Here is a 55,822-nt window from a genome sequence, read left to right on the forward strand (position 1 = left end):
AGGGGCGGCGACCCAGAGGTTTGACCGATGCGTTTTGCCCACTTCTTCGTCGATCGGCCGATCTTCGCGTCGGTCACGTCGATCATCTTCCTGCTCCTCGGCTTCGTCGCCTACGAGAGCTTGCCGGTCTCGCAATATCCCGAGATCGTGCCGCCGACGGTGACCGTGCGCGCGAGCTTCCCCGGCGCCAACGCCGAGACGGTGGCCGCGACGATCGCGACGCCGATCGAGCAGGAGGTGAACGGCGTCGACAACATGCTCTACATGACGTCGTTGTCCACCAACGACGGCAACATGCTGCTGACCGTCACCTTCAAGGTCGGCACCAACCTCGATATCGCCAACGTGCTGGTGCAGAACCGGCTCTCGGTGGCCCAGCCGCGCCTGCCGCCTGACGTGCGCAACCTCGGCGTCACCGTGCGTAAAGCATCGCCCGACCTGATGCTGGTCGTGCACTTGCTGTCGCCGAACAAGACCTATGACCAGAACTATCTGGCCAACTATATCTACCTGAACATCCGCGATGAGATGCTTCGCCTCGACGGCGTCGGCGACATCACCATCTTCGGCGGCAACGAGTACGCCGAGCGCATCTGGCTCGACCCGAACAAGCTCGCCGCCTACGGCCTCTCCACCACCGACGTGACCGCGGCGCTGCAGGAGCAGAACGTGCAGGTCGCCGCCGGCGCCCTCAACGCGCCGCCGGCCAAGACCGGCGAGGCGTTCCAGCTCGTGGTGCAGTCGCAAGGCCGCTTCCAGACGCCGGAGGAGTTCGCCGACGTCATCGTGAAGGCCACCAACGGCCGCCTCGTGCGGGTGAAGGACGTGGCCCGCACCGAGATGGGCCAGAAGGACTACACCACGAACTCCTTCCTGAACGCCACGCCGGCGGTGGGCATCGGCGCGTTCCAGCGCCCGGGCACCAACGCGCTCGACGCTGCCGCCTCCGTCAAGAAGGTGATGGAGAACCTCAAGAAGAACTTCCCGCCCGACGTCGAGTACCGCATCGCCTACAACCCGACCGAGTTCATCGAGGAGTCGATCCAGGAGGTCTACAAGACCCTGTTCGAGGCGGTCGGCCTCGTGGTGATCGTGATCCTGGTGTTCCTCCAGAGCTGGCGCACGGCGCTGATCCCGGTGATCGCGATTCCCGTTTCGCTCGTCGGCACCTTCGCGGCGATGTCGGCCTTCGGCTTCTCGCTGAACAACCTCACCCTGTTCGGGCTGGTGCTCGCCATCGGCATCGTCGTCGACGACGCGATCGTCGTGGTCGAGAACGTCGAGCGCAACATGGAGGAGGGGCTCTCGCCGGGCGAGGCCGCGCACAAGACCATGGACGAGGTCGGCTCGGCCGTCGTCGCCATCGCGCTGGTGCTGGCCGCGGTGTTCATCCCGACGGCGTTCATCCCCGGCATCTCGGGCCAGTTCTACAAGCAGTTCGCGCTGACGATCGCCGCCTCGACGATCATCTCGGCCTTCAACTCGCTGACCCTGTCGCCGGCGCTCTGCAAGCTGCTGCTGGTGCCCCACCACGCCCGCAAGAAGCCGAAGTTCTTCCTGACGCGGTTCATCGCGTGGCTCGCGGACCTGTTCAACCGCGGCTTCGAGGCGCTCTCGAACGGCTACGCCCGGATCGTCGGCCTGCTCACCGGCTACACCGTCGGCATCGTCGCGGTGATGGTGTTCTACGGCTTCGTCATCTTCGGCACGATCCACCTCGTGCAGACGACGCCGACGGGCTTCATCCCCGACCAGGACCAGGGCTACCTGATCGGCGTGGTCCAGCTGCCGGCGGGCGCCTCGCTCGACCGCACCACCGCGGTGGTGAATCGGGCGGCGGCGGAGGCGCGCAAGATCGACGGCGTGACCAACACGGTCATCATCGCCGGCTTCGACGGCGCGACCTTCACCAACACCACCAACTCCGGCGTGATGTTCATCACGCTGGCCGGCGCCAAGGAGCGGGCGGTCCACGGGCGCAGCGCGGCCGTCATCACCGGCGACGTGCTGAAGGCCACCGCCAACATCCAGGAGGCGCGGGTCATCGTCATCCCGCCGCCGCCGGTCCGCGGCCTCGGCAACGGCGGCGGCTTCAAGATGCAGATCGAGAGCCGGCAATCCTCGCAGACCGGCCCGCTGCTGGCGGCCGCCGGCGAGCTGATCGGCCAGGCCAACCAGAGCAGCGACGTGCAGCGGGTGTTCACCACCTTCGGCAACGACACGCCGCAGCTCTACCTCGACATCGATCGCACGATCGCCCGGATGCTGAACGTGCCGCTGGCCAACGTCTTCGCCTCGGTCCAGGCGGATCTCGGCGGCGCCTACGTCAACGACTTCAACACGCTCGGCCGCATCTACCAGGTGCGCCTGCAATCGGACGCCGCCTACCGGACCTCGCAGCAGGACATCTCGCAGATCAAGGTCCGCTCCTCCACCGGCGCCCTGGTGCCGCTGGGGACGCTCGCCTCGCTGCGCACCGTGGCCGGCCCGCAGATCGTGCAGCGCTTCAACCTGTACTATTCGGTGCCGGTGCAGGGCGTGGCCAAGCCCGGCGTCTCGACCGGCCAGGCGCTGACCGCCATGGAGCAGATCGCGGCCAAGGCGCTGCCGGAAGGCTACGCCTACGACTGGACCGAGATCGCCTACCAGCAGAAGGCCACCGGCAACACGGCGGTCTACGTGTTCGCGCTGGGCATCCTGCTCGTGTTCCTGGTGCTCGCCGCCCAGTACGAGAGCTGGGCGCTGCCGATCTCGATCCTGATGGTGGTGCCGACGGGCGTGCTCGCTGCGCTCTTTGGCGTGCAGTTGCGGGGCCAGGACAACAACATCCTGACCCAGATCGGGTTGATCGTACTGATCGGCCTGGCCGCCAAGAACGCCATCCTGATCGTCGAGTTCGCGCACGACATCGAGGAGGCCGAGCACAAGGGCCCGGTCGCCGCCGCGATCCAGGCCTGCCGCCTGCGCCTGCGCCCGATCCTGATGACCGCCTTCGCCTTCATCCTCGGCGTGCTGCCGCTGGTGATCGCCACCGGCCCCGGCGCCGAGATGCGTCAGGCGCTCGGCACGGCGGTGTTCTTCGGGATGATCGGCGCGACCTTCTTCGGCCTGTTCCTGACGCCGGTCTTCTACGTGATGATCCGGAACATCGTGATCTGGATCGGACGGAAGCGCGGCAAGAAGGCCGACGACGGCCACGGCGGCACCCCGGCCCACGCGGCACCCGCGCACGCCTGACCGGATCACCGGCGACCTTCGGCGGCGACGGCTTGTCGCTGCGAAGACGTCGGGGGGAAGAGCGCGCATGGCACGGGTCGCAGTCGTCACGGGAGGCACCGCCGGGATCGGGCTCGCCACCGCCCACCTGTTCGCGTCCCGCGGCTGGGCGGTCGCCGTGATCGCCCGCGACGCGGGCCGCCTGCGTTCCACCGCCGCCGCCTTGGCCGCCTACGGCCGCCCGGTCCTCACCATCTCCGCCGACGTGTCGGACGCCGAGGCGGTGGATGCGGCCGCCGCCCGGATCGAGGCCGAGCTCGGGCAGATCCGCGCCTGGGTCAACAACGCGATGTCGACGGTGGTGAGCCCGGCCGACCGGATCACGCCGGCCGAGTACCGCCGCGTCACCGAGACGACCTATCTCAGCCAGGTCTACGGGACGCTGGCCGCCCTGCGTTACATGAAGCCGCGCAACCGCGGGGCGATCCTTCAGGTCTCGTCGGGCCTAGGGTTTCGCGCGGCGGCTCTGCAGGCGCCGTACTGCGCGGCCAAGTTCGCCGTCTCCGGCTTCACGGATTCGCTGCGCTGCGAGCTGATCCACGACAAGAGCGATGTCTCGCTCAGCGTGATCTACCTGCCGGCGGTGAACACGCCGCAATACAAGTGGACCCGCAACCGGACCGGCCGCGACCAGAACGCGCCGGACCCGGTCTACGATTCCCGCCTCTGCGCCGAGGCGATCGTCTTCGCCGCCGAGCATCCGCGCCGCGAGGTCTGGGTCGGCCGCAGCACGGTGATGATGGCGGCAGCGCAAGCGCTGGTCCCGGGCTTCGCCGACAAGAAGGCCGCCGAGATGTGGCCGAAGCAGATGACCGACGAGGACATGGCCGACCGGGTGGGCAACCTCGACGCCCCGGTGCCGGGCGACGTCGGAATCGACGGGCGCTTCGGCGACCGGACCAAGGCGACGCGCACCGCGTTCTGGACCAGCCGCGAGCGCGACCTGCTGATGGCGGGCTTCGCCGGAATCGCCCTGGTGGGTCTCGCGAGCGCCGCCGCGGTCGCCCGCGCCCCGCGCCGCCTGCTGCCGCGGCCCTGACGGGCTTCCGTTCGCGATTGCAACGCGATCGGGAACGGTTCTACGAAGCGCTGCGACCATCCCTGCTGCCACGAGGCGACGCGTGCCCGGATACCTGCCCTTTGCCGGCGCCCTCGATCTGCCGGCCTACGTCTGCGACAATTGCGGCTTCTGGCAGCGCCACTTCACGACGCCGCCCGCCTGCCCGATGTGCCTCGATGCCCGCCACGTGGTGCCGCAGGACGGCTGGCAGTTCTGGACCAAGGGGCAAGCCCAGGAGCGCTTCCCCTGCCATTGGCAGGAGCTCGAGCCGGGCGTCTGGCGGTTCTGGAACGAGCCGGTCTCGGGGATCGGCCCGTCGAGCTACCTGATCTGCACGGATGCCGGGAACATGGGCTTCGAGGGTTGCCCGGTGTTCAGCGAGGAGGCGCTCGACCACATCGCGAGCCTCGGGGGCATGCAGGTGCTCTCGTCCTCGCACCCGCACGCCTACGGGGCGCTGGTGCAGCTGCAGGATCGGTTCGACCCGGAGCTGTGCCTGCCGGCCGCCGACTTCACCTGGAGCGCGGCGCTGCAGGTGTCGTGGCCCTACGACGACTTCCTCGAGCCGCTGCCGGGCCTCGAGCTGCACCGCACCGCCGGCCATTTCGACGGCCACGCGGTGCTGTTCGACCGAGGCCGCAAGATCTGCTTCTGCGGCGACGCGCTGAAGTTCGAACTCGACCCCGCGGATTTCCGCCGCGCCGTGACGATCTCGGCGCACAAGGCCTTCGTGCGCGGCGTGCCCCTCACGACGAACGAGCTGCGCCACTACCGCGACGTGTTCGCCCGCCTCGACTTCACCCAGACCTGGACCCCGTTCGAGCCCGCCGCCAATTGCGGCCGGGCCGAGGTGCTCGCGCTGATCGACGGGATGCTGGCGACCCGGCCGCACGCGGCACCGGTGCCGTTGGATGGGCTGAGGCGGTAGGACGCCTCACAGGCTCAGCCGCGGATCAGGGTGGCGCGCCCAACCCGACGCGGCCCCCTCTACCCCCGGGAGAGGGGACCCGCGCTTCGATCACCACACGTCGCGCGAGGCGAACCCCTGATTGGACGACGCGGGTCCGTCGCGCCGTCAGCGCTTGGTGTTCCCGGCCGTCTGCCCGAACATCACCTTCTTGGCGTCCTCGCTCATGGTCTTGCCGTGGTCCGGGTTGACCTCCGGGGCTCGGGCGTAGGCCGCCTTCGTGCCCGGGCGCTCACTGATCGCATGGAACCAGCGCTTGAGGTTCGGGTGCTCGTCGAGGTTTTGGCCCTGCTTCTCCCACGGGACGATCCAGGGATAGGCCGCCATGTCGGCGATGCCGTAATCGCCCGCGACGTAGTCCCGGTCGGCCAGGCGCCGGTCGAGGACGCCGTAGAGCCGGTTGGTCTCGTTGACGTAGCGGTTGACCGCGTAGGGGATCTTCTCGGGGGCGTATTGCGAGAAGTGGTGGTTCTGGCCGAGCATCGGCCCGAGGCCGCCCATCTGCCAGAACAGCCATTGCAGCGCCTCCTGCCGCCCGCGCAGGTCCGTGGCGAGGAACCGGCCGGTCTTCTCGGCGAGGTAGAGCAGGATCGCGCCCGACTCGAACAGCGTGATCGGCGCACCGCCGCCGGCCGGCTCGTGGTCGACGATCGCCGGCATGCGGTTGTTCGGCGCGATCTTGAGAAAGCCGGGATCGAACTGCTCGCCCTTGCCGATGTTGACCGGCTTGATCGTATAGGGAAGCCCCGCCTCCTCGAGGAACATCGTCACCTTGTGACCGTTCGGGGTCGGCCAGTAGTAGAGATCGATCATCGAAACTTCCTCACGTGACGTGGACCGTCGCGCCCTCGATGCCGCAGGTGGGTCGGATGCGCCGCGGATCAAGCGGCGTTCGGAACCGGGCGGGTCCGAAGGTACGACCGCGCAGGTCAGGCCGGCTTGGATCACGTCGGCCATCGCCTCATCGCGAATCGTGTGCCGGGCGTTACTGCCGACTCGATCAAATGCGATCCACTCCGCGGCCGATTCCTTCACGGGCGGCATGGTTTGAGTCGCTGCATCGGGGAGGCGATCCATGATCAGCGCGACATCGATCAGCAGTGCCGGCCTCGTCGCCGCGTCGCAGAGGTTCGCGTCGAGCGCCACGCAGGTGGCCGAGATCGGGACGAGCCTGCCGAGCGCCACCCAGGTGGACCTGTCGAGCACGGCCGTCAGGATGATCGAGGACAAGGCTTCCTTCGCGGCCAACGCCGCGGTCGTGCGCGCCTCCGACGCCATGGAGCGGAAGCTCCTCGACATCCGCGTCTAGGGCCGCCGCGTCCAAGGCCACCGCGTCTTCTCCCGCGACACCGATCGAACCTTGCCGGCATCGCGCCGACCCCGTAAGACCGATGCATGTCGGGGTGTAGCGCAGTCTGGTAGCGCACCTGGTTTGGGACCAGGGGGTCGTAGGTTCGAATCCTATCGCCCCGACCATCGATTTCCGGAGCGGTGTCTGAAGGCCATGTCGAGCGCCCGCATCTTCCAGCCGTCCAAGGACGCGTCGCAGTCCGGCACCGCGCGCACCAAGGTCTGGCACCTCGAGTTCGACCAGACCGCACCGCGCGAGACCGACCCGCTGATGGGCTGGACCGGGTCGGGCGACATGCTGCAGCAGGTCCACCTGAAGTTCGAGACGCTGGAGGACGCAGTCGCCTACGCCAAGAAGGCCGGCATCGCCTACCGCGTCGAGGAGCCGAAGAAGGCGCCCCCGCGCAAGGGGCTGTCCTACTCCGACAACTTCAAGTTCAACCGCACGGCCCCCTGGACGCACTGACGGGACGCGACGCGGCGGACCCCGTCACGCTTGGTCCTTGCGCGCCTTCCAGGCCGCGTAGGGTGCCGTGGCCTCCGGTACGTCGAGGTGCTTCAGCCGCATCGGCTGCTCGTCGAGCGGGCGGCACAGCTCGGCGTAGATCTCGGCACCGAGCAGCCCGAATTTGCCGGCCGTCGCGGCGGCGTTGGCGAAGTAGCCCTCGCGTATCCCCGAGAGCCGCATCGCGGCGTGGCACATCGGGCAGGGCTGGCCGCTGGCGTACATCACGCTCCCCGACAGGTCGCGGCTGTTGAGGCGCCGGCTGGCCTCGCGCAGGGCCACCATCTCGGCGTGGCCGGTCGGGTCGTTGGTGGTGTGCACGTTGTTGGCGACTCGGGCCAGGACCTCGTCGCCGCGCACGAGCACGGCGCCGTAGGGCGTGCCCCCGTCGCAGACGTTGTCGGCGGCAAGCTGCACCGCCTCGCTCAGGTATCGTGCGTGGTCGCTCATGGTGGATCGCTCTCCCGAATGCGGACGGGAACGCGGGGCCGGCGAGAACGGTTCGATTTCGCCGTTCAGAACGCGTAGCGCACGGTGCAGTACGGCATCGTCTCGTCGAGCACCGCCTTGAAGCGGGCGAGCCAGCGGCCCTTCCATCCGGCGCGGTAGCGCACGTTGGCGCCGCCGCCCTCCGAGACCTTCGCCTCCTGGATGTCGGGCCGCCACAGCAGGTCTTCGGCGCGCGGGTGCCAGCCGAGGTTGACCGCGTGCAGGCCGGCATTGTGCGTCAGCAGGATGATCTCGCACTTGAGCTGGGCCTTGGCGGCGTCCGAGAGCGTGCCGTCGATCTCCTGGAACAGCGCCCGCCAATCCGCCTCCCAGCCCTCGTAGAGGATGACCGGCGAGAAGTTGACGTGCACCTCGTAGCCGGCGGCCACGAAGTCGTCGATCGCCGCGATCCGCTCCGCGACCGGGCTGGTGCGCACGTCGACGACCTTGGCGATCCGCGCCGGCATCAGCGAGAAGCGGATGCGGGTGCGCCCCTGCGGGTCGTAGGCGAGCAGGTCGCGGTTCACGGCCTTGGTCGCGAACGAACCCTTGGCGTTCGGGAGCGTGCGGAACAGGGCGACGAGGTCGCGGACGTTGTCGCAGATCGCGGCGTCGACCGAGAGGTCGCCGTTCTCGCCGATGTCGTAGACCCAGGCGGCCGGATCGATGGTGTCGGGCTCGGGCAGCGCCCCTTGCCGCGTGGCGTGCCGCGCGATCGCCGCGCAGGCGGCCTCGACGTTCACGAACAGCGAGATCGGGTTCGAGAAGCCCTTGCGCCGCGGCACGTAGCAATAGGCGCAGGCCATGGCGCAGCCGTTCGAGGTCGAGGGCGCGATGAAGTGGGCGCTGCGCCCGTTGGGGCGCATCGTCAGCCCCTTCTTCACGCCGAGCACCAGGGTCGAGCGCTTGATCCGGACCCAGTCCTCCACCGAGCCTTCGTTGCCGTGGAGCGCCGGGATGTTCCAGTGCGACGGCACCGCGATGCGCGTCGCGTCGGGATAGCGCGCAAGGATCTCGCGCCCGCGCGGAAACGTCTCCACCGCCGGCTCGTGGTAGATCGTGGTGACGTCGAGGAGGTCGCCGATCGTGGCCATACGCTGTCCGGCGGACCGGAACGCGGCCGCCTTCGACATATGGGGCGGGCGGGCTCGAACGACCTGTGCGGAACGCCCGAAAGCGGTGCGTTCCGCCCTGTGGCCCAACGGCGCGGCGGGGTTTTGCGGGCGACGCTAGATCCGCGAGAGCAGCTCGGCCTTCTTGTCGGCGAACTCGGCCTCGGTGAGGACGCCGCGGCCGTGAAGCTCGGCGAGCCGCTCGATCTTCGTGAACACGTCGCCGTCTGGCGCCGGCTCCGGCGCGGCCGCAGGCTGCGGTTTGGGGGCGGGGGGAGGGCAAGGTTCGGGGGTAGAGGCGGCGGCGCGTGCGGGCTCGGTCGCGTCGGGGGCGAGGCGGCGCAGGGTGTCGAGGCCGATGCTCCCCTGCGGTCCCGTGAAGCGCAGGGCGCCGTTCGACTGAGAGACGCCCGAGATCCGGTGCTCGCCGGTGTCGTAGAGCGCGACGCCGGAATCGGACTCGATCGCCAGCCGCCTTGCCTCGGGGAAGTAGGCGTAGCGCAGCCCGTCCTGGGCGCCGGCGCTCGACGGCCGGCCGAGGCCCGCCGGCCACCATTCGCCGCCGCCGCGCTCGCCTGCGTTCCATCCCTGGCCGCTCCAGCCGGCGGCGGGCAGCGCGCCGGCAAGCTCGGCGCAGAGGCCGGCGACGCGGGCCTTCAGCTCGGCGTCGAACATCCGTCCGACCATGACCATGCCGCCGGAGAACCACTGGCCCATGCCGCCGAGTTCCGGGTGGTCGAACTGCGCCATCGTGCCGTTGCCGGCCTCCAGCGCCCGCAACAGGTGGCGTACCGCGTCGAGGCCGACGCCGTGGCGGTCGGCCACGATCTGCAGCCCGGAGGCGTGATCGGGGCCTTCGTCGTTCGTTGCCTCGACGCTCATGCGGTCTGCTCCGGAAGGCGCGACGCGCTCGATTGGCGCCGCGATGGGCCGCGAATGCCGGGCCGTGCCCGGGGCGAGCCCTTACTATGGCGCGCCGCACGGGGCGGTGGAAGAACCCAGCTCGCGCAAAAATCGCAGGTGCCGGAACGGGTTCCGCCCGGATCGCGGGCTCGTGTCGCTGCGCTGCAAAAATTTCCGGCGCCCGGGAGCTTCGCCGTCGGCCGCACGTTCACAAAACGGCCCGGGGGCCCCGTCGCCGAACGTCAGGCGGCGGTCGTCGTGATGCGGCCCCGGCCGACGGAGTGAACATGGCCGACCCAATTCGAAACGTAGTCTCGACCCGCCCCGTTCGTTCGCGCATCCAGGAAGGCAAGCCCTATCCCCGCGGCGCCACCTGGGACGGCCTCGGCGTGAACTTCGCCGTCTTCTCCGCCCACGCGACCAAGGTCGAGCTCTGCCTGTTCGACGAGTCCGGCGAGAAGGAGATCGAGCGGATCGCGCTCCCTGAATACACCGACGAGGTCTGGCACGGTTACCTGCCCGACGCGCGGCCCGGCACGATCTACGGTTACCGCGTCCACGGCCCCTACGAGCCGAAGGCCGGGCACCGCTTCAACCACAACAAGCTGCTGATCGACCCCTACGCCAAGGGGCTCGTCGGCTCGATCACCTGGAACCCGGCCCTGTTCGGCTACCAGATGGAGACCGGCGACGACCTGACCTTCGACGAGCGCGACAGCGCGCCGTTCACCCGCCGCAGCCAGGTCATCGACCCGGCCTTCACCTGGGGCGCTTACCGCAAGCCGAACGTCCCGTGGGAGAAGACCATCGTCTACGAGGCCCACGTGAAGGGCCTGACCAAGAACCATCCGCGGGTGCCCGAGCGCCTGCGCGGCACCTATGCCGGCCTCGGCAACCCCGACGTGCTCGACTACATCAAGAGCCTCGGCGTGACCGCGGTGGAACTGCTGCCGGTCCACGCCTTCGTGCAGGACGACTACCTGCAGGAAAAGAACCTCGTCAATTACTGGGGCTACAACACGATCTCGTTCTTCACCCCCGCCCGTCGCTACGCGGCGGTGCCGGACTTCGCCTTCTCGGAGTTCAAGGAGATGGTCGCCCGCCTGCACGGCGCCGGCCTCGAGGTGATCCTCGACGTGGTCTACAACCACACCGCCGAGGGCAACGAGAAGGGTCCGACCCTGTCGTTCAAGGGGATCGACAACGCCTCCTACTACCGGCTGCTGCCGGGGCAGGAGCGCTACTACATCAACGACACCGGCACCGGGAACACCTTCAACCTCTCGCATCCCCGCGTGCTGCAGCTCGTCATGGACTCCCTGCGCTACTGGGCGACCGAGATGCGCGTCGACGGCTTCCGCTTCGACCTCGCCACCATCCTCGGGCGCGAGCCGCACGGCTTCGACGAGGGCGGCGGCTTCCTCGACGCCTGCCGCCAGGACCCGGTGCTGAACGACGTGAAGCTCATCGCCGAGCCGTGGGATTGCGGCCCGGGCGGCTACCAGGTCGGCGGCTTCCCGCCCGGCTGGGCCGAGTGGAACGACCGGTTCCGCGACGACGTGCGCGGCTATTGGAAGGGCGACGAGGGCCTGCTGCCGGATCTGGCCAACCGCATCACCGGCTCGGCCGACAAGTTCAACAAGCGCGGGCGTAAGCCGTGGGCCTCGGTGAACTTCCTCACCGCGCATGACGGCTTCACCCTGCACGACACCGTCGCCTACAACGACAAGCACAACGAGGCGAACGGCGAAAACAACCGTGACGGCCACTCGCACAACCTGTCGTACAATTACGGCGTCGAGGGCCCGACCGACGACCCGGCGATCCGCGCCGTGCGCCTGCGCCAGATGCGCAACATGCTCGCGACCCTGTTCCTGTCGCACGGCACGCCGATGCTGCTGGCCGGCGACGAGTTCGCGCGCACCCAGCAGGGCAACAACAACGCCTACTGCCAGGACAACGAGGTCTCGTGGATCGACTGGGGGGCGATCGGCGCCGAGGAGCGCGACCTCGCCGAGTTCACCCAGCGCCTGATCCTGCTGCGCAACGCCCTGCCGATCCTCAGCCGCGGCCGCTACCTGACCGGGCAGTACGACGAGGAGTTCGGCGTCAAGGACGTGACGTGGCTGCGCCCGGACGGGCACGAGATGGGATCTGAGAACTGGACCGACGGCGGCGCCCGCTCCCTAGCGGTGCTGCTCGACGGGCGCGCCCAGGCGTCGGGCGTGCACCGGCGCGGCGGCGATGCCACCTTGCTGATCATGTACAACGCCTACCACGACCTCGTGCAGTTCACCCTGCCCGAGTCGGTCGGCGGATCGGCCTGGACGCGCCTGCTCGACACCAACCTGCCCGACAGCCAGGAGGTCGCGAGCTTCACGTCCGGCGAGCGCTACGACGTGACCGGGCGCTCGATGCTGATGTTCGTCCTCAAGCCCGACGACACCCCCGGCGACGCGGTGACGGAGATGGAGCGCTCCTACCAGCACGTGATGCAGGCCTTCGAGCGGGCCAACATCCAAGAGGTCCATTTCCACCTCAACGACGAAGATCGCTGAACGCGGCGCCTTCCCCTCGAGCAGATGATCTGCCACGAGGGTTTGAATACAAAAAATCGGACGATCGTGGGCCGCCGCGCGTTGAAGAATCGATGCGCGGCGGCGACGCGTCGGACGGCCGTGCGTCGGGGACCCAACATCCATGCCCAAGATTCTGCTGGTCGAAGATCACGAGGAGATCTGGGATTTCCTGTCCCGCCGGCTCAAGCGTCGCGGGTACGAGGTGATCCTGGCTCATGACGGCGAGGCCGGCGTGCAGCAGGCGCGCTCGGGCCGCCCCGACGTGATCCTCCTCGACATGAACCTGCCGATCCTCGACGGCTGGTCGGCGGCCCGCGCGCTGAAGTCCGGCAGCGACACCCGCGGCATCCCGATCATCGCGCTCACCGCCCACGCCATGTCGGGCGATCGCGACAAGGCGATCCAGGCCGGCTGCGACGACTACCACCCCAAGCCCGTCGACTTCTCGAAGCTGCTCAGCCAGATCAGCGCGGCCTTGGGCGAGACCGCGACGGCGGGCTAGGGCGGTTCTCCTCCCTTCCACCTCATCCTGAGGTACCGCAGCTCAGCGGGCCTCGAAAGAGCCCTCCCGCGGTCTCGGCGGGTCCTGGAGGGCTCCTTCGCAGCCCGCTGCCGCGGGCACCTAAGGATAAGGGGCGTCGATGGGGGAACGCTCGAGCGGTCGAACACAGGCGTAACCGGAGCGTAATCCATGAGCGACGACCCCGTCACCGCGCAGCGCCTGAAGAACGGCCTGCCGGTCTTCGTCGCCCTGGCCTCGCTGCTGCTCGTCCTCGCGGTGATGGCCGCGCTGTATTTCGGACGCGACATCCTCGTGCCGGTGACGCTGGCGATCCTGCTGAGCTTCGTCCTCGTGCCGGCGGTGCGCCTGCTCGGGCACATCCGCATGCCGCGGGTGCCGGCGGTGCTGCTGGTGGTCGTCGTGGTGTTCGGAGCACTGTTCGGGATCGGCAGCCTGATCGTGCGCGAGGGCGGGCAGCTCGTCTCCGACCTGCCGCGCTACTCCCTGGTGATGCAGGACAAGATCAAGTCCCTGCGCGGCGCCACCGCCGACACCGGCACGCTGTCGCGCATCGTCGACGTGTTCCAGGACCTGAGCGCGACGCTGTCGCCGCCGCCGCCGCCGGAGCTGAAGGGCGATCCGGGCTCGACCGGGCATCCGCTCACCGTGGAGATCCGCGCGGCGCGGGCCGGCCTCGTCGAGAACCTCCAGACCTTCGCCGGGCCGATCCTGCACCCGCTGGCCACCACCGGCCTGATCCTGATCTTCACGATCTTCATCCTGCTCCAGCGCGAGGACCTGCGGAACCGGATGATCCGGCTGGCCGGCGGCTCGGGCGACCTGCGCCGCACCACCGCGGCCATCGACGACGCGGCGCGCCGCCTCAGCCGGTTCTTCCTGGCGCAGCTCGCCCTCAACGTGGCCTTCGGCGTGGTGATCGGCGTCGGGCTGTGGTGGATCGGTGTACCGAGCCCGACCCTGTTCGGCGTGCTCGCGGCGATCCTGCGCTTCGTGCCCTATATCGGCGCCGCGATCAGCGCCCTGCTGCCGCTGGTGCTGGCGGCCTCCGTCGATCCGGGCTGGAGCATGGTGATCGCCACGGCGGCGCTGTTCCTCGTGGTCGAGCCGATCGCCGGCCACGTGATCGAGCCGCTGCTCTACGGGCACTCCACCGGGCTCTCGCCGATCGCGGTCATCCTCTCGGCGACGATCTGGACGTTCCTGTGGGGGCCGATCGGCCTCGTGCTGGCCACCCCGCTCACGGTCTGCCTCGTCGTGCTCGGCCGCCACGTCGACAGGCTCTGGTATCTCGACGTGCTGCTCGGCGACCAGCCGGCCCTCGACCCGCCCGAGATCTTCTACCAGCGCATGCTTGCCAACGACCCGGCGGAGGCGATCGACCAGGGCCGGCAGTTCCTGAAGGAGCGCGCGCTCGTCACCTACTACGACGAGGTCGTTCTGGCCGGCTTGCGGCTGGCGCAGGACGACCTGTCCCGCGGCACCCTCGACCGTGCGCGCCAGGGCGAGGTCGGCGCCGCGATTCGCACCGTGGTCGCCCGCCTCGGGACGACGCCGGTGGCCCTGCGCCCGCGCAAGGGAAAGGCGCGGACTGGGAGCTCCGAAGCCGCCGCCGCCGTCGCCGCGGCGGGGCCGGACCGTAAGGTCGCCGCCGTGGTGCTCAAGCCCGCCGACCTCGCGCCGGCCTGGCGCGGCGCGGTGCCGGTGCTCTGCGTCTCCAGCCGCGGCCCCTTCGACGAGGCGGCGACGCTGATGCTGAGCCAGACCCTCGACCGCCACGGATTGCGCTCCGAAGTGATGGCCATGTCGGCGATCCGCGGCGGCGCCCGGCCGAAGGACGCGGCCAGCCTCGCGATGATCTGCTTCTCCTATCTCGAGCCGGTGAGCCTGTCGCAGATCCGCTTCACCGTCCGGCAGGCCCGCGCCGCGGTGCCGGGCGTGCGCGTCCTCGTCGGGTTCTGGGGCGAGCGCGACCCGGCCACCCTCGACCGCCTGCGCCGGGCGACCTCCGCCGACGTCCTCGTCACCACCCTGAACGACGCGATCGAGAACGCCGTCGCCGTGTCGCGTGCGCCCGGCGTCGAGCCGGCGCGGACGGCGGCGACGCCCGTTGCCACCCTGCCGCAGGCGGCGGAGTAGTCCGGGGCGGCGTCAGCCCTCCGCCGGCAGGGCGAGCTTGATCGCGATGCCGTGGGCGTCGTGCTCGAAGATGTGGGCGACGTCGTGCACCAGCCAGCGCGACGCCTCGGCGTCGAACCCGAGGATCACGCACTCGCCGACCCGCGGCACCGGCTCGCCGGGCGCGAAGACGATCGTGCGACGGGCCGACCGGAGGCCGTGACCGGCCGAAGGATCGGGCGCGATGAACACCACGTCGATGTCGGACATGGGCCCGGATAATCTCAGGTTGCAGTCGTCAAGACTGCTGCTCGCCGACGTAGGACGCACGGGGACTTCCCGATTCGGGAAGGCGCGGCGTCGAGATCAATCCCTATCCATCCCGAGGCAAGCTGAACAGTGACGGCGGCGGCCGGATCGCCGGTTCGGGCGACAATTCGCCTTCGATCGAGTTTGGACTCCCGCTAGAAAACCTGGATCGCACGGTCGCCCCTTCGCGTTGTCGCGATGACGTCGGCTCGGAGGCTGTCCGAACAGGGGCAACGCCGCCGTGTTACCCGCCCAGCCGCACCATCACGGAGTCGCGAGACCGATGCCGACGGACGAGACCGCCCCGACATGACCCAGACGCCCGAGACCCCGCCGACCGGCCGCACCACCCGCGTCGGCGCCGGGTCCGCCACCGCCATGTCCGACCCGCGCAACGAGATCTTCTTCGCGGCCGTCGAGACGACCCGCATGCCGATGACGGTCACCGATCCGCGCCAGCCCGACAACCCGATCATCTTCGCCAACAACGCCTTCCTGGCGATGTCCGGCTACGGCCAGGAGGAGATCATCGGCCGCAACTGCCGCTTCCTGCAGGGGGCGGAGACGGACCGCGAGGCGGTGGCGCAGGTCCGGGCGGCGATCGACGAGCGGCGCGAGTACAGCACCGAGATCCTGAACTACCGCAAGGACGGCTCGACCTTCTGGAACGCGCTGTTCGTCTCCCCGCTCTACGACACCAACGGCGAGCTGCTGTACTTCTTCGCCTCGCAGCTCGACGTGTCGCGCCGGCGCGACGCCGAGGAGGCTTTAGGCCAGGCGCAGAAGATGGAGGCGCTGGGCCAGCTCACCGGCGGCATCGCGCACGACTTCAACAACCTGCTCCAGGTCATCGTCGGCTACGTCGACATCCTCAGCGCCGGGTTGGAGAAGCCCGACGCCGACAAGGCCCGGCTGGGGCGCGCCGCCGACAACATCCGGCAGGCCGCGCAGCGCGCCACGACCCTGACGCAGCAGCTCCTCGCCTTCTCGCGCAAGCAGCGGCTGGAGGGCCGCGCGGTCAACCTCAACGCCCTGATCGGGGGAATGCGCGACATGGTCGCCCGCTCCGTCGGCGACGCCGTCACCGTCGCCTACGACCTGGCGCCGGACCTGTGGAACTGCCGCGTCGACCCGACCCAGGCCGAGGTCGCGCTGCTCAACGTGATGATCAACGCCCGCGACGCGATGCCGGAGGGCGGGCCGATCCGGGTCGTCACCGAGAACCTCGACGTATCCGAGCGCGAGATCACCGGGACCGGCCCCCTGCGCGCCGGGCGCTACGTCCAGGTCTCGATCACCGACGGCGGCACCGGCATGCCGCCCTCGGTGCTGACCCGCGTGATGGACCCGTTCTTCACCACCAAGGAGGAGGGCAAGGGCACCGGCCTCGGCCTCTCGATGGTCTACGGCTTCGCCAAGCAATCGGGCGGAGCCGCGAAGATCGAATCGGTTTTGGGGGAGGGCACCACCGTGCGCCTGTCCTTCCCGGTGACCGAGACCGGGGTGAAGGAGGCGCCCAAGCCGCCCGCCCGCACCACCGAGCGCCAGGGCACCGAGACCATCCTGATCGTCGACGACCGCGAGGACGTGGCCGAGCTCGCCCGCACGATCCTGCGCGACTTCGGCTACGTCACGCTGATGGCCGGGAACGGGCGCGAAGCGCTCGAGATCCTCGACGGCAACGACCGCATCGACATGATCTTCACCGACCTGATCATGCCGGGCGGCATGAACGGGGTGATGCTCGCCCGCGAGGCGCGCCGCCGGCAGCCGCGCCTCAAGGTGCTGCTCACCACCGGCTACGCCGAGGCGAGCCTGGAGCGAACCGACGTCGGGGGATCCGAGTTCGACGTGTTGAACAAGCCCTACCGCCGGACCGACCTGATCCGCCGCGTGCGCGCGGTCCTCGACGGGCCGACCGGAACCGGCTGAGGCGCCGTTCGCCGCACCGCACGAGGTTTCGCCATGCCCCAGGGTGACAAGAGCAAGTACACCGACAAGCAGGTCCGCAAGGCCGAGCACATCGCGCAATCCTATGAAAAGCGCGGCGTGCCCGAGGAGCAGGCCGAAGCTCGCGCCTGGGCGACCGTCAACAAGGACGACGGCGGCGGCAAGAAGCCCGGCGGCTCGGGCCGCGGCAAGGCCACCGACCACCCGGCCGCGCATGCGGGCGGCGAGAAGGGTGGCGAGAAAGGCGGAAAGGCCTCGGCCGCGCGCACGCCGGAGCAGCGCTCGGCCTCCGCCAAGAAGGCGGCTGCGACCCGCAAGGCGCGGAAGGCGACCTGAAGCCGCGCCGTTTCGGTCGCCATCACCCCCGGATGGGGCTACCGTGCACGCGGCGTTCGCACCCGCCTTTGGCCAAAAGTCCGGCTTGCCATCGCCGCTCGACTGTCCTTGGCTGTGGCCGGAACGCGAAAAGTCCGAAAAAGAGCCGGCACGCCATGCCGGAGCCGCACGGAGGATCAGCACCATGAACAAGCCGGAATTCCTGGCCGACGCCAAGACCAAGTCGCCGTTCTCGGCCCGCTACGACAACTTCATCGGCGGGCAGTGGGTGGCGCCGGCGAACGGCCGTTACTTCGAGAACACCTCGCCGATCACCGGCCGCGTCATCTGCGAGGTCGCCCGCTCGGACGCGCAGGACGTGGAGAAGGCGCTCGACGCCGCCCACGCCGCCAAGGACGCCTGGGGCCGCACGTCGGCCGGCGAGCGCGCCCGCATCCTCAACAAGATCGCAGACCGGATGGAGGAGAACCTCGACCTGATCGCGCTCGCCGAGACCTGGGACAACGGCAAGCCGATCCGCGAAACGGTGAACGCCGACATCCCGCTCGCCATCGACCACTTCCGCTACTTCGCCGGCTGCATCCGCGCCCAGGAAGGCGGCATCTCCGAGATCGACCACGACACGGTGGCCTACCACTTCCACGAGCCGCTCGGCGTCGTCGGGCAGATCATCCCGTGGAACTTCCCGATCCTGATGGCGGTGTGGAAGGTCGCCCCGGCGCTCGCCGCCGGCAACTGCATCGTCCTCAAGCCCGCCGAGCAGACCCCCGCCTCGATCCTCGTGGTGATGGAGCTGATCGCCGACCTGCTGCCGCCGGGCACGCTCAACGTCGTCAACGGCTTCGGCCTGGAATGCGGCAAGCCGCTGGCCTCCTCGCCCCGCATCGCCAAGATCGCCTTCACCGGCGAGACGACGACGGGCCGGCTGATCATGCAGTACGCCTCGCAGAACCTGATCCCGGTGACGCTGGAGCTCGGCGGCAAGTCGCCGAACATCTTCTTCGCGGACGTGGCCAACGAGGACGACGACTTCTTCGACAAGGCGCTCGAAGGCTTCACCATGTTCGCCCTCAACCAGGGCGAGGTCTGCACCTGCCCGAGCCGCGCGCTGGTGCACGAGTCGATCTACGACCGGTTCATGGAGCGCGCGGTCAAGCGCGTCGAGGCGATCACGCAGGGCTCGCCGCTCGATCCCGCGACCATGATCGGCGCGCAGGCCTCGTCCGAGCAGATGGAGAAGATCCTCTCCTACATCGACATCGGCCGGCAGGAGGGCGCCAAGGTGCTCACCGGCGGCGCGCGCAACGTGAAGGACGGCGAGTTCGCCGACGGCTTCTACGTGCAGCCGACGGTGCTCCAGGGCCACAACAAGATGCGGATCTTCCAGGAGGAGATCTTCGGGCCGGTGCTCTCGGTGACGACCTTCAAGGACGACGCCGACGCGCTCAGTATCGCCAACGACACGCTCTACGGCTTAGGGGCCGGCGTGTGGACCCGCGACGGCACCCGCGCCTACCGCTTCGGCCGCTCGATCCAGGCCGGCCGCGTCTGGACCAATTGCTACCACGCCTACCCGGCGCACGCGGCCTTCGGCGGCTACAAGCAGTCCGGCATCGGCCGCGAGAACCATCGCATGATGCTCGACCACTACCAGCAGACCAAGAACATGCTGGTGAGCTACTCGGCCAAGAAGCTCGGCTTCTTCTAGGCCGGCCTGGCTCCGGCCCACGGGCTGGCGCTTTCGACTTCGAGACGACTTCGCCCCGGCCCTCGCGGCCGGGGCGTTTTCGCTGGCGCCCACCACTGCATTTCGGCGCCGCGCGAACCACATGGGATCGGGAAGGGGTGCGGATGGGAGCGGACATGACGGACACGGCGACGAGCGCCACCACCGCCGAGCAGGCCGGCGTCGACGGGACGCCGCTGCGGGTCACCGCGACCCCGGCCGCCCTGGAGCTCATCGCCGAGCTTCGTGCCGAGCACGGCCCGGTGATGTTCCACCAGTCGGGCGGCTGCTGCGACGGCTCTTCGCCGATGTGCTACCCGGTGGGCGACTTCATCACCGGCGACGGCGACGTGCATCTCGGCCAGGTCGGGGGCGCGGACTTCTTCATCAGCCGCTCGCAGTTCGCGGTCTGGAAGCACACCCACATCCTGCTCGACGTGGTGCCCGGACGCGGCGGCATGTTCTCCCTGGAGAACGGCCGCGAGAAGCGCTTCCACATCCGCTCACGCCTGTTCACGGCGGCCGAGAACGCTGCGCTCGACGGCGCCTGCAAGCTTTAAGCGCGGGTCTGACCACGATCGGTGACAAGGGTTCCTCCCTTTTCCCAACCCACCACCTCATCTTGAGGTGCCGCGTCAGCGGCCTCGAAGGAGGCCTCCAGAGATCGCGCTATCCCTGGAGGCCTCCTTCGAGGCTTCCGCCTCGCGAAAGCGCCTCAGGATGAGGTGGTGAGTGGGATCGGTCGTGGAACGGGCTCTGAGCGACCGCGCTCAGCGCGCCTCGGACCGCTCCTCCGCCAGCCGCTCGGCGCGGGTGCGCTCGTCGGCGGTGAGGCCGACAAGCGTCTGGTCGAGCCAGGCGTCAGACAGGCCCTGGCCGGCCGCGGTGAGGTTCCAGGCCGCGGCCTCGACCATGTTCTTGGGCACGCCGCGCCCGGTGGCGTAGAGCCGGGCGACGCGGTTCTGCGCGATGGCGTTGCCGCGGGACGCCGCGTGCAGGAAGTAGCGGGCGGCGCGGCCCTCGTCCTTCGGCAGGCCCTTGCCGTTGAACAGCAGGATCGCGAACTCGACCTCGCCGGCGAGGTCGCCGTTGTCGGCCGCCCGCCGGAACAGCTCCGCCGCCTTGGTCGCGTCCTGCGGGACACCGCGGCCCTGCAGGTAGAGGACGCCGAGATCGTGCTGGGCCGGGCCGATCTCGCCGTCCGACGCCTTGCGGAACATCGCCGCCGCGCGGGTCTGGTCGGCCTCGGTGCCGCTGGCGAGCAGCAGCAAGGCGAGGTTGTAGGCCGCCGTCGGCGAGCCGTGCTCGGCCGCCTGCTCGAGCCAGCGCCGGCCGGCCTTCGGGTCCTTGGGAACGCCGCGGCCGTCGAGGGACATCAGGCCCAGCGACGACATCGCGCCGGGCTCGCCCTGCGCCGCCGCGAGGCGGTACCAGTCGGCGGCCTTGACCGGGTCGGGGCGGATGCCGAGGCCCTGGTTGTACAACTCGCCGAGCAGCGTCATCGCCGCCGCGTCCTTGCGGTCGGCCTCGATCCGCTTCGTCGCCTCGCGGAACGCGGTCACGTACTGCCCGCGCTGGTAGGCGCCGTAGGCGAAGTCCGGCGTGCGGTCGGTCGGCGGCGGGCGGGCGCCACCGGAATAGCCGACGGTGTAGGGGGTCGGCAGCTCTCGCATCGGCGGCTTGACCGGGTCGGTGCCCGGCGTCCGGGTCGGCTCGATCGCGCTGGGCGCCGCCATCGCCCCGCCGCCGGCCAGGAGCAGCGCGAGGGTGCTCGAAGCGAGCCGCCTCACGAGGCCGCCTCCGAGAGCGCGGCCTGCACGCGGGCGACGCCTGCGGGGTCGTCCATCCACAGCCCGCTCTCCAGCCCGACGAACTCGGCGCCGGTCGCCGCGAGCGCCGCGACCTCGGCCTCGGTGCAGGCGACACCGATGCATGGCGTCTCGAAGATTTCGGCCCACCACGCGGTGCGCTCGTGCACGCCCTCTGCGTCGGCGGCGACGCCGTCGGGGTAGAGGCCGCCGAACATCAGGTAGTCGATGCCGGCCTCGCCCGCATCCATCGCCGCGTGCCGGGTCTCGATCCCGCCGACGCCGAGGATGCGGCCGTCGCGCAGACGCCCGCGCAGCTCCTGCAGCGTGCCTTCCTCCGGCTTGTCGACGTGGATGCCATCCGCCCCGCCCCGCGCCGAGATGCTGACGAGGTCGCCCGCGAAACCCGGGGCGGCGACGACCAGCGCCGCGCCGGCCGCCTGCACCGCGGGCGCGACGCGTTTCACCAGGGCGATCAGGCTGCGCTCGTCCGCGGGTGCCAGGCGCAGGATCACCGCGGCCACGTCGCCCGCGGCGCAGGCTCGCTCCAGCGCGGGCACCAGCGCGTCGACATGCTCCGCCCCGACATGGTGCGGCGTCAGCAGGGTGAGGCGGGGTGCGTCGGTCATGCGCCCTGATACCGCCGCGGAGGGCGTCGGGGAAGCGGAGAGGAGCGTTGCGGCCCTGGCAAAGAGAGGTCGAAGTCTCGCTCGAGCGTCCTCGTACGCGCCCGTCATTCTGGGGCTGCGCAGCAGAGCCCGGAATCCAGAACCATAGGCCGTGATCGAGAATGCACCGTCGGCGGCTCTGGATTCCTGGCTCGCCTCACGGCGCCCCGGAATGACGGTGTCGGGGCGGTGAAGGGGGGCCTTCCCTTACCGCCCCGATCGAAGGCGCCGCCTCAGTTCGCGGTGATCTTCGGGTCGAGCGAGCCGTTGGCGTAGCGCTTGGCCATGGCGGAGACCGAGATCGGGCGGATCTTCGAGCCCTGGCCGGCGGTGCCGAACTCCTCGAAGCGCTGCTTGCACAGCTTGGTCATCGCCTCCATGGCGGGCTTGAGGTACTTGCGCGGATCGAACTCGGCCGGGTTCTCGGCGAGCACCTTCCGGATCTGGCCGGTCAGCGCCATGCGGTTGTCGGTGTCGATGTTGATCTTGCGCACGCCGTGCTTGATCCCGCGCTGGATCTCGGCCACCGGCACGCCCCAGGTCGGCTTCATCTGGCCGCCGTACTGGTTGATGATGTCCTGCAGATCCTGCGGCACCGAGGACGAGCCGTGCATGACGAGGTGGGTCGTCGGCAGGCGCCGATGGATCTCCTCGATCACGTTCATCGCGAGCACGTCGCCGTCGGGCTGGCGCGTGAACTTGTAGGCGCCGTGGCTGGTGCCCATCGCCACCGCCAGCGCGTCGACCTTGGTCGCCTGCACGAACTTCACCGCTTCTTCCGGGTCGGTGAGCAGCTGGTCGTGCGAGAGCGTGCCTTCGAAACCGTGGCCGTCCTCGGCCTCGCCCTCGCCGCTCTCGAGCGAGCCGAGCACGCCGAGCTCGCCCTCCACCGAGACGCCGGCCCAGTGCGCCATCTCCGAGACCTTGTGGGTGATGCCGACGTTGTAGGCGTAGTCGGCCGGCGTCTTGCCGTCGGCCTTCAGCGACCCGTCCATCATCACCGAGGTGAAGCCGTACTGGATCGCGGTGGCGCAGGTGGCCTCGTCGCTGCCGTGGTCGAGGTGCATGCAGACGGGGATGTGCGGATAGATCTCGACGAGGCCGTCGATCAGCTTGGCCAGCACGATGTCGTTGGCGTAGGCGCGCGCGCCCTTGCTCGCCTGCAGGATCACCGGGGAATCGGTGGCGTCGGCGGCCGCCATGATGGCGAGCCCCTGCTCCATGTTGTTCATGTTGAAGGCCGGCACGCCGTAGCCGTACTCGGCGGCGTGATCGAGAAGCTGCCTCAACGTGATCCGCGCCATCGTCCGTGCTCCGTCTTAGGTCTGGTCGGGTCTGTGGGGAGAACGCCGCCGCGGCCCGGATGGATCGTGCGGGACGGCGCGAAAATCGCCGGAAAAGTCGGCTGTTGAAACTCAGCTCTTGGCGCGCAGGGCCTCGACGCCCGGAAGCGTCTTGCCCTCCAGCCATTCGAGGAAGGCGCCGCCGGCGGTCGAGATGTAGGAGAAGGTCTCCGAGACGCCCGCATGGTTCAGCGCGGCCACCGTATCGCCGCCGCCGGCGACCGAGACGAGCTTGCCAGACGCCGTGCGATCGGCCGCGTGCCGGGCGGCGGCGACGGTGGCGGCATCGAACGGCGTCAGCTCGAAGGCGCCGAGCGGGCCGTTCCACACCAGCGTCGCGGCCTCGTCGATCGCCGCGTCGATCAGGGCGACGGATTTCGGCCCGGCGTCGAGGATCATGCCGCCCTCGGGCACCGCGTCGACCGAGACGGTCTCGTGGGCCGCGTTCGCCTTGAACTCGGAGGCGACGACGGCGTCGACCGGCAGGATGATCCGGCACTTGGCGGCCTCGGCCGCGGCGATGATGCGCAGGGCGGTCTCGGCGAGGTCCTTCTCGCACAGCGACTTGCCGACGGGCTTGCCCTGCGCGTGCAGGAAGGTGTTGGCCATGCCGCCGCCGATCACCAGCATGTCGACCTTGGCGACGAGGTTCTCGAGCAGGTCGATCTTCGAGGAGACCTTGGCGCCGCCGACCAGAGCGATCACCGGGCGGGCGGGGGCTTCGAGGCCCTTGGTCAGGGCGTCGAGCTCGGCCTGCATCAGGCGGCCGGCATAGGCCGGCAGGCGGTGGGCGAGGCCCTCCGTCGAGGCGTGCGCCCGGTGGGCGGCCGAGAACGCCTCGTTGACGTAGACGTCGCCGTTGGCAGCGAGCGCGTCGGCGAAGGCCGCGTCGTTCGTCTCCTCGCCGGCATGGTAGCGGGTGTTCTCGAGGAGCAGCACGTCGCCGTCCTTAATCGCCGCGATCGCCGCCGACGCGGCCGGGCCGACGCAATCCTCGGCGAAGGCGACCGCGCTGCCAAGCTTGTCGGACAGGGTGGCGACGACGGGGGCTAGCGAATCCTTGGGATCGCGCTTGCCCTTCGGCCGGCCGAAATGGGCGAGCAGCACCACCTTGCCGCCTTGCCCGGCGATCTCGCGGATCGTCGGCACCACGCGCTCGATCCGGGTCGCGTCGGTGACGCGGCCGCCCTCCATCGGGACGTTGAGGTCGACGCGGAGCAGGACGCGCTTGCCCGCCAGCGAGCCGGAATCGTCGAGGGTGCGGAAGGCGGTCATGCGGTCCTGCTCTGTCGGTGTCGGGTCAGCGCGCGGGCGAGGGGGCGGACGACGTGGCGGGGGCTTGGGCCGCAGGCGCGGTGGCGTTCGCGCGCGGCGGCAGCAGGCTGTCGAGGTTGAGCCGCTGCACGGCGACCATCAGCACCACGGTGAGCACGGCGGTGATGATCGCGGTGAGCACCAGGGCGCCGGTGCCGGGCAGGCGCCGCGTGCGCTCGGTCAGGCCGCGCATCTCGGAGCGGAGCGCGGCGAGGTCGGACTGGCGGGCGGCCTCGTTCATGCGGTTCGAGGCGCCCTCGACCTTGTCCTCGACGCGGGTCAGCAGAGACTCGGAGCGGGCGTACTTGTCCTCGATGCGCGAGGTCTTGTCCTCGATCCGGGCGAGCTGGTCGAACAGCTGGTTGGCGGCGATCGGCGTCGCCACGGAGGCGCCGGGAATCGCGGGCTTCGCCTCCACGCGGGCTGTCTCCACATGCGTGGTCGCCGCCGGGATGAAGTCCTGTCCGGTCGCGGTCTTGGGGGCGTCGGTCATGCGTGTCGGACCCTTGCTCGTCTGCGGTTCGGAAGGCGGCCCGGCGCCTCGTGGAGCTGGGCTTGGTCGCGAAACCGCCGGCCCGCGGGTGGCGCCCGCGAGCCGGCCGGGTGAACGGATCAGATCAACGCGTTAGATCAGCTTGGCCATCGCCACGGCCGTGTCGGCCATGCGGTTCGAGAAGCCCCACTCGTTGTCGTACCAGGCGAGGATGCGGACGAAGGTGCCGTCCATGACCTTGGTCTGGTCGAGGTGGAAGGTCGAGGAGTGCGGGTCGTGGTTGAAGTCGATCGAGACGTTGGGCTGGTCGGTGTAGGCCAGCACGCCCTTGAGCGGGCCGTCGGCCGCCGCCACGATCGCCGTGTTGATCTCCTCGACGGAGGTGGCGCGCTTGGCGGTGAACACGAGGTCGACCGCCGAGACGTTCGGCGTCGGCACGCGGATCGAGGTCCCGTCGAGCTTGCCCTTCAACTCGGGCAGCACGAGGCCGACGGCCTTGGCGGCGCCGGTCGAGGTCGGGATCATCGAGAGCGCGGCGGCGCGGGCCCGATAGAGGTCCTTGTGCATCTGGTCCAGCGACGGCTGGTCGTTGGTGTAGGAGTGGATCGTGGTCATGAAGCCGCGCTCGATCCCGACGAGGTCGTTGAGGACCTTCGCCACCGGCACCAGGCAGTTCGTGGTGCACGAGGCGTTCGAGATCACGTGGTGGTCGGCGGTGAGCTGGTCGTGGTTCACGCCGTAGACCACCGTCAGGTCGGCGCCGTCGGCGGGGGCCGAGACGATGACGCGCTTGGCGCCGGCGTCGAGGTGGGCCTTGGCCTTGTCCTTCGAGGTGAAGATGCCGGTGCATTCGAGCGCGATGTCGACGCCGAGCTCGCGGTGCGGCAGCTCGGCCGGGTTGCGCACGGCGGTGACGCGGATGCGGTTGCCGTCGACGACGATGTAGTCGCCGTCGACCACGACCTTGGCGTTGAACCGGCCGTGGATCGAGTCGAAGCGCAGCAGGTGCGCGTTGGTCTCGACCGGCCCCAGGTCGTTGATCGCCACGACCTCGATGTCCTTGCGGCCGGCCTCGTGGATCGCGCGCAGCACGTTGCGGCCGATGCGCCCGAACCCGTTGATGGCAACCTTCACCGTCACGGCGTGACTCCTTCCCGAGATGGGGCGCCACCTTGCGGGCGCCGCTCGATGATACCGGGGCGGCGCGTCGGCCGTCCGGTGCTGCGGCCGGCTCTATGAACCGCCGAATTGAACCTGGGATGAACCGACGCGAGGACCGGGCACGGGTCGCCGGGGACCATCCGTGAGACGGACGACGCGGGCGAGGGCCTCGGGACTGGCACGGGTCGGATATCCGGGCAGAGGATGCGCGCGAGGACAGGCCCTGCGCGTGCGGCGGGTCTCTAACATGGTGCCTCGGGCTGTCAAAGCGCACGCGGTGGCTGTGCGCGCGCAAGCCCTGACAATCCGGACGGCCTGACCGGGCGGGATCGTCCCGACGCGGATTTGCCTGGGCGTGCGGTCGGAATCGGCTGGAAATCCGCTGCGGCTTAGGGGAAACCTGCCCTCGACCATGAGCGAGCCCGCCAGCCCCCCGACCGATCCGCCCGGCGACGACGCTGCCGGGCCCGACTCCGCCGGGCACGACTCGGCCGGGCACGACTCGGCCGGGGACGCCCTGCGCAGGCTCGATGCGGCGTTGCTGCAGCTCGAGGCCGCCGTCGCGCGCCGGCTCGAGGCGGAGGCGAACCCCGCCGACGTCGAGGCGGAGCGCGCGATCATGGCCGAGGACCGCGCCCGGCTGGCCGCCGCCCTCGACGCGGCGAGCGCCCGGCTCGCCCAGGTCGAGACCGCCGCGGACACGGTCGGCCGCCGGCTGGAGCGGGCGATCGGCACCGTGGAAGGCGTGCTCGGCCGCCCGGACCCTTGACCGGAGGCGGTGGGCGCGCGCCCAATCCTCCGTCGACCCGACCGCCCGCGTCCGTTCCGAAGCCCGCATGCCCCAGATCAGCGTCACCATCGACGGCAAGAGCTACCGCATGGCCTGCGGCGACGGCGAGGAGGCGCATTTGTCCGCGCTCGCCGCCGACCTCGGCGCGCGGGTCGCCGACATGCGCAAGGCCTTCGGCGAGATCGGCGACATGCGCCTCCAGGTGATGGCGGCGCTGACCATCGCCGACGAGGTCTCCGAGCTGAAGCGCCGGCTCTCGGTGGCGGAAGCCGAGGCCGAACGCCTGCGGGCGGAAACGGCCGCCGCGGGCGCGGCGCAGGCCGACCAGTCGGCCCGCGTCGCCGACGGCGTCTCGAAGGCCGCCGAGCGGATCGAGCGGATGGCGCGGGCGCTCGCCGCCACCGCCGGACCGGCAGGCGCCGACTTGCGCTGAGCCAGCCGACTTGCGCCGAGCCAGCCGACCTGCGCCGATCCAACCGGCCTGCGCCGAGCTGCGACGCCCGGTCGATGAACCTTGGCGGGCCGGCGCCGCGTTGACGGGCCGACGCGGCGTTCCCGCCGCCCGAAAAAGGCTCCCCATGACCATGACCATGACCATGACGATCGCCGGCGCGTGCCCCGGCTTCCGCGCACGCCTGCTGCTCGGCGGAGCGTTGCTCGCCGGAAGCGCGCTTGCCGGCCCCGCCGTCGCGCAGGACATGCCCGCACCGCAGAAGGACGCCGCGCCGGGTCTGACCAAGGTGGCGAGCTTCGAGCATCAGGTGACCGGCGTCACCGTTTCGAAGGACGGGCGGATCTTCGTGAACTTCCCGCGCTGGACCGAGGACACCGCCGTCTCGGTCGCGGAGCTGAAGGACGGCACGCTGACGCCGTTCCCCGACGCCGAATGGAACGGATGGCGCAACGCCAAGAAGGACCAGGTGGATGCCCGCAACCATTGGGTCTGCGTGCAGAGCGTCGTCGCCGACCCGAAGGGCAACCTCTGGGTGCTCGATCCGGCGGCGCCAGCGATGGCGGCCGTGGTCAAGGACGGGCCGAAGCTCGTCGAGATCGACCTGAAGACCAACAAGCCGGCCCGCACCATCGCCTTCGACGAGACGGTGGCGCCGCAGGTCTCCTACCTAAACGACGTGCGCTTCTCCCCCGACGGCAAGACCGCCTACCTCACCGATTCCGGCGCGAGCGGCGCCCTGGTGGTGGTCGACCTCGACAGCGGCAAGGCGCGCCGCCTCCTCGACGGCGATCCGACCACCATGCCCGACAAGAGCGTGACGGTGAGTTACGACGGCAAGCCGCTGCGCCGCCCCGACGGACGCGGCGTCGAGTTCGCCGCCGACGGCCTCGCGCTCTCGCCCGACGGCAAGACGCTCTACTGGCAGGCGATCAAGGGCAAGACGCTCTACAGCCTGCCGACCGACGCGCTCACCGGCTGGCTGACGTCCGCGGTGGTGCCGAGTGCGCTCACCGACAAGAGCCTCTCGGGCAAGGTCGAGACGGTGGGCGAGAACGGCCCCGCCGACGGCCTGATCATCAGCCGCCACGACGGCCGGATGTACGTCACCGCGCCGGAGGAGAACGCGGTGAAGGTGCGCGACCTCACGGCCAAGGGCGGGACGCCGACGGTGCTGGTCCAGGACCCGCGCCTGCGCTGGCCCGACACCTTCGCCGAGGCACCGGACGGCACCATCCTGTTCACCACCTCGCACATCCAGGATTCGGCCTTCTACAAGCCGGACGCGCCGGCGGCCCTGCCGACCGAGCTGTGGAGCATCAAGCCGGGCGCAGCCGAGGCGACGGGTTCGACGACGGCACCGAAGTAGAGCGGGCACCTTCCCCTCTCCCCGCAAGCGGGGCGAGGGGGGGGCACGGTGATCGCTCCACCCACGGTCTCGATAGGCGCCAGCCGACATCTTGGTGAATGGGCCTACGGCAAACGAAAAAGGCCCGACCTTCCGGTCGAGCCTTTTTTATCTGAGCCGATGCGAACCTCAGCCCGCGTAAGCCCCACCCGTCGTTTGCGGAAAGCGATCCGCGAGCGCCCGGCGAAGCTTTTCCAACGCGCGGTTCTCGATCTGGCGGACGCGCTCCTTGGAGATGCCGAGGCGGTGGCCCAGCGCCTCCAGGGTGGCCTGGTCCTCGGCGAGCCGGCGCTCGCGCAGGATGCGCAACTCGCGCTCGGACAGGACGGTGAGAGCCTGCTGCAGCCAAAGGTGGCGGCGCTCGCCGTCGACCGTGGCTGTGACGGTCTCGTCGGGCAGGGCCGCACCGTCGACAAGGAAGTCCATGCGCTCGGACGAAGCTTCGCTTTCCTCGCCGACCGAGGCGTTGAGCGACATGTCGGGACCGGAGAGCCGGGCGTCCATCAGCGCCACGTCCTCGCGCGACACGCCGATGGCGGTGGCGATGCGACGGTGGATCTCGTCGCCGACACGCTCCTCGGTCGATTGCATCAGCCGGGCGCGCAGGCGCCGCAGGTTGAAGAACAGCGCCTTCTGGGCGGAGCTGGTGCCACCGCGGACGATCGACCAGTTGCGCAGGATGTAGTCCTGGATCGAGGCGCGGATCCACCAGGTGGCGTAGGTCGAGAATCGCACCTCGCGCTCCGGCTCGAACCGGGCCGCGGCCTCCATCAGACCGACATGGCCCTCTTGGACGAGATCGGCCATCGGCAACCCATAGTGGCGGAAGCGCCCGGCCAGCGCGATCACGAGGCGCATATGCGCGGAGATCAGCTTGTGCAGGGCGCGCTCGTCGCGGTCGTCCTTCCAGCTCACCGCAAGGCCGCGTTCCTCGTCCCGCTGGAGGAACGGCGCTTCCATCGCGGTGCGAATGAACTGCCGACGAATTCCCGCGATTTCCGCCATTCCGCCTGCCTCTTTCTTCCAAGCGCTTCTGCGGCCTCGACCGCGTCCTGCGGACTCACCGGTACGATCCGGGCATCCACGCAAGGCACCGGACAACGGGAAGGCGAAGGCGATGGTTCCGCGGCGATGCAACAGGGCGCGCGATGCCCGGTTCCGCGGCGCGCACGATTCCGCGAGCGGGTGTTGCCGGACGGCTCCAGCCGACATGCGCTTTGGGGGCCGGCCCAAAGAAAAAGCCCGGCGCTGGCGCACCGGGCTCGGTCGACGATGGAAGGGCCGGAAAGGGTCCGGCCGAGTCGGCGCGCCCTCAGGCGGCCTCTTCCTGGATGGCCTCGTCGCCGTCGGTCTCGGCTTCCGCCTCGGCCTTGCCGCGGCGGGGCGACTTCTGCAGGCTCTGGTCGATGAGCTTGAGCGCCTCGGTCTCGGTAATGCGGTTGACGGTCGAGATCTCACGCACGATCCGGTCGAGGGCGGCCTCGTAGAGCTGGCGCTCGCTGTAGGACTGCTCGGGCTGGGCCTCGGAGCGGAACAGGTCGCGCACCACCTCGGTGACCGAAAGCAGGTCGCCGGAATTGATCTTGGCCTCGTATTCCTGGGCGCGGCGCGACCACATCGTCCGCTTGACGCGGGCGCGGCCGGTCAGCACGTCGAGGGCCTTCTTCACCAGCTCCGGCTCGGCGAGCTTGCGCATGCCGACGCTGTTGGCCTTCGCGGTGGGGACGCGCAGGACCATCTTGTCCTTCTCGAAGGAGACGACGAACAGCTCGAGCTTGTAGCCGGCGATCTCCTGCTCTTCGATCGCGGTGATGCGGCCGACGCCGTGGGCGGGATAGACCACCGCCTCGCCGGTCTTGAATCCCTGGCGGCCCGTCGTCGGCTTCTTGGCTGTTGTCATGCGAGAAGGGCCTCCAGAACAAAGCGCGGGGGGTTGCAAGCACCCGCGTGACCATGTCTTCCGGGACGGGACACCCGGCTTCCGACGCCCGACCGACGCCGCCGACCAGACAGGTCGGGCAGGCGGAGGCTCCCAGGCGAGCCGTGCGCAGCCCATGATAGAACAACCGCCGAAGGCAACGCCTCCAGCGGTCGAGCGCGTGCATCCTGTGATCCCGGGTGATCCGGGTTTCGCGTTTTGAACGCGGCAGGCGGCACGTCAGGCGCGAGCGACGGCAGAAGGATTGTCTATCACAAATCAACGGTCGAATCAAAGCAGCGCGACGCACCCCGGACGGTTCGGGACCATCCGGAGCGCGTTATGCACGGGTTCGCTGGGGCCGGCCGCGGGCCGGCGAGGCAAACGCAAGGCAACCCGAAGGCCAGCCGCCGCGTCGATACGCGGGATCGTGCCGGCTTGTTCAGTCGCCGGTGCCGGGGGCGGCGGAGAAGTGGGCCTCGAACTTGCCGGCCACGCCGTCCCAATCCTTGGCGTCGCCGGGCGCGTCCTTCTTCTGGGTGATGTTCGGCCAGTCCTTTGCGTAGTCGGCGTTGACCTTGAGCCAGGTCTCGAGGTTCGGCTCGGTGTCCGGCTTGATCGCCTCGGCCGGGCATTCCGGTTCGCAGACGCCGCAATCGATGCACTCGTCGGGGTGGATGACGAGCATGTTCTCGCCTTCGTAGAAGCAGTCCACCGGGCAGACTTCCACGCAGTCCATGTACTTGCACTTGATGCAATTGTCGGTGACGACGTAGGTCATGGTGCGATTTTCGTCCTCGATCCGCGCTGGCCGCATCCGCGGCCGCCGGGGGCTCGAACGGTCTCGCGGGCGGGCGAAGGCGCGTTCGGCTTGCGTGTCGACGGGCCCTCGTAGGCGGCCCTTGGATGGGAAGGGCTCTAGCCCCTGCCAAAGGGGCTGACAAGCGCAGCCATGCCGCAACCTGGCCGCCGCACGGGACTGTGGCTTGTCTACAATGATTCCAGGGGCGGGCTGGGCTCTACAGAGAGAGGGGCCGGAGCCTCGTCGCCCCCGGCGGCGAGGTCCGCGTAGAGCAGCCGGGCGACCGGGGCCGAGCCGCGATGCGTCCCGAGGTCCAGGACCCGCAGGATGAGAGTGGCGTGGGCGGCGGCGACCGTCAGCACGTCGCCGACGGCCAGCCCCTTGGCCGGCAGGGTGGTCCGCGTCCCGTTGAGGCGGACGTGGCCGTCTTCCACGAGGCGGGCGGCGAGCGCGCGGGACTTCGCGAACCGCGCGAACCACAGCCACTTGTCCAGCCGCTGCCGCCCTTCCTTCATGCAGACCGGCGGTGCCTCAGCGCTTGCCGCCTTCGCCGGATTCTAGCTGCGCCTTCAGGGCGGCGAGCTTGGCGAAGGGCGAATCGGGATCGGGCGCCCGCTCGCGGCGCGGGGGCCGGGCATCCGGTCGAGGGCCGGCATGGCGCGGCTCGTCGCGGCGGTCGGGCCGGGCGCCGGGCTCGAAGCGCTCGCGGCGCGGGCCGTCGTGGCGGCGCGGCCCTTCCGGCCGGCCACCCTCGGGCCGGGGACCATCCTGACGGGGGCCGTCCTGGCGCGGCGGTCGGTCGCGGCCCTCGGTCGCGTGCGGACGGGGCCGGTCGCGGCCGCCGTCGCGGCGCTGCTCGCCCTCGCGGCGTTCGCCCTGGGGCGCGCCCGGGGCGCCGTCGCGGCCGCGGCCGGCGCCGCGCGGGCGGTTCGGGCGCGGGTTGGCCTGGCGCTGGTGGCGCTGCAGCGTCCACACCTCGATGGTCGCCGGCTCCTCGGCGACGGCGTCGGCGAGCAGTTCGGACGCGGCCTCGGCGGGAATTTCCTCGCCGGCGGGTGCGGCTGAACCCTCGTCGGCGGTCTGAAGTACGTCGGTCGAAGCCGACTCCGTGGAAGCCGCGTCGTTCGTCGGCGTGTCGGCGTGCTCGGAAGCGGTCGCCTCGACGCCCGCATCCTCCTTCGCCGGCTCGACGGCGGCGTCCTCGGCGGGCGCTTCGTCCGGCGCGGCTTCCGCAACGGGCTCCTCGGCGGCGGGCGCCGCCTCGGGCTCTGGCGTTGCCTTGGGAGCGGGGACGGCCTCTCCGGCCTCCGCCTCGTGCGCGTTCGGCTCGGCCGGTTCCGAGACGGCGTCCGAGGTCGCCGCCTCGGCGGCCGCAGCCTCGGCGGGGCCGGTCTCGCCGGCTTCAGCTTCAGACGTGGCCTCGGGAGTCGCCTCGGTCGCACCGTCCGTCGCGCGTGCGACGGGCTGGACCGGCGTCGTCGGGGCGGCGGGCAGCAGCGGCACGGTGATCGCCGGGCCGGGCCGGGTCTCGGCGCTGTATCCGAGCGAGGTCAGGATCGAGGCGAAATCCTCGCCCGAGCAGCCGACCAGCGAGGTCATGCCGACGGTGGCGACGAACCCGTCCTTGTCGGCGGCGCCGGGGGGCGGCGCGCCCGGCGTGGTGCCGGGGCGGTAGGAGACGGCGGGACGGATCAGGTCGGCCAGCCGCTCGAGGATGTCGACGCGCACCGCGCGCTCGCCGCAGACGCGGAAACCCGCGGCGCGGTAGAGGCCCTTGGCGATCTCGGGATCGACCTTGATCGAGGTGCGGCCGGAGCCGGCGAGGTGCCCGATCTCGTCGAGGCCGCGCTGCTCCAGTCCGCCGTTCTGCAGGGCCCAGAGCTGGGCGGCGAGCGTCCGCGGCGCCGGCTTCAGCAGGGCCGGCAGGAACAGGTGGTAGGCGCCGAAGCGGACGCCGTGGCGGCGCAGCGCCCCGCGGCCGTCCTGGTCGAGGGTGCGCATCTCCTGCGCCACGCGGGCGCGCTCCAGCACGCCGAGCGCCTCGACGACCTGGAAGCCGATGCCCTTGGCGAGCCCGGTGAGGTCGGCGGCGGTCTCGATCTCGATCAGCGGCCCGAGCAGGCGCGTCACGTGCGCCTTCAGCCAGGCGTCGAGCCGCGCCACCACCTTCTCGCGGGCGGGGCCGGCAAGCGCGTCGTCGGCGAGGAGCCGGATCTGGGGGGCGAAGATCTTGTCGCCGGGCGCCAGCTTGGCCACCGGCGCGCCGGTCCAGCGGATCACGCCGTCGTGGCTCAGCACCAGCGAGGCGTCGGCGGCGGCGGAGAACCGCTCGGCGCGCGACTCGATCTCGCCGGCGAGCCCCTTCTCGGCGGCGCTGCGCAGCGTCTTGGCCTCGTGGCCTTCGGCGCTGGCATCGGGCACGAACAGGAAGCCGTGGAGGTGGCCGACATGTTGACCCTCGACGGTCACGTCACCGTCGGGGGTAATCTGGGCTTCGAGCATCGTGTTCTCTCTCAGGCGCCGCATCAGGACGCTGGTGCGCCGATCGACGAAGCGGCTCGCGAGGCGTTCGTGCAGGGCGTCGGACAGCCTGTCCTCTACCCGACGCGTCTCGCCCTGCCAATGTTCCGGATCGCGAAGCCAGTCGGGGCGGTTGGCGACGAAGGTCCAGGTGCGTCCGTGGGCGATGCGGCGGGACAGGGTCTCGATGTCGCCGTCGGTGCGGTCGATCATCGCCACCTGCTCGGCGAACCAGGTGTCGGGGATGCGCCCGGCCATGCCCTTCATCAGGAAGCGGTAGAGCTCGGCCACGAGGTCGGCATGCACTTGGGGGTGGACCTTGCGGTAATCCGGCACCCCGCAGACGTCCCAGAGGCGGCGCACCGCGGACGCGCCGCTCGCCATGGCACGGAAGTCGTCCTCCTTCATCAGGATCTCGAGGGCCTGCTGGTCCTCGCCCATCGGCGCCCGCGTCAGGCCGGGCTCGCTCGGGTGCACGTCGAGGCTCGCCTGCAACGCGTCGAGCGAGCGGAAGTCGAGGTCGGGGTTGCGCCATTGCAGGATGCGCAGGGGATCGAAGTCGTGGTTCTCCAGCCGCTCGATCATCTCGGGCTCGAACGGGCGGCAGCGCCCGGTGGAGCCGAAGGTGCCGTCCGAGAGGTGGCGGCCGGCCCGTCCGGCGATCTGCCCGAGCTCGGCCGGCGTCAGCTTGCGGAAGCGGGTGCCGTCGTACTTCCAGGTGGCGGCGAAGGCGACGTGGTCGACGTCGAGGTTGAGGCCCATGCCGACGGCGTCGGTGGCGACGAGGTAATCGACGTCGCCCGACTGGTAGAGCTCGACCTGCGCGTTGCGGGTGCGGGGCGAGAGCGCGCCGAGCACCACCGCCGCGCCGCCGCGCTGTCGCCGGATCAGCTCGGCGATGGCGTAGACCTCCTCGGCCGAGAACGCGACGATCGCGGTGCGCCGCGGCATCCGCCCGAGCTTCTTCTCGCCGGCATAGGTCAGCGTCGAGAGGCGCGGGCGCGTCGTGGTGTGGACGTTGGGGATCAGCGACTGCACCAGCGGCAGGATCGTCGAGGAGCCGATCAGCAGGGTCTCCTCGCGCCCGCGCTGGTTCAGCAGGCGATCGGTGAAGACGTGGCCGCGATCCATGTCGGCCGAGAGCTGGATCTCGTCGATCGCCACGAAGGCCACGTCGAGGTCGCGCGGCATCGCCTCGATGGTGGAGATCCAGTAGCGCGGCCGGTCCGGCTTGATCTTCTCCTCGCCGGTGACGAGGGCGACCTTGTCGACCCCGACGCGGGCGACGACCCTGAGGTAGACCTCCCGGGCGAGCAGCCGCAGCGGCAGGCCGATCATCCCGGTGGGATGGGCCAGCATCCGCTCGATCGCCAGGTGCGTCTTGCCGGTGTTGGTCGGCCCCAGAACCGCCGTGACGCCGCGCGCGCGGGACGAGGGCGGGAGGGAGCGGCGGTGCTGGAGGATCGGAGCCATCCCTTCGGCGCTGGGTGCCGCGCGAGCCGTCGAGGCACCGCATGGCGACGCATCCCGCCCCGGGGGGACGAGGCGTCAGTCGGCCGACGGCCTGCGCCGGAACGAGCGATCATATGGGGCGGGCGCCCGCTCTCCGCCAAGGCCGTAGGCCGATCCGTCGCGATCGGGGATGCCGTAGAGCTCGATCCGCGTCGACGGCCGCCCCGTCTCGATGTCGGCGCAGAGCGTGTCCGGCACGGCGGTGAGCGGCCCGCGGCGCCGGCCGCGCCCCTCCGTCACCTCGGCCGAGGAGTAGGCGTTTCCGCCGCAGGCGCTGGCGCCGGCCTCGAGCGGTTCGGCCGCGACCGGGCGCAGGGGGGCGAGCAGGGCGGCGCCCGCCAGGAGCGCAGCGCGCGCGACGCGGCGCATCCTCAGCGGCTCGCGAGGCTGCCGGTGGTGGCCGGCGCCTCGGCGGTGGCGGCGCCGCGCACCCAGCGGGTCGCCTCGATGATGTTGGTGCCGACCGTGGTCCGCACCGAGATCCGGATCGGCACCAGCATCCGCGTTCCCTCGACGGGCGCGAGCCAGACCGACATGTCGCGGTTCTCCTCCATGAAGCGCACCCCCGGCCGGTCGGGCCGGTGGCCGGCCACCGCCTGGTAGCGGGCGTTGCAGACCAGCACGGGGCCGGAGTAGCCCGGCTTCTCCACCGCCCGGGTCTCGCCGTAGCTCAGCACCACGTTGAAGCGGGTCGCACCGTCGAAGACCGGCAGCGTGCGGTTGCAGTTGTCGGGGTTGGTCAGCTCGCCCGAGGCCTGGGCCGGCATCAGCAGGGCGCTGGCCGGGTCCATGATCCCGCGCTTGTTGGCGGCGGTCACCGGCACGCGGTCGTCCACGTCGACGAGCGGCGGCGTCACCTCGGACTGGGTGACGTTGCCGTGGGCGAGCGCCATGCGCACGGCGATGCCGGAGTTGGCCGTGCGCGTCGCGATCGAGAAGGTGTTGGGCTGCGGCGCGGCGGCGATGATCCCGGCCGAGCGGGCCGAGCCCTGGCCGCCGGTGATCGCGCCGACGAGGCCGGTCAGCGTCGCCGAGACGTCGACGCGGTACTTCGCGCTCTCGAAGGTGCCGGCCAGCCGCGCGGTGCCGATCGGCAGGCCGGCGAGCGCGATGCCGTAATCGACGGCGATGCTGGCCGGCGCGGCCTTGCGCTCGCGCGCCTCGGCCGGCGACAGGGCGCCGGCGCCGAGGGCGGCGGCGAGAACGAGGCGCATCAGTGGGAAGGCGCTGCGGTTGGGGCGGGCGCTCATGGTCCGAATCGCATCCTCACGAGGTCGTCCGGGCGCCGGGCCCGACGACGCGGCGCCCTGGGGCTGCCCGGGGGTTGGTTATCGAAGCGACATGGTTAACAGGCCGTTCCGCCGACGCCCAGGGTCCGGGGGCGCGCCGCGGCGCGAGGGCGCCTGCGTTCAGCCTGTCGCGCTGCGTGCGCCGGCGCCTTCATGACGACGCGATGTCGGGTTTCGCCTTGACGGTCGCGGGCTGTCTCGCCTATAGGCCGCCACTCAGACACGACTGCGCAAGGCCTGGAACGACGTTCGGGTGGGGCTGGCCAGTCGGCGCACCCAGCCCATGAGGGCGGGTCGGGATCGCCCAGGAACGAGACAGGATAGCGTTATCATGGCACGCCGCTGCGAACTCACCGGCAAGGCCGTTCAGGTCGGCCACCTCGTGAGCCATTCGAACCGCAAGACGAAGTGCCGGTTCCTGCCGAACCTCTGCAACGTCACGCTGACCTCGGACGCGCTGAACCGCCGCGTGCGCCTGCGCGTCACCGCGCATGCGCTTCGCTCGGTCGAGCACCGCGGCGGCCTCGACGCCTTCCTCGTGAAGGCTCACGAGGTCGAGCTGTCGCAGACGGCCAAGCTGCTCAAGCGCGAGATCCACAAGAAGCTCGGCGAGACCGCGGCTCCGGAAGCCGTCGCCGCCTGAAGCCCTCGCCCTCGGGCGACGCGAGATCATGAACCGCCGCATGGACCCCCATGCCGGCGGTTTTTTCGTGCCCGCCACGGCGTTCGCCGGCGCGCCGCTCGACGCGATCAAGGGCGCGGCGGCCGTGCTGATGGTCGGCGACCACGTCGACACCATTCTGCTCGACGGCCACGCCGTCGCCCTGTGGCGGCTCGGGCGGATCGCCTTCCCGCTGTTCTGCGTGGTGTCCGTGCTGCACGTCGTGCGCGGCGCCGATCCCGGCCGCTACGTGCTGGCGCTGCTCGCCCTCGCGGTGCCGACGCAGGCCATCTACGCTGCCGCCTTCCCCTTCGGCACCACCGAAGGGTCGATCCTGTTCACCCTGGCGGCGGGCATCGCGTTCGCGACCGCGCTCGACCGGGCGGGCACCGGGCTTCGTCATGCGGCCCTGGCGCTCGGCCTCGCCGTGGTGCTCCTCGCCCCCGCACTCGCCAAGACGGCGGTGGATTTCGGCCTCGCCGGCATCCTGCTGCCGGCGGCGATCCTTCTCGCGCTTCGCGAGCCGCGCGCCTACGGCGCCTGGCTCGTCGCCACAATCGTCGGTCTGAACTGGCACGGCTGGCACCCGCGGGGCGAAACTCCCTGGATCTCCGCCCTCATCGACGCCGCGACGATCCTCGTCGGCGTCCCGCTGGTGCTCTTCGTCGCCCTGCGGCTGCGAGGCCGGCCGCGCTTCCTGCCGCCCTACGCGCTCCAGGCGTTCTACCCGGGGCACCTCGCCGTGCTGGTCGCGCTGCGGGCTCTCACCTGAAGCATTTTCGAGCGAGGTGGATGCCGGCTCGCGTGAAGACAATGCGATCACACAGTCAGTAAGGGCATTCCCGTGATCCGGGGATCATGGAAAATGCTCTCAGGCGTCAGCGCCGGCGTCCGCCGAAAGCCCGCATCGGGGCGCGGCCGCCGGCATCCTCCTCGAACAGCTCGGCGAGCTTTTCGGTCATCGCGCCGCCGAGCTCCTCCGCGTCGATGATCGTCACGGCGCGGCGGTAGTAGCGGGTCACGTCGTGGCCGATGCCGATCGCCAGGAGTTCCACCGGCGAGCGCTGCTCGATCTCCTCGATCATCCAGCGCAGGTGCCGCTCGAGGTAGTTTCCGGCGTTGACCGACAGGGTCGAATCGTCGACCGGCGCGCCGTCCGAGATCACCATCATGATCTTGCGCTGCTCGGGCCGGGCCAGGATGCGCTTGTGCGCCCAGTCCAGCGCCTCGCCGTCAATGTTCTCCTTGAGCAGCCCCTCGCGCATCATCAGCCCGAGGTTTTTCCGCGCCCGGCGCCAGGGCGCGTCGGCCGACTTGTAGACGATGTGGCGCAGGTCGTTGAGGCGGCCCGGTGCGTTCGGCTTGCCGGCGGCGAGCCACGCCTCGCGCGACTGGCCGCCCTTCCAGGCGCGGGTGGTGAAGCCGAGGATCTCGACCTTCACGCCGCAGCGCTCGAGGGTGCGGGCGAGGATGTCGGCGCAGGTCGCCGCCACGGTGATCGGGCGGCCCCGCATCGAGCCCGAGTTGTCGAGCAGCAGCGTCACCACCGTATCGCGAAAATTGGTGTCCTTCTCCTGCTTGAAGGACAGCGGCTGGAACGGGTCGATGACCACCCGCACGAGGCGCGCCGGGTCGATCTGGCCCTCTTCGAGGTCGAAGTCCCAAGCACGGTTCTGCTGGGCGAGCAGCCGGCGCTGCAGGCGGTTGGCGAGCCGCCCGACGACGCCCTGGAGATGCGAGAGCTGCTTGTCGAGGTAGCTGCGCAGCCGCGCGAGCTCCTCGGCGTCGCACAGGTCCTCGGCGTGGATCACCTCGTCGAACTTCGGATTGAACACCCGATAGTCCGGCCCGCGCAGCTCGTTGGCGGCCTTCGACGGCGGGCGCCAGGATTCGGAGGCTTCTTCCGAATCGGCGTCCTCGGATTCCTCCGGAAGCTCGCCGGACGGCGCGTCGGCCGCCTCCTGCGCGCCCTCCTCGATGTCGTCGGAGGCCTCTTCCGAGGTCTCGACCTCGGCGCGGTCGCCCTGGCTCTGCTCCTCGGCGTCGCCCTCGCTCGGGGTCTGCTCGTCGTCCTGGGCCTCGTTCTCGTCGTCGTTCTCGTCGTCCTCGGGGTCGAACGGCGTCTCGTCGGCCATGTCGAGGGAGGACAGCAGCTCGCGCACGGAGCGGCCGAACCCGCGCTGGTCCTCGATCGAGCCGATCAGACCGTCGAGGTTCGGGCCGGCCTTGTCCTCGATGTGCGCGCGCCACAGCTCGACGATGCGCTTGGCCGCCTCCGGCGGCTGCTGGCCCGTCAGGCGCTCGCGCACCATCAGGGCGACGGCGTCCTCCATCGGCGCGTCGGCCCGGTCGGTGATGTTCTCGTACTTGCCGCCGCGGTGGTAGCGATCCTCCAGCATCGCGGAGATGTTCGAGGCGACGCCCGACATCCGGCGCGAGCCGATCGCCTCGACGCGGGCCTGCTCGACCGCGTCGAACACCGCACGCGCCGCGGAATTCTCCGGCGCGAGCCGGCGATGGACCGTGATGTCGTGACAGCCGAGGCGCAGCGCCATGGCGTCGGCGTTGCCGCGCAGCACCGCCACGTCGGCGACGGTGAGCTTGCGCGGCGGCTCGGGCAGGCGCGCCTTGTCGCCGGTGAGCGCCGGCCGGTCGGTGGCGTAGGTGACCTCGACCTCGGAGCGCTTGGCGATCGCGCGCAGGCACCCGGCGACCGAGCGCTTCAGGGGCTCGGCGACCGGCTCGCGGCGTTCGCCGGGCTTGCGGTTGGAGATGGACATGGATGCTACTTCTTAACGGAATCGAGGTCGAAGGGACGCTCGCGGATATCGTCCCAATCGTAGGGGCAAGTGTCCGGAAACTCGTCGGGGTCCAGATGGGTCTCGTTGGAGGCCCAATCCCGCGCATCCTGATAGGCGCCGTCCCGCGCCTCCACGATCCGCGACCTCAAGCCGGGATTCTGCTGCAGGATGCGACCGACGCGGCGGCGCTGTTCGCGGATCGAGTAGATCCAGCTCGGCGTGCGATGCTCCGGTTGCTGGTCCCATTTCAGCATGTGCATGAGGAGGACGCGCAGGCAGCTCTGGAGCTTGGAGAACTCGCTCTTCGACAACCCCTCCAGCTCCTCGGCGACGTGGTCCAGATCGAGGTCGTCGAACCGGCGGGCGCGCAGGAGGTCGGCCTGTTCGAGGAGCCAGCCGTAGAAATCATCTTCGTAACGAGGACGCGACGGAGCCGATCCGCCGGCCTTCGCGACGACGGGGGCGTCTTTCAGGGCCGGCTTACCCATCGCATCCTCTCCATCAAGCTCAGCTCAGCGCGACGTTCATCGCGCTCTCGGGCAGCTCCTTGCCGAAGGCGCGCTGGTAGAACTCGGCGACCAGCGTCCGCTCCAGCTCGTCGCACTTGTTGAGGAAGGTGACGCGGAAGGCGAAGCCGATGTCGCGGAAGATGTCGGCGTTCTCGGCCCAGGTGATCACCGTGCGCGGGCTCATCACGGTCGAGAGGTCGCCGTTCATGAACGCGTTGCGGGTCAGGTCCGCGACGCGCACCATGCGGCTGACGACGTCGCGCCCCTGGTCGCCCTTGTAGTGGGTCGCCTTGGACAGGACGATGTCGACCTCGCGGTCGTGCGGCAGGTAGTTGAGCGTGGTGACGATCGACCAGCGGTCCATCTGGCCCTGGTTGATCTGCTGCGTGCCGTGATAGAGGCCCGAGGTGTCGCCGAGGCCGACCGTGTTGGCGGTGGCGAACAGCCGGAAGGCCGGGTGCGGGCGGATGACCCGCTTCTGGTCGAGCAGCGTCAGGCGGCCGGACAGCTCCAGCACCCGCTGGATCACGAACATCACGTCGGGGCGGCCGGCGTCGTACTCGTCGAAGACCAGCGCGACGTTGTTCTGCAGCGCCCAGGGAAGGATGCCGTCCTGGAAGGCGGTGACCTGCTTGCCGTCCTGCAGCACGATCGCGTCCTTGCCGACGAGATCGATGCGCGAGACGTGGCTGTCGAGGTTGATCCGCACGCAGGGCCAGTTCAGCCGGGCGGCGACCTGCTCGATATGGGTCGACTTGCCGGTGCCGTGATAGCCGGTGACCATCACGCGGCGGTTGCGCGCGAAGCCGGCCAGGATCGCCAGCGTGGTCTCGCGGTCGAAGATGTAGTCCGCATCGAGATCGGGCACGTGCTCGCTGGTTTCCGCGAAGGCGGGCACCTGGAGGTCGATGTCGATGCCGAAGGTGTCGCGGACGGAGACCGTCCGGTCGGGGAGCATGGCGGGCTTGTCGTCAGAGAGCATACGGAACCTCGTAGGGCGGTCTTCCGACGGGCATCGGATCGAAAGCCGCGCGGAACTTGTCTCGGGCCTCGCCTCGCCGGGCGAACGCCGCCGGGATGCAGGCCCTTCCTTAACCGTCGTCGCGCCGGGGCGCCACAGACGGGCAGGCGTTCAGGGCAAGGCCCACATATAGGTCGGCGTTCGGAGAATTCCGGTCGTTCGCGCGCGAAAACCGCTCGCCGCGTCGCGACGCCCGGCTTTGCATCGATCGTGCCGGCCTCAGCAGAGGCCGGCCGCGCGCAACACGTCGTGCGCCCGGATGATGTCGCGCAGGCGCTCCTCGAAGGAGCGGTCGCCGCCGTTGGCGTCGGGATGGAAGCGCTTCACCAGGGCCTTGTACTGCGCCTTGATCGCGGCGGTGTCGGCCCCTTCCTCGAGACCCAGCACGTCCAGCGCCCGGCGCACGGTCGCCGACAGCTTCGGCCGCGCCGGCTCGGCCGGGGCCTGACGGCCGCGGGTGCCGCCGACGCCCTCGGCGCGTAGCACGCCGAGCGGGTCGACGTAGGCCCAGTCGCGCGTCGGCGCGTCGGCGGCCTTCGCCGCCGCCGGGCGGTTCACGCCCATCGCCCAGGTCGGGCGGTGGCCGATGATCGCGTCCTTCTGGAAGGCCTGGACGGCGTCGTCGTTCATGCCGTCGAAGTAGTTGTACGTCGCGTTGTAGGCCTTCACGTGGTCGATGCAGAAGTTCCAGTACTGCCCCTCGGCGCGTCGCCCCTTGGGCGCGCGGAACAGGCCGGCATGGGTGCAGCCCTCCGCCTCGCAGGTGCCCGCGGGCTTGCCGCTCGCAGTCTTGCCGGCCGAGTTCTTGCCGGCCGAGTTCTTGCCGGCCGCGGTCTTGCCGCCGGCCGTCTTGGGCTCGTCGCAGGTGCGCCGGATGCGGATGCTGTCGAAGAGGGGCGAGTTGAGATCCATGACGGGGCGATTATGAGGGGGTGGACCCGAGACACAAGGGCGCCGGGCCTGATGACGCATGCGGGCGAACGGGCTTGACGACCCGGCCGCCAGGTGACGCGGCTGCGACGCAACACGAGGGATGGACGGATGACGGGAACGGCGACGCTGCGGGACTGGATCGAGGCCAAGCTGGCGGCGGAACTCGCGCCGGCCCGCCTCGACGTGGTGGACGAATCCCACCTCCATGCGGGCCATTCCGGCGCGCGGCCGGGGGGTGAGACGCATTTCCGCGTCGATGTGGTCTCGGACGCCTTCGAAGGGAAGAGCCGCGTCGACCGCCACCGCGTCGTCAACGCGCTGCTGGCCGAGGCGTTCGCCCGCGGGCTGCACGCGCTGGCCGTGAAGGCGCGCACGCCCTCGGAAGCCGGCTGAGCCGGAAGGGGAGGGGGCCGTGGCCCTGGTCTGCACGCCTCAGATCGCCATCGACGAGGCCGAGCTGCACGAGACCTTCGTGCGGGCCTCGGGCCCCGGCGGCCAGAACGTCAACAAGCTCTCGACGGCGGTGCAGCTGCGCTTCGACGTGCGCCGCTCGGCCGCCCTGCCGAACGCGGTGGCGGTGCGCCTGATGCGGCTCGCCGGGCGGCGGCTCACGGCCGACGGCGTGCTGGTGATCAGCGCGCAGCAGTTCCGCACGCAGGAGCGCAACCGCGCCGACGCCCGCGAGCGGCTGGCCAAGCTCGTCGCCGAGGCCGCCGTGCCACCGGTTCCGCGCCGCGCGACGCGCCCGACGCTGGCCTCGAAGAAGCGGCGGCTCGAAGCCAAGACCCAGCGCGGCGCGACCAAGCGCCTCCGTGGCGCGCCGGTGGATTGACCACGCCTCCTCCCGTTCCCGCAGAAGCGACAGGACTCACGCATCCCCGCGTCTGGCACCTCTTTTGACGCGCATTCCCTCGCCCCGCGTGCGGGGAGAGGGCTTTGCCGACCTCGTCGTCGGCAAAGCGAGGCGGCAGCCGAAGGTGAGGGGGCTGACCCGGAGGAGGCTCATCCGTTCGCGCCCCCTCACCCTCGCTTCGGCTTCGCCTCCGCTACCCGTCTGCACGACGGGATGCAGCCGGGCCTCTCCCCGCACGCGGGGAGAGGGGGAACCCGCGGGTCATCGGTGTCCGCAGCGAAATAGGCAAAACGATCGCCCGTTCGGAGGAGGGGATGTCCCGACTCCGCGGTCAGTGGATCGCGTCGATCGCCTTCGCGTCGGGGCTCGCGTCCGGCGCCGGCGAGGAGCCGGCCACCAGCTCGCTGCCGGGCTTGGCGATCGTCAGGACAACGGCGATGAAGGCGAGCAAGGCCGCGAGCGCCGCCGGGAACAGGAAGGCGCTCTCGCCGTAGCGGATCTGCAGCAGGCCGCCGACCACCGCGCCCGACGACAGGCCTGCCCAGAGCGGCGCCTGGATCCAGAACGACGAGGCCACCGTCCCGAGGATCAGGTTGGCCATGCCGGTGCCGAAGCGGACCACCGCGCCCGTGACGTAGGTGAGCGCGATGCTGCGACCGCCTTCGTCCTGGAGGATCGCGTTCTGCAGGCCGAGCGCCAGGACGATCGGATAGGCGTGCAGCGGGAAGGCGAAGGTGCCCCACGGCATCAGCAGGCCGAGCGCCAGCAAGGCGGCCTCGATCGTCAGCAGCACCGAGAGCCGCCAGCGGCCGACCCAGGCGGCGATCAAGGTGCCGAGGAAGGCGCCGAAGCAGAAGACCAGCAGCACCGTGACGACGCGCAGGGTGTTCTCCCAGTCCGCGTTCGCCACCGCCACGCCGAAGCGCGTGGTGTTGCCGGACATGAACGACATGAACAGCTGCGAGAACTCGAGGAAGCCGATCGAGTCCGTGGCGCCGGCCAGGAACGCCAGCACGATCGCGAAGGGGATGCGGGTCGCCGCGCTCGCCGGGAAGGCCTTGTCCGGCGGGTCCCCGGGGGCGGTCTTCTCGTTCACCATGTAGGGCCTCGAAACGTGGTGGGTCGCGCCCGCTTCTCCCGTGAGGGCGCAGGGGGTCGAGCGGGCGGCGGTGGGATCGACGGCTATAAAGAGCCGAGCACGGCCAAGGTTCAACTATGCACGGCCGGCAGGGTGATATTCCTCACCTCGCTCTCCGGCGCCGGGATTAAGCGGCCTCCACTCCCGTGCTTGCACTACGTTTGACTGCGATCACGGTGCGTCCGGGAACGTCCGCGCCGTTCTCGCGCCGGACCACCGCTGAACGGATCGCGAGGTCGCCGAAGCCCGCGGCCTCGGCGGCGGCCGCGAGGTAGGCGTCGGCGTGGGCGTAGCGGCCGTCCGGCCCGAGCACGACGCCGTCGCCGTCGTGCGATTGCACGGTGAAGGCGGCGCGCCCGTCCGGGCGCAGCACCCGCGTCATGCCGGACAGCACCGTCGCGAGCGGCCCGAGATAGATGAACACGTCGGCCGCCACGCAGAGGTCGGCGGAGGCCGCAGGCTCGCCCGCGAGGAAGTCCTCGATCCCGGCCTCGACGAGGCGCGCATAGAGGCCCTTGCGCCGGGCGAGCGCCAGCATCGCCGGCGCGATATCGACCCCGGTGAGCGTCCCGACGCGGGCGCCGAGCGCCGCGCCCATCAGGCCGGTGCCGCAGCCGAGGTCGATCGCGTGGCCGTAGCGGGGGGCGCCGCCCGGCTCCCTCTCCCGTGCGGGAGAGAATTGGGGCGAGGGATGAGAACTGTCCGGAGAGGTCACGCCCCTCATCCCACCCTTCTCCCCCTGGGAGAAGGAGCCCCGCGGCGGTTCCCGCGATCCATCGTAGGCGTCGAGCGCCGCGCAGAGCAGCGCGGGGCCGCAATAGCCCAGGCCCTCGACGAGGTGGCGCTCGAAGCGGCCGGCATAGCCGTCGAACAAGGCGCGCAGGTAGGCCGGCGACAGCACCGGCAGCGCGGCGTCGCCGGCGATCCGCGCCAGGTGGACGAGGGTGCCGAGCGTGTCCTCCGGGTCGAGGTCGCGTCCGGTCTCGTAGGCACGGAGCGCCGCCTGGAACAGGGCCGGGTCGGCGGCGCCGGCCGCGGCCTCGGCGGCGTGCCGCGCCTCGCGGGCGCGCCCGAGCAGCACCCAGGCGGCGGCGAAGCGCGGGGCGCGTTCCAGCGCCTGCTCGGCCATCTCGGCGGCGCCGACGCAGTCGCCCTCGGCCAGGCACGCCTCGGCGTAGGCGAAGCGACGGTCGGCCAGCAGGTCGCCGGAGCCGGCCTGGTGCATTGCGAGAATCGATTTCACGGCGGGGATCGATTCGATGGCGGGGATCGATGTCATGGGGGATCGATCCGGGTCTCGTCGGGACGACGCCCTATATCGTCGGCGACGCCACCCCTCGGTAGACCCATCCTCCGCCAGACCCAACCCTCGACGAGACGGGACCGATGACGCTTCGCGCCGGCGACCTCCTGACCCTGACCCGCGAGGGGCTGTACTGCCCGCTCGGGCGCTTCCACGTCGACCCCACCTGGCCGGTCGAGCGGGCGCTGATCAGCCACGGCCATGCCGACCACGCCCGGGCCGGCCACGGCAGCGTGCTCGCCACGGGCGAGACCCTGCGCATCATGGCGGTGCGCTACGGCGAAGATTTTTGCGGTGCGCGCCAGGAGGCCGTGCTCGGCGCGGACGTCCGCGTCGGCGACGTGACGGTGCGGTTCGCCCCCGCCGGGCACGTCCTCGGCTCGGCGCAGATCGCGATCGAGGCGCAAGGCGTGCGCGTGGTGGTGTCGGGCGACTACAAGCGCGCGCACGATCCGACCTGCCGGCCGTTCGAGGTGGTGCCCTGCGACGTGTTCATCACCGAGGCGACCTTCGGCCTGCCGGTGTTCCGCATGCCCGACACGGCGGCAGAGGTGCGCAAGCTCCTCGATTCCGTGGCTCTGTTCCCCGAGCGCGCCCACATCGTCGGCGCCTACGCGCTCGGCAAGGCGCAGCGGGTGATGATGCTGCTCCGCGAGGCCGGCTACGACCGGCCGATCCACCTGCACGGGGCGATGGAGAAGCTGACCGAGCTGTACAAGCGCGAGGGCTTTGCGCTGGGCGACACGCCCAAGGTGGCCGCCACCGACCGCGCCGGCCTGAAGGGCGCCATCGTGCTGTGCCCGCCCTCGTCGATCCAGGACGTGTGGTCGCGGAAATTCCCGGACCCGGTGACGAGCTTCGCCTCGGGCTGGATGCGGGTGCGCGCGCGTGCCCGCCAGAAGGGCGTCGAGCTGCCGCTGGTGATCTCCGACCATGCCGACTGGCCCGACCTCTGCCGCACCATCCGCGAGACCGGGGCCGGCGAGGTCTGGGTCACGCACGGGCAGGAGGACGCGCTGGTGCACTGGTGCGGGACGCAGGGCATCAAGGCCAAACCGCTGCACATGCTGGGCTACGGCGACGACGGCGACGCGGAGCCGGCGCCCGTCGAGGCGGCGCAAGACGCCGCTGATGAGGTCACCGACGAGGCCGCCGCGTGAACGATTTCGCCGAGCTTTTGGACCGCCTCGCTTACGAGCCGCGCCGCAACGCGAAGCTGCGCCTGCTGCAGGACTACTTCGCGAAGACCCCGGACCCGGAACGCGGCTACGCGCTCGCGGCGATGACCGGCACCCTCAGTTTCCGCGAGGCCAAGCCCGCGCTGATCCGCGGCCTCGTCGAGGCGCGGATCGACCCGGTGCTGTTCCGGCTCTCGCACAACTACGTCGGCGATCTCGCGGAGACGACCGCGCTGATCTGGCCGGGACCCCTCGCGGACGAAGCGCGGGTCCCCGCTCCCGAACGGGAGAGGGAGCCCGTCGGCGCTCCCGGCCCCGGCCACAACAACCCGCCTCCGCACGTGCCGACGCTCGCCGAGGTGGTCGAGACCCTGTCGACCATCCGCAAGGCCGACCTGCCTCAGCACCTTGCGACCTGGCTCGACGCGCTCGACGAGACCGGGCGCTGGGCGCTGTTGAAGCTCGTCACCGGAAACCTGCGCGTCGGCGTGTCGGCGCGGCTCGCCAAGACCGCGGTCGGCGCGCTCGGCGGCCACGAGGCGGACGCGGTCGAGGAGGTCTGGCACGGGCTCAAGGCCCCGTTCGAGACCCTGTTCGCCTGGGCGGAGGGGCGCGGCCCGCGGCCCGAGACCCTGAACCCGGCCCCGTTCCGGCCGCCGATGCTGTCGCACCCGATCGAGGAGGAGACCGACTTCGACAAGCTCGCCCCGGCCGACTTCTCCGGCGAGTGGAAGTGGGACGGCATCCGCGTGCAGCTCGTCGGCGGGCGCGACGCGGCGGGCGAGCAGGTGGCGCGGATCTACTCGCGCACCGGCGAGGACATCTCCGGCGCCTTCCCGGATTTGGCCGAGGCGGTCACCTTCACGGGGACGCTCGACGGCGAGTTGCTGATCCTGCGCGAGAGCCGGGTGCAGAGCTTCAACGTGCTGCAGCAGCGCCTCAACCGCAAGGCGGTGACGGGCAAGCTGACGGAGGAGTTCCCGGCGCATGTGCGCGCCTACGACCTGCTCACCGCCGACGGCGAGGACCTGCGCGGGCTCGGCTTCGTGGAACGCCGCGCCCGGCTCGAAGCGTTCGTGGCGACGCTCGACCACGTGCGGATCGACGTCTCGCCGCTGGTGCCGTTCTCGACCTGGGAGGACCTGGCCGCGGCCCGCGCCGACCCGGCGGCTTTGGGAGCCGGCTTGGATGCCGACGCCATCGAGGGCGTGATGCTCAAGCGCCGCGACAGCCCCTATCTGCCCGGCCGCCCGAAGGGCCCGTGGTGGAAGTGGAAGCGCGAGCCGCACCTCGTCGACGCGGTGATGATGTACGCCCAGCGCGGCCACGGGAAGCGCTCGTCGTTCTACTCCGACTACACGTTCGGCGTGTGGCGGGACGGCGCCGACGGGCCCGAGCTGGTGCCCGTCGGCAAGGCCTATCACGGCTTCACCGACGCGGAGCTGGCCAAGCTCGACCGCTATGTCCGCAACCACACGGTGAAGCGTTTCGGCCCGGTGCGCGAGGTCGCCTACGGGACGGAGGGCGGATTGGTGCTGGAGATCGCCTTCGAGGGCGTGCAACGCTCCACCCGGCACAAATCGGGCGTCGCCATGCGATTCCCCCGCGTCAGCCGCATCCGCTGGGACAAGCCGGCAGCCGAGGCCGACCGGATCGACCTTCTGGAACGCATCCTGGCGCGGGGCGAGCGCGAGACGATGCCGGGCACGACCTTGGAGATCGCGGAATGAAGCGTGGCACGGTGGGGATGGTCGAGGCGCTGTTTTCCGGCTCCGTCCGGCGCCAGGCCGGCGGGCGGCTGACGATCGCCACGCCGGGGCCGGGCTTCACCGAGTTCACCGACGCGGTCGCCGCCTTCGTGCGCGACAGCGACGTCTCGGACGGCATCGTCACGGTGTTCTGCCGGCATACCTCGGCCTCGCTGACGATCCAGGAGAACGCCGACCCGGACGTGCAGGCCGACCTGATGACCGCGCTGGACGGCTTCGCCCCGCGCCACGCGGCCTACGTCCACGGCGCCGAAGGACCGGACGACATGCCCGCCCACATCCGCACGATGGTCACCGACGCCACCCTGTCGATCCCGGTGGTGGACGGCCGCCTTGCGCTCGGCACCTGGCAGGGCGTGTACCTGATCGAGCACCGCGACCGGGCGCACCGGCGGGAGATCGTCTTGGTGGTGGTGGGGACGTGAGGCGGACGCGCTGATCCCGCGATCACACCCGCCCCGTCATTCCGGGCTCTGCTTCGCAGCCCCGGATTGACCGAGGTTGGAGGGACGCCGTCTTGTCCGCTTCACGCGTACACCACCCCCCGCATCAGCGGCCGGGCCGTGCGGAAGAACGAACCGCGCGTCGTGCGGAACCCGTCCCCATCCTGGACCACGTCGGCGTCGGCGGTGAGGACGCCTGAGGGCATGCCGACGCGCAGGGTGTCGGCGGTTTCACGGGCGACCTCGGCGACGACGCTGCCGGGGAGGCGGGCGGCGACCGCGAGGCACAGGGTGGCGGTGAGTGGCAGCGCCTGATGCGGCACGCCGTTCGAGATCACCCGGGCGGTGAGGTCGACCGCGGCGGCGGTCACGCGCTCGCCCGAGAGGGTGCCCGCGTCCTGCGGCGGCGCCACCAGGCCGACGAAGGGGACATGGACGATGGTGGCCGCGTGCGCGTCGTCGCGGGCGATGCCCATCGCCACCGAGGCCGCGCGGCGGATGCGGCCGAGACGGTCGAGCAGGCCGGGTACGGCCTCGATCGCCGCCGGCAGCTCGGTCCCCGTCAGCCCGAGGGCGGTGGCCTTCACGAAGACGCAGGCGTTGGCGGCGTCCACCATCGAGACGTCGAAGTGCCCGAGCCCCGCCACCGCGAGGCGCTCGCGCACCGTGCCGATGGGGAGCAGCCGGCCGGTGGTGGCGCCGCCGGGATTGACGAAGTCGAGGCGGATCGGCGCGGCCGTCCCCGCGACGCCGGGAATGGCGAGGTCGCCGCGGTAGACCGCGCGTCCGCCCGCCACCGCGAAGGCGGCGTGGACGACCTTCTTCGTGTTGGTGTTGAAGATCCGGATCGTCACAGGCCCGTCGGGCGCCGAGACCAGCCCCTCGTCGATCGCGAAGGGGCCGACCGCCGAGAGCATGTTGCCGCAATTGCCCGACAGGTCGATCCGCGCCTCGCGCACCACCACCTGGACGAAGGTGTAATCCACGTCGGCGTCGTCGCGGCGCGAGCGCGCGACGACGCAGATCTTCGAGACCGACGACACGCCCCCGCCCATGCCGTCGAGCTGGCGCCCGAACGGATCGGGGCTGCCCATCGCCGACAGGAACAGCGGTTCCCAGGCCGCGACGTCGGCCGGCACGTCGCGCCGGTGCAGCATCAGCGCCTTGCTGGTGCCGCCGCGCATGAACACGGCCGGGATCGCGGTGAAGCTCATGAGGCGGGCCTTCGTAGAGGGACGGACATCGGACGTGGCCTGCCGGCGGCGGCGGCATCATCCCGCCAAGGCCGGCGCAGGGCATCCGTTCAGGCTCCGAACAGGTCCGCATGGGTGCCGGCGCGGACGAAGACGACGAGGCCGGAGCCGCGTTCGTCGTCGATCGTGTAGGCGAGCAGGAAGTCGCCGCCGACGTGGCATTCGCGATGTCCCGCCCAATTCCCCTTCAACGGATGATCGAGCCACTCGGGGCCTGGGGGCCGTCGTTGGCGATCAGCAGCAGCATGACCTGTTTCAGACGAGACATGTCGTACCGGCCGGAGCGGGACAGGCGTTCCCAATCCTTGCGGAAGGTCTTCGTGTAGTCCGACGCCCGCGGCGGGGCGGCGCGCTTAGAGCATTTTCCGTGATCTCTGGATCACGGAAAATGCTCTAACCTGCTGTGTGGTCGCATTTTCTTCACGCGAGCCGGCATCCACCTCGCTTGAAAAATGCTCTAGCGGATGCCGGCGTCTTCAAGGTCGGCGATCAACGCGTCGGCGTTCGTGAAGCGGCTCCGGTGCCGGCGGGCGATGGTCTCGGCTTCCTCCATCGCAGCCCGGGTCTCGGCGTTCGGAACCCCGAGTTCGAAGGGAAGCGCTCGATCCGTGGCGACGCGGTGCAGGACCAGGCGCACCGCATCCGACATGGACAGGCCGAGGGCATCGAGCGCGACCACGGCGCCGGCCTCGGTCTCGTCATCGACGCGGATGTGCAGGACGGATGTGGGAGCGGTCATGCCAAAGCCTCTCGCTCCTGAGAATGGCGATCGCCACCCCGGCCGTCAACGCGCCGCGTCCTCGCGGCCGCCTTACAAGAACTTCAGCGGGTCGGTCTCGGGCGGGGGCGGGGCGACGTCGGCGCGGTTCCACCAGCCGCCGCCGAGCGCCTGGAACAGGGCCGCGGTGTCGGCGTACTGCGTCGCCCGCGCGCCGGCCGATGTGACGAGCGCCGAGAGGTAGCCCTGCTGGGCGATCAACACCTGCGTCGAGTTCACGGCGCCGGCCGAGAACTGCTTGCGGATCAGGCCGAGGCTCTGGCCCGTCGCATTCTCCGCGGCCGAGGCGGCGGCGACCGCGGCGGCGTCCGATTGCAGGGCGCGCAGCGCGTCGGCCACGTTCTGGAACGCGGCGATCACCACGGCGCGGTACTGCGCCTGCGCCTGGGTCAGGGTCTCCTCGGAGGCGCGCTGGCGGCGGTAGAGCGTGCCGGCGTCGAAGATCGGCGCGGTGGCTTGCCCGAGGATGGTGAAGAACCCGGCGCCCGGGTTGGTGATCTGCGCCAACCGCACGGCGCTCGAACCGCCCGCGGCGGTGATCGAGAATTGCGGCAGCCTGTTCGCCACCGCGACGCCGACGCCGGCCGAGGCCTGCTGCACCAGGGCCTCGGCCGCCTTCACGTCCGGCCGCTGCTGCACCAGGCGCGAGGGCAGGCTGACGGGGACCTTCGTCGGCAGCCGCAGGGCCGAGAGGGTGAAGGTCTCAGCCACCTCCTCGCTCGGCAGGCGTCCGGCGAGCGCGGTCAGGAGGTTGCGCTGCTGCGCCAGCTGCTTCTCCAGCGGCGGCAGCAGCTGCTGCGACAGCGACAGGGCCGCCTGCTGCTGGATCACGTCGGCGCCGGCGATCTGCCCGAGCGAGAGCTGCTTGTTGTAGAGGGTCAGCACCTCGGTCTGGGCCTGGATCACCCGCTTCGTCGCGTCGATCTGGGCGCGGAGGCTGGCCTCCTGGATCGCGGCGGCGACGACGTTGGCGGTGAGGCTGAGGTAGGCGGCCTCGAGCTGGAAGCGCTGGTTCTCGGCCGTCGCCTCCAGCCCCTCGATCGTGCGGCGGTTGAGGCCGAACACGTCGGGGTTGAACGCCACCGTCACCTGCGGCGTGTAGAGGCTGTAGAGGTAGTTGTTCTGGTTCTGCAGCGGCGATTGCAGGTCGAGCCCCGGCGCCCGCGCGCCCAGCGCCTGCGGGTTGGCCGAGAGCGAGGGATACAGCGTGCCCTTCTGCGCGAGCACGTTCTGCTGCGCGATGCGCAGGCTCGCCTGGGCCGCCTCCAGGTTCGGGTTGTTGGCCAGCGCCTCCTCGACCAGGCGGTTCAGCGCCTTGGAGCGGAACAGCGTCCACCACTGGCCGGGGATGTCGGCGCCCGAGACGAAGCTCTGGTCGGCCGAGCCGCCCTGGCGCGTGGCGACCTTGTCGGCCGCGCTCGGGTTCGCCAGGGGCTCCTTCGTGTAGCGGGCGACCGGCGGATCCTCGGGCGCGATGTAGTTCGGGCCGACCGCGCAGGCGGACAGGCTCAGGCTCGCGGCAAGCGCCGCCGCCCGTGCGGATCGCCGGTACAGGGCCGTCTCGATCATCGCGCCCCAGCGAGTGCCGGCCCGCGCGGTCGCGCGAACCCCCGCCCGGTAGAGCGCCGCGGGAGGGCGTCGAGTCAATGCGGCGTTGGCCGTGACGGGCGGGGAGGGCGGGGGTTGTGGTGCCCGCGCCACGGGTTTCGAAGCCGACGCCATCACGCCGCCGCCCGGTGCAGGACGGGCGTCGCCAGCGGGTTCGGCTGGCGGCGGGAGAACAGCGAGATCAGCACCGGCACCACCACGAGGATCAGGTTGGGCGCGAGCAGGATGCCGCCGACGACGACGAGGGCGAGCGGCTTCTGCACCTGTGAGCCGATGCCGGTGGAGACCGCCGCCGGCAGGAGGCCGACGCAGGCGGCGACGCAGGTCATCATCACCGGCCGCATCCGCACGATCGAGGCGTGCCAGACAGCCTCCTTGCGCGGCCATCCCTCTTCCATCAGCTGGTTGTAGTAGGCGAGCAGGATCACGCCCTCCATCGTCGAGATGCCGAACAGCGCGATGAAGCCGATCGCCGCCGAGATCGAGAACGGGGTGCCGGTGAGCGCCAGCGCGAAGATGCCGCCGATCATCGCCATCGGGATCACCGACAGGCCGAGCAGCATGTCGGCGACCGAGTTGAAGTTGATGAACAGCAGCAGCGCGATCAGCACCAGGGTGATCGGCACCACCAGGCTGAGGCGCGTCACCGCGTCCTGCAGGTTGGTGAACTGGCCGACCCATTCGAGGTGATAGCCGGCCGGCAGCGTCACCTCGTCGGCGACGCGCCGTTGCGCCTCCAGCACGGTGCCGCCGAGGTCGCGCCCGCGCACCGAGAACTTCACCGGGATGTAGCGCTCCTGGTCCTCGCGGTAGATGAACGACGCGCCCGAGACGAGGTCGACGTCGGCGATCTCGGAGAGCGGCACCTGCACCACGCCGCCGTTCGGGTTGGCGGCGCCGATGGTGATGTTGCGGATGGTGGCCAGCGACGAGCGGTATTCCTTCGCCAGCCGCACGCGCATCGGGAAGTGCCGGTCGGAGCCGTACTCGTAGAGGTCGCCCGCGGTCTGTCCGCCGATGGCGGCGGCGATGGTGGTGTTCACGTCGCCGATCGAGAGGCCGTAGCGGGCGGCCTTGTGGCGGTCGACGTCGATCCGCACCGTGGGCTGGCCCAGCGAGGCAAAGACCGAGAGGTCGGTGACGCCGGGGACGGTGGCGAGCACCGCCTTCACGTCGTTGGCCGCCTTGGTGATCGCGGCTAGATCCGTGCCGTAGACCTTGACCGAGTTCTCGCCCTTCACCCCCGAGGCCGCCTCCTGGACGTTGTCCTCGATGTACTGGGAGAAGTTGAACTCGATGCCGGGGAACTCCGCGTCGAGGCGCTTCGACAGCCCGGCGATGAGCTGTTCCTTGTCGAGCCCCTTGCGCCACTGGTCGATCGGCTTCAGCGGCGCCAGGATCTCGACGTTGAAGAAGCCGGTGGCGTCGGTGCCGTCGCTCGGCCGGCCCTGGTGCGAGATCACGGTGACGACCTCGGGCACCTCGGTGAAGATCTTGCGCAGGCGCTCGACGTAGGCGTTGCCGGCCTCCAGCGAGATCGAGGCCGGCATCGTGCCGCGCACGTAGAGGTTGCCCTCCTCGAGCTTGGGCAGGAACTCGAGGCCGAGGTTCCGCGCGACGAGCCCCGACACCAGCAGGATCGCCACCGTCACCGCGATCGAGAGGATGCGGTTGCGCAGGCCGAAGCCGAGGATGATCTCGTGGCCGAAGCGCAGCACCTTCACGATCAGGGTGTCGCGCTCCTCCACGTGCTTCGGCAGGATCACCGCCGAGAGCGCGGGCGAGACCGTGAAGGTCGCGAGCAGGCCGCCGACCAGCGCGTAGGCGTAGGTCTTGGCCATCGGCCCGAAGATGTGGCCCTCGACGCCCGACATCGTGAACAGCGGCAGGAAGCCGACGATGATGATCGTCGCCGAAAAGAAGATCGCCCGGTTCACCTCGGAGCCGGCGATGGCGATGGTGCCGAGCCGTCCGGTGAGGCCGCCCGGCGCCGGCTGCCCCTCCGAGTGGTGCGGCTCGGCCAGGTGCCGGAACACGTTCTCGACCATGATGACGGTGGCGTCGACGATCAGCCCGAAATCGATCGCGCCGAGCGACAGGAGGTTCGCGGAATCGCCGCGCACCACCAGGATCAGGATGGCGAAGCCGAGGGCGAAGGGGATGGTCGCCGCCACGATGATCGCGCTTCGAAGCGAGCCGAGGAACAGCCACTGCACCACGAAGACCAGAACCACGCCGAAGACGAGGTTGTGCATCACCGTGTGCGTGGTGGTGTGGATCAGCCCCGACCGGTCGTAGATCCGCTCGATCTTCACCTCGGGCGGCAGGATCGTCGAGGCGTTGATCTTCTCGATCTCGGCTTCCACGCGCTTGAGCGTCGGCAGGCTCTGGCCGCCGCGGCTCATCAGGACGATGCCCTCGACGATGTCGTTCGAGCCGTCGTGACCGACGATGCCCAGCCGCGGCGCGTTCGAGACGCGCACGTCCGCCACGTCCCGCACCAGCACCGGCGTGCCGGCGACCTGGGTCAGCATCGTATCCTTGATGTCGTCCATGTCGCGGATCAGGCCGACGCCGCGGACCACGGCCGACTGCTCGCCGACGTTCAGCGTCTGGCCGCCGACGTTGATCGAGGAGTTGTTGAGGGCCGAGACGAGCTGCACCAGGGTCATGCCCTGGGCCTGGAGGCGGTTGAGGTCGACCGCGATCTCGTATTCCTTGGCCTTGCCGCCGAAGGCGGTCACGTCGACGACGCCCGGAATCGCCTTGAAGCGGCGCTGCAGCACCCAATCCTGCAGGGTCTTCATCTCGGCCGACGAGAAGCCCTTCGGCCCGACGAGCTTGTAGCGCATGATCTCGCCCACCGGGCTCGTCGGCGAGATCTGCGGCGTCGCGCC

At 70.5% G+C, this 55,822-nt stretch carries 51 protein-coding genes and 1 tRNA gene (1 of these 52 only partly in view); 23 read left to right on the forward strand and 29 right to left on the reverse strand.

Annotated elements, in window-relative coordinates; all coding sequences use genetic code 11:
* Positions 1–27: 27 nt before the first annotated feature.
* From MFF13_RS01500 to MFF13_RS01510, 3 genes are all read left to right on the forward strand, one after another.
* On the forward strand, positions 28–3,237 hold the full coding sequence (locus MFF13_RS01500) for an efflux RND transporter permease subunit (RefSeq protein ID WP_147814574.1): 3,210 nt from the start codon (positions 28–30) through the stop codon (positions 3,235–3,237).
* Between the two features lie 67 nt (positions 3,238–3,304).
* Positions 3,305–4,315 (forward strand): SDR family oxidoreductase, encoded by a 1,011-nt coding sequence (locus MFF13_RS01505; protein WP_238270233.1) that lies wholly within the window; start codon positions 3,305–3,307, stop codon positions 4,313–4,315.
* Between the two features lie 82 nt (positions 4,316–4,397).
* Positions 4,398–5,264 carry an MBL fold metallo-hydrolase gene (locus MFF13_RS01510; RefSeq protein ID WP_238270235.1) on the forward strand — a complete coding sequence of 289 codons (867 nt, stop codon included), beginning with the start codon at positions 4,398–4,400 and terminating at the stop codon, positions 5,262–5,264.
* A gap of 147 nt (positions 5,265–5,411) precedes the next feature.
* Here MFF13_RS01510 and MFF13_RS01515 read toward each other — a convergent pair whose 3' ends face one another.
* Positions 5,412–6,116: a glutathione S-transferase N-terminal domain-containing protein gene (locus MFF13_RS01515; protein ID WP_147764424.1), complete on the reverse strand. Its 705-nt coding sequence runs from the start codon at positions 6,114–6,116 to the stop codon at positions 5,412–5,414.
* 262 nt (positions 6,117–6,378) lie between these two features.
* Here MFF13_RS01515 and MFF13_RS01520 point away from each other — a divergent pair, with 262 nt between their 5' ends.
* From MFF13_RS01520 to MFF13_RS01530, 3 genes are all read left to right on the forward strand, one after another.
* On the forward strand, positions 6,379–6,612 hold the full coding sequence (locus MFF13_RS01520; protein WP_147750363.1) for a hypothetical protein: 234 nt from the start codon (positions 6,379–6,381) through the stop codon (positions 6,610–6,612).
* 90 nt (positions 6,613–6,702) lie between these two features.
* Positions 6,703–6,779 (forward strand) — tRNA-Pro (locus tag MFF13_RS01525).
* A 28-nt stretch (positions 6,780–6,807) separates the two neighbouring features.
* Positions 6,808–7,119, forward strand: coding sequence for an ETC complex I subunit (locus tag MFF13_RS01530; RefSeq protein ID WP_147750364.1), 312 nt, complete (start codon positions 6,808–6,810; stop codon positions 7,117–7,119).
* Positions 7,120–7,143: 24 nt separating this feature from the next.
* Here the strand turns inward: MFF13_RS01530 and MFF13_RS01535 are convergent, their stop codons facing one another.
* The 3 genes from MFF13_RS01535 to MFF13_RS01545 all read right to left on the reverse strand — a co-directional run bounded on the left by MFF13_RS01535 (position 7,144) and on the right by MFF13_RS01545 (position 9,641).
* The gene (locus MFF13_RS01535) at positions 7,144–7,608 is read right to left on the reverse strand and encodes a nucleoside deaminase (protein ID WP_238270236.1); all 465 of its coding nucleotides are present in this window, start codon (positions 7,606–7,608) and stop codon (positions 7,144–7,146) included.
* 65 nt (positions 7,609–7,673) lie between these two features.
* Positions 7,674–8,741 carry a spore photoproduct lyase family protein gene (locus MFF13_RS01540; protein ID WP_147764423.1) on the reverse strand — a complete coding sequence of 356 codons (1,068 nt, stop codon included), beginning with the start codon at positions 8,739–8,741 and terminating at the stop codon, positions 7,674–7,676.
* Between the two features lie 135 nt (positions 8,742–8,876).
* On the reverse strand, positions 8,877–9,641 hold the full coding sequence (locus MFF13_RS01545; RefSeq protein ID WP_238270238.1) for an SHOCT domain-containing protein: 765 nt from the start codon (positions 9,639–9,641) through the stop codon (positions 8,877–8,879).
* A 308-nt stretch (positions 9,642–9,949) separates the two neighbouring features.
* Between MFF13_RS01545 and glgX the strand changes: the two genes are divergently transcribed.
* The 3 genes from glgX (at position 9,950) to MFF13_RS01560 (ending at position 14,900) form a co-directional block, all read left to right on the forward strand.
* Positions 9,950–12,220, forward strand: a complete 2,271-nt coding sequence (gene glgX / locus MFF13_RS01550; RefSeq protein WP_147750368.1) for a glycogen debranching protein GlgX — start codon at positions 9,950–9,952, stop codon at positions 12,218–12,220.
* A 142-nt stretch (positions 12,221–12,362) separates the two neighbouring features.
* The gene (locus MFF13_RS01555) at positions 12,363–12,743 is read left to right on the forward strand and encodes a response regulator (RefSeq protein ID WP_147750369.1); all 381 of its coding nucleotides are present in this window, start codon (positions 12,363–12,365) and stop codon (positions 12,741–12,743) included.
* Between the two features lie 189 nt (positions 12,744–12,932).
* A complete protein-coding gene (locus tag MFF13_RS01560; RefSeq protein ID WP_147762791.1) occupies positions 12,933–14,900 on the forward strand; it encodes an AI-2E family transporter in 1,968 nt (655 codons plus the stop codon).
* A 12-nt stretch (positions 14,901–14,912) separates the two neighbouring features.
* Here the strand turns inward: MFF13_RS01560 and MFF13_RS01565 are convergent, their stop codons facing one another.
* On the reverse strand, positions 14,913–15,149 hold the full coding sequence (locus tag MFF13_RS01565) for a hypothetical protein (RefSeq protein ID WP_147750371.1): 237 nt from the start codon (positions 15,147–15,149) through the stop codon (positions 14,913–14,915).
* A 348-nt stretch (positions 15,150–15,497) separates the two neighbouring features.
* Here MFF13_RS01565 and MFF13_RS01570 point away from each other — a divergent pair, with 348 nt between their 5' ends.
* The 4 genes from MFF13_RS01570 (at position 15,498) to MFF13_RS01585 (ending at position 19,760) form a co-directional block, all read left to right on the forward strand.
* A complete protein-coding gene (locus MFF13_RS01570) occupies positions 15,498–17,120 on the forward strand; it encodes a hybrid sensor histidine kinase/response regulator (protein ID WP_147750372.1) in 1,623 nt (540 codons plus the stop codon).
* Positions 17,121–17,153: 33 nt separating this feature from the next.
* On the forward strand, positions 17,154–17,474 hold the full coding sequence (locus tag MFF13_RS01575; protein ID WP_147762790.1) for a plasmid stabilization protein: 321 nt from the start codon (positions 17,154–17,156) through the stop codon (positions 17,472–17,474).
* 184 nt (positions 17,475–17,658) lie between these two features.
* Complete coding sequence (gene adh, locus MFF13_RS01580) at positions 17,659–19,182, forward strand: aldehyde dehydrogenase (RefSeq protein WP_147750374.1); 1,524 nt, start codon at positions 17,659–17,661, stop codon at positions 19,180–19,182.
* A gap of 155 nt (positions 19,183–19,337) precedes the next feature.
* Positions 19,338–19,760: a DUF779 domain-containing protein gene (locus MFF13_RS01585; protein ID WP_147762789.1), complete on the forward strand. Its 423-nt coding sequence runs from the start codon at positions 19,338–19,340 to the stop codon at positions 19,758–19,760.
* A 210-nt stretch (positions 19,761–19,970) separates the two neighbouring features.
* Here MFF13_RS01585 and MFF13_RS01590 read toward each other — a convergent pair whose 3' ends face one another.
* The 6 genes from MFF13_RS01590 to gap form a co-directional block, all read right to left on the reverse strand.
* Entirely contained in the window at positions 19,971–20,936 is a 966-nt protein-coding gene (locus tag MFF13_RS01590) for a tetratricopeptide repeat protein (protein WP_147750390.1), read from the reverse strand.
* A 50-nt stretch (positions 20,937–20,986) separates the two neighbouring features.
* Entirely contained in the window at positions 20,987–21,637 is a 651-nt protein-coding gene (locus MFF13_RS01595; RefSeq protein ID WP_147815518.1) for a thiamine phosphate synthase, read from the reverse strand.
* A 272-nt stretch (positions 21,638–21,909) separates the two neighbouring features.
* Positions 21,910–22,980 carry a class II fructose-bisphosphate aldolase gene (gene fba / locus MFF13_RS01600; protein ID WP_147815517.1) on the reverse strand — a complete coding sequence of 357 codons (1,071 nt, stop codon included), beginning with the start codon at positions 22,978–22,980 and terminating at the stop codon, positions 21,910–21,912.
* 111 nt (positions 22,981–23,091) lie between these two features.
* Positions 23,092–24,294, reverse strand: coding sequence for a phosphoglycerate kinase (locus MFF13_RS01605; protein ID WP_147762786.1), 1,203 nt, complete (start codon positions 24,292–24,294; stop codon positions 23,092–23,094).
* A 25-nt stretch (positions 24,295–24,319) separates the two neighbouring features.
* Entirely contained in the window at positions 24,320–24,826 is a 507-nt protein-coding gene (locus MFF13_RS01610) for a hypothetical protein (RefSeq protein ID WP_238270242.1), read from the reverse strand.
* Between the two features lie 132 nt (positions 24,827–24,958).
* Positions 24,959–25,966 (reverse strand): type I glyceraldehyde-3-phosphate dehydrogenase, encoded by a 1,008-nt coding sequence (gene gap, locus MFF13_RS01615; protein ID WP_147762785.1) that lies wholly within the window; start codon positions 25,964–25,966, stop codon positions 24,959–24,961.
* A 433-nt stretch (positions 25,967–26,399) separates the two neighbouring features.
* Here gap and MFF13_RS01620 point away from each other — a divergent pair, with 433 nt between their 5' ends.
* The 3 genes from MFF13_RS01620 (at position 26,400) to MFF13_RS01630 (ending at position 28,597) form a co-directional block, all read left to right on the forward strand.
* Complete coding sequence (locus MFF13_RS01620; protein ID WP_147762784.1) at positions 26,400–26,756, forward strand: DUF4164 family protein; 357 nt, start codon at positions 26,400–26,402, stop codon at positions 26,754–26,756.
* A 67-nt stretch (positions 26,757–26,823) separates the two neighbouring features.
* Entirely contained in the window at positions 26,824–27,210 is a 387-nt protein-coding gene (locus MFF13_RS01625) for a cell division protein ZapA (protein ID WP_147750381.1), read from the forward strand.
* Positions 27,211–27,475: 265 nt separating this feature from the next.
* Positions 27,476–28,597 (forward strand): SMP-30/gluconolactonase/LRE family protein, encoded by a 1,122-nt coding sequence (locus MFF13_RS01630; RefSeq protein ID WP_238270266.1) that lies wholly within the window; start codon positions 27,476–27,478, stop codon positions 28,595–28,597.
* Positions 28,598–28,765: 168 nt separating this feature from the next.
* On the opposite strand, the gene MFF13_RS01635 is transcribed toward MFF13_RS01630, so the two are convergent.
* From MFF13_RS01635 to MFF13_RS01665, 7 genes are all read right to left on the reverse strand, one after another.
* The gene (locus MFF13_RS01635; RefSeq protein WP_147750392.1) at positions 28,766–29,641 is read right to left on the reverse strand and encodes an RNA polymerase factor sigma-32; all 876 of its coding nucleotides are present in this window, start codon (positions 29,639–29,641) and stop codon (positions 28,766–28,768) included.
* A gap of 307 nt (positions 29,642–29,948) precedes the next feature.
* A complete protein-coding gene (locus MFF13_RS01640) occupies positions 29,949–30,536 on the reverse strand; it encodes a CarD family transcriptional regulator (protein ID WP_147762783.1) in 588 nt (195 codons plus the stop codon).
* 460 nt (positions 30,537–30,996) lie between these two features.
* Complete coding sequence (gene fdxA, locus MFF13_RS01645; protein ID WP_147750383.1) at positions 30,997–31,335, reverse strand: ferredoxin FdxA; 339 nt, start codon at positions 31,333–31,335, stop codon at positions 30,997–30,999.
* Positions 31,336–31,544: 209 nt separating this feature from the next.
* Positions 31,545–31,871: an RNA-binding S4 domain-containing protein gene (locus tag MFF13_RS01650; RefSeq protein ID WP_238270245.1), complete on the reverse strand. Its 327-nt coding sequence runs from the start codon at positions 31,869–31,871 to the stop codon at positions 31,545–31,547.
* A gap of 16 nt (positions 31,872–31,887) precedes the next feature.
* Entirely contained in the window at positions 31,888–35,349 is a 3,462-nt protein-coding gene (locus MFF13_RS01655) for a helicase-related protein (RefSeq protein ID WP_238270247.1), read from the reverse strand.
* Between the two features lie 75 nt (positions 35,350–35,424).
* The gene (locus MFF13_RS01660; RefSeq protein ID WP_147762780.1) at positions 35,425–35,757 is read right to left on the reverse strand and encodes a hypothetical protein; all 333 of its coding nucleotides are present in this window, start codon (positions 35,755–35,757) and stop codon (positions 35,425–35,427) included.
* A gap of 2 nt (positions 35,758–35,759) precedes the next feature.
* Entirely contained in the window at positions 35,760–36,638 is an 879-nt protein-coding gene (locus MFF13_RS01665) for a DUF3108 domain-containing protein (RefSeq protein ID WP_147830363.1), read from the reverse strand.
* Between the two features lie 370 nt (positions 36,639–37,008).
* On the opposite strand from MFF13_RS01665, the gene rpmB reads away from it, so the two are divergent.
* Positions 37,009–37,320 (forward strand): 50S ribosomal protein L28, encoded by a 312-nt coding sequence (gene rpmB / locus MFF13_RS01670; RefSeq protein WP_147754427.1) that lies wholly within the window; start codon positions 37,009–37,011, stop codon positions 37,318–37,320.
* Between the two features lie 28 nt (positions 37,321–37,348).
* Positions 37,349–38,110, forward strand: coding sequence for a TraX family protein (locus MFF13_RS01675; protein ID WP_147815033.1), 762 nt, complete (start codon positions 37,349–37,351; stop codon positions 38,108–38,110).
* A gap of 106 nt (positions 38,111–38,216) precedes the next feature.
* On the opposite strand, the gene cobT is transcribed toward MFF13_RS01675, so the two are convergent.
* The 4 genes from cobT to MFF13_RS01695 all read right to left on the reverse strand — a co-directional run bounded on the left by cobT (position 38,217) and on the right by MFF13_RS01695 (position 42,581).
* A complete protein-coding gene (cobT, locus tag MFF13_RS01680; protein ID WP_147754425.1) occupies positions 38,217–40,118 on the reverse strand; it encodes a cobaltochelatase subunit CobT in 1,902 nt (633 codons plus the stop codon).
* A gap of 5 nt (positions 40,119–40,123) precedes the next feature.
* On the reverse strand, positions 40,124–40,627 hold the full coding sequence (locus MFF13_RS01685; protein WP_147762777.1) for a DUF29 domain-containing protein: 504 nt from the start codon (positions 40,625–40,627) through the stop codon (positions 40,124–40,126).
* A 19-nt stretch (positions 40,628–40,646) separates the two neighbouring features.
* Complete coding sequence (cobS, locus tag MFF13_RS01690; protein ID WP_147754424.1) at positions 40,647–41,630, reverse strand: cobaltochelatase subunit CobS; 984 nt, start codon at positions 41,628–41,630, stop codon at positions 40,647–40,649.
* A 258-nt stretch (positions 41,631–41,888) separates the two neighbouring features.
* The gene (locus MFF13_RS01695) at positions 41,889–42,581 is read right to left on the reverse strand and encodes a J domain-containing protein (RefSeq protein WP_147762776.1); all 693 of its coding nucleotides are present in this window, start codon (positions 42,579–42,581) and stop codon (positions 41,889–41,891) included.
* A gap of 129 nt (positions 42,582–42,710) precedes the next feature.
* Between MFF13_RS01695 and MFF13_RS01700 the strand changes: the two genes are divergently transcribed.
* Entirely contained in the window at positions 42,711–42,995 is a 285-nt protein-coding gene (locus tag MFF13_RS01700) for a BolA family protein (protein ID WP_147754698.1), read from the forward strand.
* A gap of 19 nt (positions 42,996–43,014) precedes the next feature.
* Complete coding sequence (arfB, locus tag MFF13_RS01705; RefSeq protein ID WP_147754697.1) at positions 43,015–43,434, forward strand: alternative ribosome rescue aminoacyl-tRNA hydrolase ArfB; 420 nt, start codon at positions 43,015–43,017, stop codon at positions 43,432–43,434.
* A 352-nt stretch (positions 43,435–43,786) separates the two neighbouring features.
* On the opposite strand, the gene MFF13_RS01710 is transcribed toward arfB, so the two are convergent.
* Together MFF13_RS01710 and MFF13_RS01715 are read right to left on the reverse strand one after the other, a co-directional pair.
* Positions 43,787–44,554, reverse strand: coding sequence for a YoaK family protein (locus MFF13_RS01710; RefSeq protein ID WP_147754696.1), 768 nt, complete (start codon positions 44,552–44,554; stop codon positions 43,787–43,789).
* Between the two features lie 166 nt (positions 44,555–44,720).
* Positions 44,721–45,872 carry a class I SAM-dependent DNA methyltransferase gene (locus tag MFF13_RS01715; RefSeq protein WP_373322465.1) on the reverse strand — a complete coding sequence of 384 codons (1,152 nt, stop codon included), beginning with the start codon at positions 45,870–45,872 and terminating at the stop codon, positions 44,721–44,723.
* 107 nt (positions 45,873–45,979) lie between these two features.
* On the opposite strand from MFF13_RS01715, the gene MFF13_RS01720 reads away from it, so the two are divergent.
* From MFF13_RS01720 to MFF13_RS01730, 3 genes are read left to right on the forward strand one after another with little or no spacing between them, the layout of a single operon-like run.
* Entirely contained in the window at positions 45,980–47,056 is a 1,077-nt protein-coding gene (locus MFF13_RS01720) for a ligase-associated DNA damage response exonuclease (protein WP_147762775.1), read from the forward strand.
* Positions 47,053–48,804 carry a cisplatin damage response ATP-dependent DNA ligase gene (locus MFF13_RS01725; protein ID WP_147762774.1) on the forward strand — a complete coding sequence of 584 codons (1,752 nt, stop codon included), beginning with the start codon at positions 47,053–47,055 and terminating at the stop codon, positions 48,802–48,804. The genes MFF13_RS01720 and MFF13_RS01725 overlap by 4 nt, the downstream gene beginning before the upstream one ends.
* The gene (locus MFF13_RS01730) at positions 48,801–49,268 is read left to right on the forward strand and encodes a secondary thiamine-phosphate synthase enzyme YjbQ (protein ID WP_238270248.1); all 468 of its coding nucleotides are present in this window, start codon (positions 48,801–48,803) and stop codon (positions 49,266–49,268) included. Before MFF13_RS01725 ends, MFF13_RS01730 begins: the two co-directional genes overlap by 4 nt.
* Before the next feature lie 101 nt (positions 49,269–49,369).
* On the opposite strand, the gene MFF13_RS01735 is transcribed toward MFF13_RS01730, so the two are convergent.
* From MFF13_RS01735 to MFF13_RS01755, 5 genes are all read right to left on the reverse strand, one after another.
* On the reverse strand, positions 49,370–50,500 hold the full coding sequence (locus MFF13_RS01735) for a 2-methylaconitate cis-trans isomerase PrpF family protein (protein ID WP_147814545.1): 1,131 nt from the start codon (positions 50,498–50,500) through the stop codon (positions 49,370–49,372).
* Between the two features lie 89 nt (positions 50,501–50,589).
* The gene (locus tag MFF13_RS01740) at positions 50,590–50,730 is read right to left on the reverse strand and encodes a type II toxin-antitoxin system YafQ family toxin (RefSeq protein ID WP_238270250.1); all 141 of its coding nucleotides are present in this window, start codon (positions 50,728–50,730) and stop codon (positions 50,590–50,592) included.
* Positions 50,731–50,996: 266 nt separating this feature from the next.
* Positions 50,997–51,278: a type II toxin-antitoxin system RelB/DinJ family antitoxin gene (locus MFF13_RS01745; protein WP_147762771.1), complete on the reverse strand. Its 282-nt coding sequence runs from the start codon at positions 51,276–51,278 to the stop codon at positions 50,997–50,999.
* Between the two features lie 72 nt (positions 51,279–51,350).
* Complete coding sequence (locus MFF13_RS01750) at positions 51,351–52,886, reverse strand: efflux transporter outer membrane subunit (protein ID WP_147762770.1); 1,536 nt, start codon at positions 52,884–52,886, stop codon at positions 51,351–51,353.
* 152 nt (positions 52,887–53,038) lie between these two features.
* Positions 53,039–55,822: the 3' portion of an efflux RND transporter permease subunit gene (locus MFF13_RS01755; protein ID WP_147762769.1), read on the reverse strand. 363 nt of this gene lie beyond the right edge of the window; only the last 2,784 of its 3,147 coding nucleotides appear in the window; the start codon falls outside the window, past its right edge — the gene reads right to left on this strand; its stop codon occupies positions 53,039–53,041.

It is taken from the genome of Methylobacterium cerastii, from assembly GCF_022179125.1.
In the GTDB taxonomy this organism is placed as follows: domain Bacteria; phylum Pseudomonadota; class Alphaproteobacteria; order Rhizobiales; family Beijerinckiaceae; genus Methylobacterium; species Methylobacterium cerastii.

Excerpts from the sequence above, each read along its gene's own strand:
- MFF13_RS01590 (WP_147750390.1), bottom strand. The coding sequence starts at position 20,936 with ATGGCGGCGCCCAGCGCGATCGAGCCGACCCGGACGCCGGGCACCGAC.
- MFF13_RS01515 (WP_147764424.1), bottom strand. The coding sequence starts at position 6,116 with ATGATCGATCTCTACTACTGGCCGACCCCGAACGGTCACAAGGTGACG.
- MFF13_RS01720 (WP_147762775.1), top strand. The coding sequence starts at position 45,980 with ATGACGCTTCGCGCCGGCGACCTCCTGACCCTGACCCGCGAGGGGCTG.
- MFF13_RS01540 (WP_147764423.1), bottom strand. The coding sequence starts at position 8,741 with ATGGCCACGATCGGCGACCTCCTCGACGTCACCACGATCTACCACGAG.
- MFF13_RS01640 (WP_147762783.1), bottom strand. The coding sequence starts at position 30,536 with ATGACAACAGCCAAGAAGCCGACGACGGGCCGCCAGGGATTCAAGACC.
- MFF13_RS01575 (WP_147762790.1), top strand. The coding sequence starts at position 17,154 with ATGCCCCAGGGTGACAAGAGCAAGTACACCGACAAGCAGGTCCGCAAG.
- MFF13_RS01685 (WP_147762777.1), bottom strand. The coding sequence starts at position 40,627 with ATGGGTAAGCCGGCCCTGAAAGACGCCCCCGTCGTCGCGAAGGCCGGC.
- cobT (WP_147754425.1), bottom strand. The coding sequence starts at position 40,118 with ATGTCCATCTCCAACCGCAAGCCCGGCGAACGCCGCGAGCCGGTCGCC.
- MFF13_RS01745 (WP_147762771.1), bottom strand. The coding sequence starts at position 51,278 with ATGACCGCTCCCACATCCGTCCTGCACATCCGCGTCGATGACGAGACC.
- MFF13_RS01595 (WP_147815518.1), bottom strand. The coding sequence starts at position 21,637 with ATGACCGACGCACCCCGCCTCACCCTGCTGACGCCGCACCATGTCGGG.
- MFF13_RS01730 (WP_238270248.1), top strand. The coding sequence starts at position 48,801 with ATGAAGCGTGGCACGGTGGGGATGGTCGAGGCGCTGTTTTCCGGCTCC.
- fdxA (WP_147750383.1), bottom strand. The coding sequence starts at position 31,335 with ATGACCTACGTCGTCACCGACAATTGCATCAAGTGCAAGTACATGGAC.
- MFF13_RS01500 (WP_147814574.1), top strand. The coding sequence starts at position 28 with ATGCGTTTTGCCCACTTCTTCGTCGATCGGCCGATCTTCGCGTCGGTC.
- MFF13_RS01635 (WP_147750392.1), bottom strand. The coding sequence starts at position 29,641 with ATGGCGGAAATCGCGGGAATTCGTCGGCAGTTCATTCGCACCGCGATG.
- MFF13_RS01715 (WP_373322465.1), bottom strand. The coding sequence starts at position 45,872 with ATGACATCGATCCCCGCCATCGAATCGATCCCCGCCGTGAAATCGATT.
- fba (WP_147815517.1), bottom strand. The coding sequence starts at position 22,980 with ATGGCGCGGATCACGTTGAGGCAGCTTCTCGATCACGCCGCCGAGTAC.
- adh (WP_147750374.1), top strand. The coding sequence starts at position 17,659 with ATGAACAAGCCGGAATTCCTGGCCGACGCCAAGACCAAGTCGCCGTTC.
- MFF13_RS01620 (WP_147762784.1), top strand. The coding sequence starts at position 26,400 with ATGAGCGAGCCCGCCAGCCCCCCGACCGATCCGCCCGGCGACGACGCT.
- MFF13_RS01585 (WP_147762789.1), top strand. The coding sequence starts at position 19,338 with ATGACGGACACGGCGACGAGCGCCACCACCGCCGAGCAGGCCGGCGTC.
- MFF13_RS01655 (WP_238270247.1), bottom strand. The coding sequence starts at position 35,349 with ATGGCTCCGATCCTCCAGCACCGCCGCTCCCTCCCGCCCTCGTCCCGC.
- cobS (WP_147754424.1), bottom strand. The coding sequence starts at position 41,630 with ATGCTCTCTGACGACAAGCCCGCCATGCTCCCCGACCGGACGGTCTCC.
- MFF13_RS01565 (WP_147750371.1), bottom strand. The coding sequence starts at position 15,149 with ATGTCCGACATCGACGTGGTGTTCATCGCGCCCGATCCTTCGGCCGGT.
- glgX (WP_147750368.1), top strand. The coding sequence starts at position 9,950 with ATGGCCGACCCAATTCGAAACGTAGTCTCGACCCGCCCCGTTCGTTCG.
- MFF13_RS01735 (WP_147814545.1), bottom strand. The coding sequence starts at position 50,500 with ATGAGCTTCACCGCGATCCCGGCCGTGTTCATGCGCGGCGGCACCAGC.
- MFF13_RS01630 (WP_238270266.1), top strand. The coding sequence starts at position 27,476 with ATGCCCGCACCGCAGAAGGACGCCGCGCCGGGTCTGACCAAGGTGGCG.
- MFF13_RS01750 (WP_147762770.1), bottom strand. The coding sequence starts at position 52,886 with ATGATCGAGACGGCCCTGTACCGGCGATCCGCACGGGCGGCGGCGCTT.
- MFF13_RS01570 (WP_147750372.1), top strand. The coding sequence starts at position 15,498 with ATGACCCAGACGCCCGAGACCCCGCCGACCGGCCGCACCACCCGCGTC.
- MFF13_RS01605 (WP_147762786.1), bottom strand. The coding sequence starts at position 24,294 with ATGACCGCCTTCCGCACCCTCGACGATTCCGGCTCGCTGGCGGGCAAG.
- MFF13_RS01700 (WP_147754698.1), top strand. The coding sequence starts at position 42,711 with ATGACGGGAACGGCGACGCTGCGGGACTGGATCGAGGCCAAGCTGGCG.
- MFF13_RS01695 (WP_147762776.1), bottom strand. The coding sequence starts at position 42,581 with ATGGATCTCAACTCGCCCCTCTTCGACAGCATCCGCATCCGGCGCACC.
- MFF13_RS01545 (WP_238270238.1), bottom strand. The coding sequence starts at position 9,641 with ATGAGCGTCGAGGCAACGAACGACGAAGGCCCCGATCACGCCTCCGGG.
- rpmB (WP_147754427.1), top strand. The coding sequence starts at position 37,009 with ATGGCACGCCGCTGCGAACTCACCGGCAAGGCCGTTCAGGTCGGCCAC.
- MFF13_RS01710 (WP_147754696.1), bottom strand. The coding sequence starts at position 44,554 with ATGGTGAACGAGAAGACCGCCCCCGGGGACCCGCCGGACAAGGCCTTC.
- MFF13_RS01625 (WP_147750381.1), top strand. The coding sequence starts at position 26,824 with ATGCCCCAGATCAGCGTCACCATCGACGGCAAGAGCTACCGCATGGCC.
- MFF13_RS01560 (WP_147762791.1), top strand. The coding sequence starts at position 12,933 with ATGAGCGACGACCCCGTCACCGCGCAGCGCCTGAAGAACGGCCTGCCG.
- MFF13_RS01505 (WP_238270233.1), top strand. The coding sequence starts at position 3,305 with ATGGCACGGGTCGCAGTCGTCACGGGAGGCACCGCCGGGATCGGGCTC.
- MFF13_RS01530 (WP_147750364.1), top strand. The coding sequence starts at position 6,808 with ATGTCGAGCGCCCGCATCTTCCAGCCGTCCAAGGACGCGTCGCAGTCC.
- MFF13_RS01660 (WP_147762780.1), bottom strand. The coding sequence starts at position 35,757 with ATGCGCCGCGTCGCGCGCGCTGCGCTCCTGGCGGGCGCCGCCCTGCTC.
- MFF13_RS01650 (WP_238270245.1), bottom strand. The coding sequence starts at position 31,871 with ATGAAGGAAGGGCGGCAGCGGCTGGACAAGTGGCTGTGGTTCGCGCGG.
- MFF13_RS01555 (WP_147750369.1), top strand. The coding sequence starts at position 12,363 with ATGCCCAAGATTCTGCTGGTCGAAGATCACGAGGAGATCTGGGATTTC.
- MFF13_RS01610 (WP_238270242.1), bottom strand. The coding sequence starts at position 24,826 with ATGACCGACGCCCCCAAGACCGCGACCGGACAGGACTTCATCCCGGCG.
- MFF13_RS01665 (WP_147830363.1), bottom strand. The coding sequence starts at position 36,638 with ATGAGCGCCCGCCCCAACCGCAGCGCCTTCCCACTGATGCGCCTCGTT.
- MFF13_RS01535 (WP_238270236.1), bottom strand. The coding sequence starts at position 7,608 with ATGAGCGACCACGCACGATACCTGAGCGAGGCGGTGCAGCTTGCCGCC.
- MFF13_RS01675 (WP_147815033.1), top strand. The coding sequence starts at position 37,349 with ATGAACCGCCGCATGGACCCCCATGCCGGCGGTTTTTTCGTGCCCGCC.
- MFF13_RS01520 (WP_147750363.1), top strand. The coding sequence starts at position 6,379 with ATGATCAGCGCGACATCGATCAGCAGTGCCGGCCTCGTCGCCGCGTCG.